Annotated in this window: 43 protein-coding genes, 2 tRNA genes and 12 pseudogenes (2 of these 57 cut by a window edge); 25 read left to right on the top strand and 32 right to left on the bottom strand. The window is 47.9% G+C overall.

The window, feature by feature from the left end:
* A pseudogene (locus tag CS022_RS07535) lies at nt 1–314 on the top strand (ribonuclease H1 domain-containing protein) (it extends 447 nt beyond the left edge of the window).
* Nucleotides 315–351: 37 nt separating this feature from the next.
* Here the strand turns inward: CS022_RS07535 and CS022_RS07530 are convergent.
* From CS022_RS07530 to CS022_RS07520, 3 genes are read right to left on the bottom strand one after another with little or no spacing between them, the layout of a single operon-like run.
* Nucleotides 352–966 (bottom strand): class GN sortase, encoded by a 615-nt coding sequence (locus CS022_RS07530; RefSeq protein WP_129121770.1) that lies wholly within the window; start codon nt 964–966, stop codon nt 352–354.
* Entirely contained in the window at nt 963–1613 is a 651-nt protein-coding gene (locus CS022_RS07525) for a hypothetical protein (protein ID WP_129121769.1), read from the bottom strand. The genes CS022_RS07530 and CS022_RS07525 overlap by 4 nt, the downstream gene beginning before the upstream one ends.
* Entirely contained in the window at nt 1559–3280 is a 1722-nt protein-coding gene (locus CS022_RS07520) for a VIT domain-containing protein (RefSeq protein WP_201746236.1), read from the bottom strand. Before CS022_RS07520 ends, CS022_RS07525 begins: the two co-directional genes overlap by 55 nt.
* Before the next feature lie 336 nt (nt 3281–3616).
* On the opposite strand from CS022_RS07520, the gene CS022_RS27645 reads away from it, so the two are divergent.
* The 3 genes and pseudogenes from CS022_RS27645 (at nt 3617) to yjjX (ending at nt 5020) form a co-directional block, all read left to right on the top strand.
* A complete protein-coding gene (locus CS022_RS27645) occupies nt 3617–3847 on the top strand; it encodes a hypothetical protein (protein WP_328590329.1) in 231 nt (76 codons plus the stop codon).
* A complete protein-coding gene (locus tag CS022_RS07515; RefSeq protein WP_328590328.1) occupies nt 3847–4509 on the top strand; it encodes a sterol desaturase family protein in 663 nt (220 codons plus the stop codon). Before CS022_RS27645 ends, CS022_RS07515 begins: the two co-directional genes overlap by 1 nt.
* A pseudogene (gene yjjX, locus CS022_RS07510) lies at nt 4506–5020 on the top strand (inosine/xanthosine triphosphatase). The gene CS022_RS07515 and the pseudogene yjjX overlap by 4 nt, the downstream one beginning before the upstream one ends.
* A 67-nt stretch (nt 5021–5087) precedes the next feature.
* Here the strand turns inward: yjjX and trpR are convergent.
* The 3 genes and pseudogenes from trpR to CS022_RS26090 all read right to left on the bottom strand — a co-directional run.
* Nucleotides 5088–5372 (bottom strand): annotated as a pseudogene (trpR, locus tag CS022_RS07505) (trp operon repressor); the annotation flags it as partial.
* 62 nt (nt 5373–5434) lie between these two features.
* A pseudogene (locus CS022_RS26095) lies at nt 5435–6099 on the bottom strand (transglycosylase SLT domain-containing protein).
* 107 nt (nt 6100–6206) lie between these two features.
* Complete coding sequence (locus CS022_RS26090; RefSeq protein ID WP_235869317.1) at nt 6207–7451, bottom strand: hypothetical protein; 1245 nt, start codon at nt 7449–7451, stop codon at nt 6207–6209.
* Nucleotides 7452–7527: 76 nt separating this feature from the next.
* Between CS022_RS26090 and ettA the strand changes: the two genes are divergently transcribed.
* The 3 genes from ettA to CS022_RS07485 all read left to right on the top strand — a co-directional run bounded on the left by ettA (nt 7528) and on the right by CS022_RS07485 (nt 10973).
* Entirely contained in the window at nt 7528–9195 is a 1668-nt protein-coding gene (ettA, locus tag CS022_RS07495; RefSeq protein WP_129121766.1) for an energy-dependent translational throttle protein EttA, read from the top strand.
* A gap of 199 nt (nt 9196–9394) precedes the next feature.
* Nucleotides 9395–9766 carry a PilZ domain-containing protein gene (locus CS022_RS07490; protein ID WP_129121765.1) on the top strand — a complete coding sequence of 124 codons (372 nt, stop codon included), beginning with the start codon at nt 9395–9397 and terminating at the stop codon, nt 9764–9766.
* A gap of 235 nt (nt 9767–10001) precedes the next feature.
* The gene (locus CS022_RS07485) at nt 10002–10973 is read left to right on the top strand and encodes a peptidoglycan DD-metalloendopeptidase family protein (RefSeq protein WP_408057224.1); all 972 of its coding nucleotides are present in this window, start codon (nt 10002–10004) and stop codon (nt 10971–10973) included.
* 82 nt (nt 10974–11055) lie between these two features.
* On the opposite strand, the gene radA is transcribed toward CS022_RS07485, so the two are convergent.
* Nucleotides 11056–12438, bottom strand: coding sequence for a DNA repair protein RadA (gene radA, locus CS022_RS07480; RefSeq protein WP_129121764.1), 1383 nt, complete (start codon nt 12436–12438; stop codon nt 11056–11058).
* A gap of 115 nt (nt 12439–12553) precedes the next feature.
* Here radA and CS022_RS07475 point away from each other — a divergent pair, with 115 nt between their 5' ends.
* From CS022_RS07475 to CS022_RS07465, 3 genes are all read left to right on the top strand, one after another.
* Complete coding sequence (locus tag CS022_RS07475) at nt 12554–13987, top strand: PilZ domain-containing protein (protein WP_129121763.1); 1434 nt, start codon at nt 12554–12556, stop codon at nt 13985–13987.
* Between the two features lie 131 nt (nt 13988–14118).
* Nucleotides 14119–14517 carry a hypothetical protein gene (locus tag CS022_RS07470; RefSeq protein WP_129121762.1) on the top strand — a complete coding sequence of 133 codons (399 nt, stop codon included), beginning with the start codon at nt 14119–14121 and terminating at the stop codon, nt 14515–14517.
* Between the two features lie 440 nt (nt 14518–14957).
* Nucleotides 14958–16928, top strand: coding sequence for a PilZ domain-containing protein (locus tag CS022_RS07465; RefSeq protein WP_129121761.1), 1971 nt, complete (start codon nt 14958–14960; stop codon nt 16926–16928).
* On the opposite strand, the pseudogene serB reads toward CS022_RS07465, so the two are convergent.
* Nucleotides 16907–17880 (bottom strand): annotated as a pseudogene (gene serB, locus CS022_RS07460) (phosphoserine phosphatase). The gene CS022_RS07465 and the pseudogene serB sit on opposite strands and share 22 nt — an antisense overlap.
* Nucleotides 17881–18104: 224 nt before the next feature.
* Here serB and CS022_RS27225 point away from each other — a divergent pair.
* A complete protein-coding gene (locus CS022_RS27225; RefSeq protein ID WP_268967877.1) occupies nt 18105–18449 on the top strand; it encodes an AhpA/YtjB family protein in 345 nt (114 codons plus the stop codon).
* A gap of 41 nt (nt 18450–18490) precedes the next feature.
* On the top strand, nt 18491–18718 hold the full coding sequence (locus CS022_RS27220; RefSeq protein WP_268967879.1) for a hypothetical protein: 228 nt from the start codon (nt 18491–18493) through the stop codon (nt 18716–18718).
* Nucleotides 18719–18802: 84 nt separating this feature from the next.
* On the opposite strand, the pseudogene CS022_RS07450 reads toward CS022_RS27220, so the two are convergent.
* The 5 genes and pseudogenes from CS022_RS07450 to prfC form a co-directional block, all read right to left on the bottom strand.
* Nucleotides 18803–20022, bottom strand: a pseudogene (locus CS022_RS07450) (phosphopentomutase).
* Nucleotides 20023–20246: 224 nt separating this feature from the next.
* A complete protein-coding gene (gene deoC, locus CS022_RS07445; RefSeq protein ID WP_129121760.1) occupies nt 20247–21032 on the bottom strand; it encodes a deoxyribose-phosphate aldolase in 786 nt (261 codons plus the stop codon).
* 368 nt (nt 21033–21400) lie between these two features.
* A complete protein-coding gene (locus tag CS022_RS07440; protein WP_129121759.1) occupies nt 21401–22669 on the bottom strand; it encodes a NupC/NupG family nucleoside CNT transporter in 1269 nt (422 codons plus the stop codon).
* Nucleotides 22670–22866: 197 nt separating this feature from the next.
* The gene (locus CS022_RS07435) at nt 22867–23541 is read right to left on the bottom strand and encodes a TatD family hydrolase (protein ID WP_235869315.1); all 675 of its coding nucleotides are present in this window, start codon (nt 23539–23541) and stop codon (nt 22867–22869) included.
* Between the two features lie 235 nt (nt 23542–23776).
* Nucleotides 23777–25364, bottom strand: a pseudogene (gene prfC / locus CS022_RS07430) (peptide chain release factor 3).
* A 453-nt stretch (nt 25365–25817) separates the two neighbouring features.
* Between prfC and CS022_RS07425 the strand changes: the two are divergent.
* The 9 genes and pseudogenes from CS022_RS07425 to CS022_RS07385 all read left to right on the top strand — a co-directional run bounded on the left by CS022_RS07425 (nt 25818) and on the right by CS022_RS07385 (nt 36826).
* On the top strand, nt 25818–26981 hold the full coding sequence (locus CS022_RS07425; RefSeq protein WP_129121758.1) for a retention module-containing protein: 1164 nt from the start codon (nt 25818–25820) through the stop codon (nt 26979–26981).
* On the top strand, nt 26978–27301 hold the full coding sequence (locus CS022_RS07420; protein WP_328590330.1) for an immunoglobulin-like domain-containing protein: 324 nt from the start codon (nt 26978–26980) through the stop codon (nt 27299–27301). Before CS022_RS07425 ends, CS022_RS07420 begins: the two co-directional genes overlap by 4 nt.
* Nucleotides 27302–27375: 74 nt before the next feature.
* Nucleotides 27376–28662, top strand: a complete 1287-nt coding sequence (locus CS022_RS07415; protein WP_129121756.1) for a calcium-binding protein — start codon at nt 27376–27378, stop codon at nt 28660–28662.
* A 66-nt stretch (nt 28663–28728) separates the two neighbouring features.
* A pseudogene (locus CS022_RS07410) lies at nt 28729–30906 on the top strand (type I secretion system permease/ATPase).
* Entirely contained in the window at nt 30903–32291 is a 1389-nt protein-coding gene (locus CS022_RS07405) for an HlyD family type I secretion periplasmic adaptor subunit (RefSeq protein WP_129121755.1), read from the top strand. The pseudogene CS022_RS07410 and the gene CS022_RS07405 overlap by 4 nt, the downstream one beginning before the upstream one ends.
* A gap of 23 nt (nt 32292–32314) precedes the next feature.
* The gene (locus tag CS022_RS07400; protein WP_129121754.1) at nt 32315–33709 is read left to right on the top strand and encodes a TolC family outer membrane protein; all 1395 of its coding nucleotides are present in this window, start codon (nt 32315–32317) and stop codon (nt 33707–33709) included.
* Nucleotides 33710–33711: 2 nt separating this feature from the next.
* Nucleotides 33712–34329, top strand: coding sequence for an OmpA family protein (locus CS022_RS07395; RefSeq protein ID WP_235869314.1), 618 nt, complete (start codon nt 33712–33714; stop codon nt 34327–34329).
* A 491-nt stretch (nt 34330–34820) separates the two neighbouring features.
* Complete coding sequence (locus tag CS022_RS07390; RefSeq protein ID WP_129121753.1) at nt 34821–36200, top strand: TolC family outer membrane protein; 1380 nt, start codon at nt 34821–34823, stop codon at nt 36198–36200.
* A complete protein-coding gene (locus tag CS022_RS07385) occupies nt 36197–36826 on the top strand; it encodes an OmpA family protein (RefSeq protein ID WP_129121752.1) in 630 nt (209 codons plus the stop codon). Before CS022_RS07390 ends, CS022_RS07385 begins: the two co-directional genes overlap by 4 nt.
* A gap of 86 nt (nt 36827–36912) precedes the next feature.
* Here CS022_RS07385 and rimI read toward each other — a convergent pair whose 3' ends face one another.
* The gene (rimI, locus tag CS022_RS07380) at nt 36913–37359 is read right to left on the bottom strand and encodes a ribosomal protein S18-alanine N-acetyltransferase (RefSeq protein WP_129121751.1); all 447 of its coding nucleotides are present in this window, start codon (nt 37357–37359) and stop codon (nt 36913–36915) included.
* On the bottom strand, nt 37349–37681 hold the full coding sequence (locus tag CS022_RS07375; protein WP_235869313.1) for a DNA polymerase III subunit psi: 333 nt from the start codon (nt 37679–37681) through the stop codon (nt 37349–37351). Before CS022_RS07375 ends, rimI begins: the two co-directional genes overlap by 11 nt.
* 209 nt (nt 37682–37890) lie before the next feature.
* Here CS022_RS07375 and CS022_RS07370 point away from each other — a divergent pair, with 209 nt between their 5' ends.
* The 3 genes from CS022_RS07370 (at nt 37891) to CS022_RS07360 (ending at nt 40236) form a co-directional block, all read left to right on the top strand.
* Complete coding sequence (locus CS022_RS07370) at nt 37891–38373, top strand: hypothetical protein (protein WP_129121750.1); 483 nt, start codon at nt 37891–37893, stop codon at nt 38371–38373.
* Nucleotides 38374–38434: 61 nt separating this feature from the next.
* On the top strand, nt 38435–38704 hold the full coding sequence (locus CS022_RS07365; protein ID WP_129121749.1) for a response regulator transcription factor: 270 nt from the start codon (nt 38435–38437) through the stop codon (nt 38702–38704).
* Nucleotides 38705–38811: 107 nt separating this feature from the next.
* Entirely contained in the window at nt 38812–40236 is a 1425-nt protein-coding gene (locus tag CS022_RS07360; RefSeq protein ID WP_129121748.1) for an NAD(P)/FAD-dependent oxidoreductase, read from the top strand.
* Between the two features lie 69 nt (nt 40237–40305).
* On the opposite strand, the gene CS022_RS07355 is transcribed toward CS022_RS07360, so the two are convergent.
* Entirely contained in the window at nt 40306–40809 is a 504-nt protein-coding gene (locus CS022_RS07355) for a GNAT family N-acetyltransferase (RefSeq protein WP_129121747.1), read from the bottom strand.
* 129 nt (nt 40810–40938) lie between these two features.
* Nucleotides 40939–41298, bottom strand: coding sequence for a hypothetical protein (locus tag CS022_RS07350; RefSeq protein WP_129121746.1), 360 nt, complete (start codon nt 41296–41298; stop codon nt 40939–40941).
* A gap of 205 nt (nt 41299–41503) precedes the next feature.
* On the opposite strand from CS022_RS07350, the pseudogene CS022_RS07345 reads away from it, so the two are divergent.
* A pseudogene (locus tag CS022_RS07345) lies at nt 41504–43578 on the top strand (sensor domain-containing protein).
* Nucleotides 43579–43939: 361 nt separating this feature from the next.
* On the opposite strand, the gene nlpI reads toward CS022_RS07345, so the two are convergent.
* The 15 genes and pseudogenes from nlpI to ftsH all read right to left on the bottom strand — a co-directional run.
* Complete coding sequence (gene nlpI, locus CS022_RS07340; RefSeq protein ID WP_408057223.1) at nt 43940–44845, bottom strand: lipoprotein NlpI; 906 nt, start codon at nt 44843–44845, stop codon at nt 43940–43942.
* A 71-nt stretch (nt 44846–44916) separates the two neighbouring features.
* A pseudogene (pnp, locus tag CS022_RS07335) lies at nt 44917–47045 on the bottom strand (polyribonucleotide nucleotidyltransferase).
* A gap of 421 nt (nt 47046–47466) precedes the next feature.
* Nucleotides 47467–47736 (bottom strand): 30S ribosomal protein S15, encoded by a 270-nt coding sequence (gene rpsO / locus CS022_RS07330; protein ID WP_129121744.1) that lies wholly within the window; start codon nt 47734–47736, stop codon nt 47467–47469.
* A 125-nt stretch (nt 47737–47861) separates the two neighbouring features.
* Complete coding sequence (truB, locus tag CS022_RS07325; protein ID WP_129121743.1) at nt 47862–48812, bottom strand: tRNA pseudouridine(55) synthase TruB; 951 nt, start codon at nt 48810–48812, stop codon at nt 47862–47864.
* The gene (rbfA, locus tag CS022_RS07320) at nt 48812–49198 is read right to left on the bottom strand and encodes a 30S ribosome-binding factor RbfA (protein ID WP_129121742.1); all 387 of its coding nucleotides are present in this window, start codon (nt 49196–49198) and stop codon (nt 48812–48814) included. The genes truB and rbfA overlap by 1 nt, the downstream gene beginning before the upstream one ends.
* Nucleotides 49199–49283: 85 nt before the next feature.
* A pseudogene (gene infB, locus CS022_RS07315) lies at nt 49284–51967 on the bottom strand (translation initiation factor IF-2).
* A gap of 20 nt (nt 51968–51987) precedes the next feature.
* Entirely contained in the window at nt 51988–53475 is a 1488-nt protein-coding gene (gene nusA, locus CS022_RS07310) for a transcription termination factor NusA (RefSeq protein WP_129121741.1), read from the bottom strand.
* Nucleotides 53476–53496: 21 nt separating this feature from the next.
* The gene (rimP, locus tag CS022_RS07305) at nt 53497–53952 is read right to left on the bottom strand and encodes a ribosome maturation factor RimP (protein WP_129121740.1); all 456 of its coding nucleotides are present in this window, start codon (nt 53950–53952) and stop codon (nt 53497–53499) included.
* A gap of 173 nt (nt 53953–54125) precedes the next feature.
* Nucleotides 54126–54202 (bottom strand) — tRNA-Met (locus tag CS022_RS07300).
* Nucleotides 54203–54277: 75 nt separating this feature from the next.
* Nucleotides 54278–54364: transfer RNA gene (locus CS022_RS07295), tRNA-Leu, on the bottom strand.
* 7 nt (nt 54365–54371) lie between these two features.
* Nucleotides 54372–54713: a preprotein translocase subunit SecG gene (secG, locus tag CS022_RS07290; protein WP_129121739.1), complete on the bottom strand. Its 342-nt coding sequence runs from the start codon at nt 54711–54713 to the stop codon at nt 54372–54374.
* Between the two features lie 202 nt (nt 54714–54915).
* Nucleotides 54916–55581 carry a phosphohexomutase domain-containing protein gene (locus tag CS022_RS26085; RefSeq protein ID WP_235869312.1) on the bottom strand — a complete coding sequence of 222 codons (666 nt, stop codon included), beginning with the start codon at nt 55579–55581 and terminating at the stop codon, nt 54916–54918.
* Between the two features lie 32 nt (nt 55582–55613).
* Nucleotides 55614–56251 (bottom strand): annotated as a pseudogene (locus CS022_RS26080) (hypothetical protein).
* Between the two features lie 13 nt (nt 56252–56264).
* Nucleotides 56265–57098, bottom strand: coding sequence for a dihydropteroate synthase (gene folP / locus CS022_RS07280; protein ID WP_129121738.1), 834 nt, complete (start codon nt 57096–57098; stop codon nt 56265–56267).
* A 74-nt stretch (nt 57099–57172) separates the two neighbouring features.
* Nucleotides 57173–57671, bottom strand: the final stretch of a protein-coding gene (gene ftsH / locus CS022_RS07275) for an ATP-dependent zinc metalloprotease FtsH (RefSeq protein WP_129121791.1). 1463 nt of this gene lie beyond the right edge of the window; 499 of the gene's 1962 nt are visible here — the last part of the coding sequence; its start codon lies off the right edge, out of view; it ends in the stop codon at nt 57173–57175.

Genomic DNA, 57671 nt, shown 5'->3' with positions numbered 1-57671 from the left:
AGCGTGGCGATTTTCTGTGACTCGGTCTATTCGATTAACTGTGTTTCTCAGTGGGCGGCAGGCTGGGAGCGCAAAGGGTGGAAGAAATCTGGCGGAGAAATCAAAAACCTCGCCTGATCCAAGAGATGTACGCGCTGTATTTGACGCTGAAAACAGATATCGAGCTGCTGCATGTCAACGGGCATGTGGGTATCGAAGGCAATGAGCTGGCTGACCGCATGTCAATCCTTGCTGTTGATCAGGCAGAAAGCGCGTTTGTTGAATATCAGGGCGACAAAGATATCACTGAAATTCTGGCGATGCGGGCAGGATAACTGCCCGACCGCTCTCCGCATACTAACCGCTCTCTGGCTACACCCGGTCTGCCACCACCACGTATCTCTCTGGTCCGTTAAAGGTGGCACTGCTGAATGGGTAACAGGTGACCAGAGTGAGTACGTCGTCGCTGTTTTCCGTTACCCATTCGGTGTCATGCTCACTGATAACCTCGGACAGGGATACGCGATAAAACACGGTCTCACCGCTGGCATTTTCCAGCCGGATTATCTGCCCGGGCTTGAGCTTTTCCAGCGATGCAAAGTGGGTATCATTATGGCCATACACCACGATATTGCCGTGCTCACCCGGCTGTGCGGTAAACAGTTGCAGTGTCGGCCCAAACGCCAAGTTACGACCACTGACACCCGCGAGAACATAAAGCGGATTCTGCCCCGGCAGTAATAGACGTGCCGCGGGATAGGTATCGGCCCACGGCCAAGGTGCCACTCTCTCTCCGGTATGCTGTTGAGTAATCCACACATCTTCTATCAGGTACTGGGCAAACCAAGCCTTACCTTTTATCCATGCGGCCTGCGTACTGAAAATGACGGCCGCCAGCAGTAAGCCTGCACTGAGGCTACTGAGGGTGCAGTTCCACCATGCTTTATCGTCATATTGGTTCAGGTAGCAAAATAGATTACGTGTCATACTTCTCTCCTCGCTCTCAGGGCAATGATTGTCATCTCACACTCACCAAACAGTTTTAAGCGCAGCCGCATCAGGCCTAACCCGGCCACCAGCATCAGACAGGCAAGGATGGTCAGCAGATCACTGCCAAGGCCTGCCTGCGCCAACCGTGGAGAACTGTTCGAGGTCGGTAACGACACTGCCATGCCGGATGGGCGGTTCAGTGCAATGCTTTTATCGCTGGCAACTAGGTGCAACGGGCGAACGGGCGTTTTATCGACCGCTATCAGGCTGGTATGCGCTGTCACGATATGATGTGACAAACCAAGCTGAGTGATCTTTTCCCGCTTCTCGTCCGCAGAGAGGTCAGGGTTCAAGCCGATACTCTTGATTTGGTTGCGCGCCCAGAGTACATCGATACCCGATGCCTTCTCCGCAGAGGCTTCAAGGTTGGTCAGTGAGACCTTGTGCTGCCAGCGGCGTTGGTTCAGCTCCCCCGTGACCATCAGATCGGTTGCTCCTTTCGGTATTTCGAACGCCACCATCAGCGGCTCTTGCAGGTAAAGATCTGGTAAAGGTTTTGGCCAGTAGTCGAGCGAACCTGTTTCTGAAGTCAGCACAATATCGCGCATCGCAGGCGCAGAAAGGCGGTCAAACAGTTTGCGCATCTGGCTGTCGACACTGTCATTGTTGCCGATATAGGTGTAAGTGCCTTTACCCGCGACGGCTGCACGCTCCATAAAATAGCGATTAGGCGCAGAACCAATGCCGACAGTGAATAATCGCCAGCTACCCAGTGAAGACTGAATTTGTTTGAACAACGGACTTTCATTACCGACACTGCGTCAGTGATAAACACTACCTGCCCCAAGCGATGCTCACTCGGCTGCCTGCGCATTGCTCTGTCGAGCGCCGATGACATTTCAGTGCCACCATCAGCATTCAAGCCTCGGATCATCCTCTCAACGTCTCTGAGGTTTTGCTCTGTGGCGGGTAAAGGTGCTTCTGAATATGACCAGCTGTTATTGTTAAACAGCACAAGGTTGAAGGTATCGTGGACAGACAGTTTTCTCAGGCCATATAGCAATGCTCGTTTGGCCTGAATGATCGGTTCTCCGTGCATAGAGCCAGACACATCAAGCACAAACGTGACCTCTTTTGCCATTGGCGTTTGCAGTGGCTTTTGAAGTGACGTTTGTTTCGCAGCTTGTGAATGACGACTGACAGCCTGCGGCGGTAAGGCCATCAATAAACCGTATTGTTTGCCGTTATCAGAAGCAGGCTGATAGAAAAATGCCGCTTGCGGTTGTGAGGCAGGCATAGGTCGCCAGTTGAGGATAAAGTCCCTGTCCGCGATATCTGGGTTTGCCAAGGTGATGTTGTAATGGCCTGAAGAGATTTCTTTACTGACAATGTTGAAAGACGGGCTTTTCAGCCACGCCAACGGCAGGCCAGCATCAAGGTCAATATCGATAGAAAACGGTAACGCAGCGCCGCCGGGAAGATGCGCCAAAGCTGGGTCTCGGTAGTAAGGTGTAATGTTATTGGCATCAGGCACCTGATCGGTATTTTGCCCCCATCCTTTTGAAAGTGAAGGCATGGTAGTGACAATACTTTGCGAGTTTCCTGTCTTCTCGACATTTTCCAGAATCGTATTATCAGACGAACTGTTGTCTGCGTCATGCGCAGTACTTTCGCCCTGACCGAAAGCGTTATCTGAGCTGAGCTGGTCATCTAAGCCAACAATCGGCACCCCGGGGATATAACGCGGAGTCACCACGGTCGGGAATACTAATGAAAATTCGCCGTCTCGATAGGTCAGTGTTTGCTGGTATTCGATTTCAACTTTTACCGTCTCACCGGGCGCCACATTGGCGACCTCGGTAGAGAAGATATTGGGACGGTGCTGCTCGACGAGGCTCGCTTTTTTTCCCTCGGTTTTTGCCTGCTGGTATTGCTTGCGGGCAACCGCTTTCGGTTTGATGTCCCCTTCAATAAATCGGTCTCCGATATAAAGGCGTAATCTGTCTACTGCGGCGTTTTGTGGCAGAGGAAAAACATAGCGGCCGTGAATCCAGTCATGAGAAGGGTTGGTGAAAGTTTGTTGTACCGTAACGCGATTAATCAACCCAGCGACTGACATCGAAACCTGCGTTGATACCAAGGGGGCTGAGACTGTCTTGCCATTTTGTTGATACTGCAGACCGAAATCTTCTGACGGCATAAGACGATTATCTGGCACAGCAGAAGACGAAGCGGGGGACGAAGAATGAGAAGTTGTGGCAGCAAACGCAGAGGCCGCCAGCAAAAGGCTGAAAAGAAATAAAAAACTCATCTTCCAGCTACCATTGAACGTAGTCAAGAGAAGGCGACGCCCTTTGAAACTGGGTCGAAATAAGGCATACATTGCAGTTGCTCCGAGAAAAAATGGATAGATGTATTACATCAGCCGATACGGGCAACCACGGGCAGGTATTATGATCAATAGGGGTGAAAAGTGGCGAAATAATGGCATCCTTGTTCTATCGGCTTTTTTCGTCAATACGCCGCGATACTGTCAGGTCATTGATACGACACCAGCCGTCGGCTGGTAGATAAAAAGAAGAAAATGCTACTCTGTCGGTCTGTATGAGGAAATACAGAGAAATGCCTCAACCAAAGGAGAATAAAGATGCTTGAGTCGAACGAAGTGGCGTTTCGTCTGGGTGCCTTTATTGGTATTTTTATTATTATGGCGGTGGCAGAAAAACTCGCGCCAAAGCGGGCGCTGCGCCATTCGAAAGTCAAACGGTGGCTGAATAACATTGGTTTGATGGTCGTCAATACGCTGGTCGTACGGTTGGTGTTTCCCGTCGCGGCGGCAGCTTCGCCGTCTATTGTGAAAAGGTTGGATGGGGCCTGATGCATATCTTTGACGTCCCCTACCCGATTGCCGTTATCGCCAGTGTGATCATTCTCGACTTCCTGATTTGGGGCCAGCATTTGCTGTTCCACAATGTGCCAGTGCTATGGCGTCTTCATGCCGTGCACCATGCTGATAGAGATCTTGATGTGTCATCAGGCGGTCGCTTTCATCCAGTCGAAATTCTGCTGTCGATGCTGATAAAGTTCATGGCCATCGCTTGTATTGGTGCCCCCGCTGTTGCGGTGATCTTGTTTGAAATTATTCTCAACGCTACAGCAATGTTTAACCACAGCAATGTCGCATTACCTGGCTGGCTGGATAAAATCGTGCGACGTGTGATTGTGACCCCCGACATGCACAGAATTCATCACTCTGTACACCCAGATGAGACCAACAGCAATTACGGATTTAACTTGTCTATTTGGGATAAGCTGTTCGGCACATATACACAAGACCCAAGAGACGGACAAGAAAACATGGAAATTGGCCTGTCGCAATTCCAGGCTGAGCATCAAACCATCTGGCTACCTGGCATGCTGTCACTGCCTTTCAATTTTACGCCGTCAGCTTCTGACAGCTCGGAATCTGACGTACCTGGAGTCGAACGCAGCTCTCAAGACAACGCTAACATCGAAAACAATAAGCAGGATAAAGAATGACAACACGAGTGATCGTCGCTTCCCTCAACCCGGCAAAAATCTCAGCGGTTGAAACGGCATTCAATGACGTTTTCCCTAACACAGAAATGGTGTTTGAGGGTATCTCGGTACCCAGCGAAGTGGCCGACCAGCCAATGACCAATGAGGAAACCAAACTCGGCGCAGAAAATAGAGTCAAAAATGCACGCGAAGCCTGTGAAGGTGATTATTTTGTCGGCCTTGAAGCGGGTATCGACGGTGCATTTACCTTCGCGTGGATGGTAATTGAGTCAGGTGATCAGCGCGGCGAAGCCGCTCTGCCAGTTTACCGCTTCCACCAAAAGCGTTAGAGGGAATCAGTGAGGGCAAAGAGCTTGGTGACGTGATGGACGAAATGTTCAACGAGACCAATGTGAAACAAAAAGGCGGCGCGATTGCGATGCTCACAGAAGGGAAACTGACCCGAAGTTCAGTTTACCATCAGGCGCTGATACTGGCCCTGATCCCTTTTATCAATCCAAGCCTGTTTTAACAAACCACACCAGACCACAAAACAAAAAAGGGCCGCATGGCCCTTTTTTTATGTCAACGCGGTAAGGTTACTTTTCCAGCATCCCTAACAACCACGTTTTGGTGTCTTTATCGACACGTTTCAGCTCATTGGAGCCTCGTGTGATGGTTGCGATACCGACACCCAGCATCTGACTCAGCTGGCGTTGGCTCATATCCCCTCTCAACAATTCGTAGACAATATTCACTCTGGCGGTGAGCGTGTCTCTCTCGTCCTGAGTCAGCAGCATGTTCAACAATTCGGATTCTTTGTCATCTTTCGCTGCACGCTGGATCAGCTCTACCACTTCCTGCCAGTTTTCATATTTGGGGCTATCAGCATGGCAACCTCATGCTCATCTCTTCCAAGTGTTGCCAGTATATCAAAGGCTAAGGCTCAGTAGCGCATCTTGCTCTCGTGTGGTTGAAGAAAATGTTGCGGTTTGCCCAAAAGCTCACGGTAATACATTTCAAAGACCAATACGTTTTGCACATAACCGCGAGTCTCGCGAAAAGGTATTGCTTCAATAAAGGCGATTGCATCCAAGTTGCCATTGGTCTCGTTAAGCCAACGTTTTACTCTCGACGGCCCTGCATTGTAAGCTGCGAGCGCGAGTACCCGGTTGTCGTCGTATTTATCTAACAGTTCACGCAGTAGCCGCTACCAAGACGAATATTGGTCACAGGATCGGTCAGGCTATGCTTGCCGCGATAGTGAATACCTAGCTTTTTCGAGGTAGCACGGGCAGTCGCTGGCATCAACTGCATCAAACCACGCGCGCCAACTGGCGACACGGCTTGAGTGTGAAAAGCGCTTTCCTGTCGGCTCAGTGCAAGCAGTGTTGGCAAAGGCAATTGGCGCTTTTTGCTGAACATATCAAACCAGCCAAGGTGCGCGATCGGGAAGCGGTACGGAATATGATCCCATAGCTTCCCGCGAATGGTTGCCTGCACAGCGAGATGGTGCCATTTCTTCTCTGAGGCATAAGCAGCAAGTTTTTCTATTTGTTCGACGCTAACTCGTCGCAGCAAAAAGTCCCACTCACGTTTTGCTGCGGTCATTTTGTTCAGCGCGAGTAACTCACGCACTCTCGCCAAAGGCTGTTGTAAATCAAAAAGAGAGTTGGCATCAAAGTCCGGATCTGTATAGGGGATCAGTGGAGGTTTACCTAGGTGGATGGATGCGGCGATGCTGTAAAAATTTCGCTGTCCGGAAATATCTTCAAAATGTTGATTGGCCGCGAAATGGTGGCCACGCTCTTTGGCGATACGGCTTTCCAATAACGCCATTTTAAGTTGTCGACTTCAGCGTCAGGAAGCTGATCAATCCAACGTTCGGCAGATTCAAAACGTCCCTGTGCAATTGCCAGCCTGAAACGTCGCTCCAGCAATTTCACGTCAGACGATTTATTCAACACATTATCCCGCCAGACTCTCAACGAAGTATCGTCAGTCGACATTAACCGACCAGCGATGTAATCGCCGACTTCCTGTCGCAGGCTTTCAGGCACCTTCTGACCTTTCATGGTGTTAGCAAACTGCCGAACTGCCTCATCGGGGTTTTTTCTTGCCAGTTTGATCAATGCAAGGCTGACAAGATCCTGATGGAAGACAGTGATCTTGCTGATCTGGGCAAAGTGCTCGACGCGGGTGGGCGCTTTATATAAGCGAAGCGCTGATTGCACCATGGCTTGGTTTTCACCGCTTACCTGACGAGACAAATAGTTAATCAACCCGGGGTTGCGGCTTTCAAAGGCCAATAAGGCACGTTTCAGCACCAGTTCATCAGTCAACTCGCCGGATTTACGCAGGTAAGAAAATAGGCTGTCGCAGGCGCGATTGACAGATTTACCGGTGAGATACATTTCTTTCGCGCCCTTGAGCGCTTCAACGCGGTAACCTCGCTGTGCTTTTGCGTGAAAATAGTAACAGCGGAGTGTCTCGTCGCGGGGTGGCTCTTTTTGGTAAGCAAGAAACGCTCGCCAGTCACGCCTTTTTCCTAGCAGAGTCAAATAGCGGGCGCGCAACGTGCGAGTAAAAGGCATGTCTTGATAACGTTCTTCAAAACGCTTTACCCGCGACAGCGATGCTGCCGATAAGTCCCGAACAAACTCGCGATAATCAAGATAAGGATAAAGCGGATAATCTTTCAGGTCAGCTTTCAGGCGTTTAAATTCTACGTAGCGTTTTTTATCATCAGCCTTAATCGCTGCTCGGTATTCAGTACGCTGTTCAGAGAGTGATTTTGCCTCGGCGATGGATGCGGTCGACAGAGGAAGAAACATAGCGATGGCGGGATAAAATAACAGTTTTAATAATGCAGTTTTCTTTAATGAAATCGTTATCTTATTAGTTATTTTCTCTGTCACTTTTTGTCCCCCCGCAAAACCAACACTTATTAGCTTAATCACCATCTGAGAGATTTGCTGTTAAATTTATTTTTTTAATAGGTAGAATAATCACTTTGTCTTACATGAGAACGAAGCAGTTATGGCTGAGTACGTCTATACCATGTCGCGCGTTGGCAAAGTTGTGCCACCTAAGCGACAAATCCTAAAAGATATCTCACTGAGTTTTTTCCCTGGCGCCAAAATCGGTGTTCTGGGTCTCAACGGTGCAGGTAAATCAACACTTTTGCGCATTATGGCCGGTATCGATACCGACATCGAAGGTGAAGCTCGTCCGCAACCCGGTTTGAATGTTGGTTACCTGCCTCAGGAGCCAAAACTGGATGAAGAAAAAACCGTACGTGAAACTGTTGAAGAAGCAGTATCCGATGTAAAAGGTGCACTGACCCGTCTTGACGCAGTGTATGCCGCCTACGCCGAACCCGATGCAGATTTCGATGCACTGGCGAAAGAGCAAGGTGAACTTGAAGCGCTGATTCAGGCGAAAGACGGCCATAACCTCGAGAACTCCCTTGAGCGTGCAGCCGATGCATTGCGTCTGCCAGAATGGGATGCACAAATCAAACACCTCTCAGGTGGTGAGCGTCGCCGTGTTGCAATTTGTCGTCTGCTGCTGGAAAAACCAGACATGCTGCTGCTTGACGAACCAACGAACCACTTGGATGCCGAATCTGTTGGCTGGCTTGAACGCTTCTTGGTCGATTACACAGGCACCGTGGTAGCCATTACGCACGACCGTTATTTCCTTGATAACGCAGCAGGCTGGATCCTTGAACTTGACCGTGGTGAAGGTATTCCGTGGGAAGGTAACTACACCTCATGGCTTGAACAGAAAGATGCACGTCTGAAGCAAGAAGCCGCTGGCGAAAAAGCACGCCAGAAGACCATCGAGAAAGAGCTTGAGTGGGTTCGCCAGAATCCAAAAGGCCGTCAGGCAAAATCTAAAGCCCGTATGGCGCGTTTTGAAGAGCTGAATACCTCTGATTACCAACGCCGTAACGAGACCAATGAGCTATTTATCCCGCCGGGTCAACGTTTGGGTGATAAGGTGCTTGAAGTTAACAACCTGACGAAATCTTTCGGCGACCGCGTTCTGATTGACGACCTGTCTTTCAGCGTGCCGAAAGGTGCGATTGTCGGTATCGTCGGTGCCAACGGTGCCGGTAAATCGACCCTGTTCAAGATGCTGAGCGGTGCAGAGCAGCCAGACTCTGGCACCATTGATTTGGGTGATACAGTGCAATTGGCGTCGGTTGAGCAGTTCCGTGACAGCATGGACGACAGCAAAACCGTTTATCAGGAAATCTCTGAAGATGCGGATATCATTCGTATCCACAACTTTGAAATTCCTGCACGTGCTTACTGCTCACGTTTCAACTTCAAAGGCAGCGATCAGCAAAAACGCATCGGCGAACTGTCAGGCGGTGAGCGTAACCGTGTTCACCTTGCGAAGCTTTTGAAAGCAGGCGGCAACATGCTGCTTCTCGATGAACCAACCAACGACCTGGACGTAGAAACCCTGCGTGCACTGGAAGAAGCACTGCTTGAGTTCCCTGGCTGTGCCATGGTTATTTCGCATGACCGTTGGTTCCTTGACCGTATCGCAACACACATCCTTGATTACCGTGATGAAGGTCAGGTTAACTTCTTCGAAGGTAACTACACCGAGTACAGCGAGTGGCTGAAAGACAAGTTGGGTGCTCAGGCTACTCAACCGCACCGCATCAAGTACAAGCGTGTGACCAAATAAGTTCTTTGTATCTTGCGTAAATGCATTTAATTACAAAGCACTATTTCCTCAGAAGGTGGCGTAGGCCGCCTTCTCGTTTATCAGACACTTTTTCTCTTTTTCTGCAAATCACCTTGCCGATTTAAGCACCTGCGCTTAATTTTTAGCTATCCAAATCGTTTTACCAACCGATGTTCATATAGATTTCAAGGATTGTCTCATGCGCGAACGCCGAAAATTCTCCAGAGTGGTTTATCATGTTGAGGCCAGCGTATGTCAGGACGAGAATACATGGATATCAAGTATTCTTGACTTGTCGCTAAAAGGTGCCCTGCTGAAAAAGCCTGAAAATTGGACTAAAACAGACAACACGGTTTTTGATATCAATTTTTGTCTGCACGATTCCGATATCGAGCTTTTCATGGAGGTCACGCTGGTCAACGACGATGATGACTACCTGAGGTTTCTAATCAACCACGTGGATATTGATAGTGTCAGTCATCTAAAACGCTTGATTGAGCTTAATGTCGGGGACCATCAACTTTTGAAGCGCGAACTTGCACAGTTGGCCGATTTGAAGGATCAGGTCTGATGAACAGCTAACTCTGTTGTTCTGTCAGGGATAGACAACCACAACCGAGCATTGACGACATGGCGGATAATATACGAATCACCGTCTCACACCCGTACGGTCGAAGTTTTTTGTTCTATCACCATCGAAAAGAAAAGTTATCGGATTTGCCGTTCTGTTTTCTTTTCTCTCTATTGCCCTTGGTATATCTGCCATTTATTACCTTACTCACCGCTCAAGCACCGCTGAGATGACGGTGAAAAGCCTTGCTGAGCAAAAAACCGAACTGACAAACCAACTCGAAGGTCTGGCGATGCAACGGCAATCGCTGATCGAACAACGGCAGCAACTCGAAGACCAAATCGACGACATTGAGCTCGACTATGCGGAAATCATTGCAGCAAAGCAGGATGAATACGAGCAAATTATCGAAGCCAAAGAAAGCGCCCACGCGCAGGTCATTGAGGAAAAAAATACTGAGCTGACCTATCTTTCTCAGCGCGTTTTAAGCGTGGAAGTTGTTTTGGGCCTAGATAAAGACATTGTCGACAGCGAGGCGCTTGGCGAACGTATCGAAGCCGCCGCCATGAACTCAGCAGTTCGCGCCACCATGCTCAAATTAGTCCCCAGCGGCGAACCCATCAAGAAGTACCGTCGTTCGTCCGGGTTCGGCGCCCGGAAGCACCCAGTCACCGGGAAAAATAAATTCCACCTCGGTCTCGACCTGACCGCCAATATCGGCACACCGATTTATGCACCTGCTGACGGCGTTGTTGAATACAAAAGAAATAATCGCAAAACGGGTTACGGCAATGTGCTGAAAATTGGCCACGCTTTCGGGTTTATGACGCTCTATGCACACCTCGAGAAATTTAACGTTAAACTGGGGCAGTTTGTCCGAAAGGGTGATTTGATTGCGTGGACAGGCAATACCGGGCTGTCTACCGGACCACACCTGCACTATGAGGTGCGGTTTGTCGGGCGCGCGTTAAACCCTGCGTACTTTATGTCATGGACACCCGACAGCTTTGAGTCGCTGCTTAAAAAGGAAAAGAAAGTCGACTGGGCAAACCTAATCAACATCATTGAAGGCATGGTGGCAACCAACATACAAGTTGCTGCGGCAACGCCCGCAGCTCCGCCTGCGATATATGCCAAGAACAATACCGAGGCCAAGGAGTCAGATATTCAAGGGCAGTATGTGAACGATGACGTCACGATGAAGTAAATTGACTTTCGAATTCTCCATTAAAAAAGCGCCAATTGGCGCTTTTTTATTTCCTATCAAGGCATTAAGGATTAAAGCAGGATCAGTCAAACTCATCCAATGTTTGCAGTGCTTCTGACAGCTTACTGACACCGTAAACCTTCATGCCTGCTATCTTATCTGCTTTGGGCACATTGGCAGCAGGGACAACAGCGCGGGTAAAACCGTGCTTTGAAGCCTCCATCAATCGCTCCTGACCACTCGGCACAGGACGAATTTCACCCGCTAGCCCCACTTCGCCGAACACCACAAGGTCGCGAGGTAGCGGCCTGTCACGGAAACTTGAAATAAGTGCCAGCAGCAGCGCGAGATCGGCACTGGTTTCGCCGACTTTTACCCCACCAACCACGTTGACGAACACATCCTGATCCGCCATCTGCATACCGCCATGTTTATGAAGTACCGCGAGCAGCATTGCCAGCCTGTTATGATCCAAACCGACGGTGACACGACGCGGATTAGCAAGTTGTGAGTAATCGACCAACGCCTGCAACTCCACCAATAGCGGGCGTGTGCCCTCCCAAATCACCATCACCGAACTGCCCGAGGTGACCTCTTCACCACGACTCAGGAAAATCGCCGATGGGTTATTTACTTCACGCAACCCCTGCCCTGTCATGGCAAATACGCCCAGCTCGTTCACCGCACCAAAACGGTTTTTGTGGCTTCTGAGGGTGCGAAAACGGCTGTCACTGGAACCATCGAGAAGCACCGAACAGTCGATACAGTGTTCCAACACTTTCGGACCAGCAAGGCTGCCGTCTTTGGTCACATGGCCGACCATAAAGATCGCCACATTGTGCTGCTTGGCATAGCGGGTAAGCGCAGCCGCAGACTCACGCACCTGTGCAACGCTACCGGGTGCAGACTGAACATCTGACACATGCATCACCTGAATCGAGTCGATGACCATGATTTTCGGGTTTTCCTGCTGGGCAACCTGACAGATAGTCTCGACATTGGTTTCAGACAGCATTTTCAGCTGATCTTTGGGCAATCCCAGTCGGTCGGCACGCATCGCGACCTGCTGAAGAGATTCCTCACCCGTGACATAAAGCGTCGGCATCTGGCTGGCAAGCCAGCACATTGTCTGTAACAAAAGGGTACTCTTACCCGCCCCCGGGTTACCACCAATTAGAATCGCTGCGCCAGGCACAATACCACCGCCCAACACCCGATCCAGCTCTTTGAAGCCACTGGTAAAACGGGGAACTTCCTGTAAGTCGATGCTTTCCAGCGTCTGTACCTTGGCTTCTGTCGCACCCGCATATCCCGCGTATTTTTCGTTGCGGGCGACCTGAGGTGATGCGGCAAGCCGCACTTCTGTAATCGTATTCCAAGCGCCACATGCGGAGCATTGGCCCTGCCAGCGGGGATAATCTGCGCCGCAGTCATTACAAACGTAGGCGCGCTTTGCTTTAGCCATTAAATCTCCGAAATAAGCTGTCGAAAAAAAAGCCTAATACCCTGTTATCTATGAAGAACAAACTACACTAAAAAATAAACCCAGATTCATAGAAAGGCATATCAGTTTATCAAACATGACCAGTAACGCGCATAAATACGAGCATGTTGTGGTGACGATGCTCCCTCACTTTCTCAAACCTGACTTCGAAAGCAAACTGGATGCGTTATCCAGCAAGTATTCGACGACAGAAGTTTTCATGATCAAGATGGAAATCAATCGCCGGATGAGTCCATGCACCAAGCGACTTGATCTTCGTGGCCGTGTACCCGGTGAAGTGAGAGAATACGAGATAGATGACAACCAATGCTGGCTCGATGATCTGGCCTTCAATCATTACAGAAAACGCGTTGAATTCTACGGTGGTATGCTGACAAATGGTCTTTGGGAAGAGTTGCAACCCAAACAAACGACCAGAAGCGTTCTCCTAAAACCCAACAAGCAGAAAATCGAACCTGAAGCCAAACTGTCGGCAGAATATTTCAAATCAGGCTTCGGTATTCTAAGAAAAGAAAGCCGCTATAAATTTTTTGCCACCGTAGATATTATTTTGTCTGATGGCTCCATCGTGCATGGAAACACCCTCGATATTTCTCAATCTGGCTTAAAAGTCAAAGCAACAGCAGCATTTGATTATCGTGTCGGCGATATCGTCAGCGTGTGTTTCCCTGAATTGGCAAAAGACCATGAGTTGCCGGAACTTAAGGCAGGGATTGATTATCAAGTCACTCAGATACGGGATTACAGCTACAGCTCTCATTTCATAACACTTGGACTGAAAATTAGCGAAATCAACGACAGTATCAATGAAATTATTGACATAAGACATCGCTCAAAAACCCAAAAACCGTCAGAAGAAAGTAACGACAAAATCGATAATATTCGGCATCGCGCACTCGAAAAAACTGTAATTAATCACACCACAACTCTTCCTTTGTTTTTAGACTTTGGCGTAATTCGGTTCGCGCTGCTGACCCTGATGAATACAGGAATATGGAACTACTGGCACAATGACAAAGGCGAGCAATTTTTTTCCCAACTCCTTAGCGAAGATCGACTTAAACTGCTTAAGGAAAACCGAGAACTGATCTTTTACAGCTTCTGTCATTATGAAAACGATCAAAAATATTACGTTTGCGCGGCATCGGTTGAACTGACAGAAGAGCAGAAGAAGCTTTTTTGGCAAATGGGAGCGAACGAAATATCATGGCGGGTGTTCCGATTGCGGCTCAGTACCATTGAGCAAGACGAACTTAAAGATTCCCCCACCGATATGGCCGCACTCAGTCATGTCGTACTGATTCAAGAGCTTACCGATACAGAGCAAACTGGAGAATACCTTAATCATCCAGCAAGCTCAGAAACTGAAGCTTCAATACTTAATGGTTACAGCAGAAGTTTTTACAACAGCTCACGAATCAGTGCCATCTACCCAGATATTAATTCAGGTTTCGCTGATTTATTGAGAAAAATTGCCATCGATCATTTTGATACCACCAGTTCTTTATAGGAAAGAAAGATCAACTTTATATGGCGCATGCCTTTGTCATTAACTGCCACAATAGTTTTCTCAACCAACTACTAAAAGAAAAAAAGAAAAGTAGCAGTATGTCCTTGCAGCCGTTATACCGCGAAGAGTTTATGAGAATCATTAAAAAAGCGGCCAAGAAAAACTCACCTCCTCCACTCAGTGATATTGATTTCTACATCGCGATTATTCAATCAGGAAAACAATCGTTCAGAACAGCAGTGCGTTTGAATGATGAATTTCCCTCAGACGAGGAAAAGAAAAATTTCATTATCAATGCCAGAAAAATGGGACAATTTATTGCGGTCAGGTGCAGTATTCAGCCAGTTCGACGGGTTTACGATTATGCGAATAATCGCGAATTGAGCCCATTGCTGACCAAATCCAGGAATCAAATCACCCTGCTTCAGGGAGAGCTTAATTCTATTTGTATTTATGGTGAGCTGGCCAATATCACTCAGGAAATTCTCGATAGACTACTGATACCCTGCAAACCAGGCTACTCTGACTGAGGAACAGCAATCATTTTACGCGTGATGCCAATATTTGATTGGAATGAAGTGGATAAATAAGCAGAATATTAAAGATAAATTAATCAGTTACATCAGATGACTTGAACTTTTTCTAAATGTTCACATTCTTTTAAATTTCTCCACACCATTATCTTGTTACTGGACTTACCACTTGACGTTACAGCCTTCAAAACGCTTAATGACCGACAACACTCCCATAAAAATCATGATTGACGCTTCCCTCACTGTAAGCGACAGCATGAAGTCACTCTAAAGAAGAGTAATTGCTCGACAACTGATAATAAAAAAAAAGGGTTCTCTGTCTACAGTCTAACGTTATTGACTCACTACATAGTCATGAGTAGCTGTACACAGTGTTAGATTAATCACTGTTCGCCAGAATCAGCGACTTAGCCAGCTAACGTCCTACAGAAAATAAAATGAATATCAGACAGCATGAATACCACAAAGAGGTTCAGGCACTTATTCCTTTCTATCATTCACATGATTTCGATGTGAAGCTTCATGACGCCACCCGAAAGTTGCCCAGCTCTGCAAAGCTCATCATAAAAATAGAACTCAAACGCTTGATGAAACCTTGCAATAAACAGTTGGACCTAAGAGGAAAAGTTCAGGGGGATTGTCGCCTTTACCGCCTACATGACACCCAAAACTGGATTGATGATATTGCCTTGAATCACTACCTCAGACGCATTGCTGATTATGGTGGTCACTTCACCCAAGGGCTTCATGAAGAGCTGTATGCACTCCCTAACAATAATCGAAACATTCGAGATTCCGCAGCAGACATAGCAAGTAGCCCGAATACTCCATGGCTACGCGCGCAATTTATTGAATTCGGTAAAAACATTCTTCGTAAAGAAAGTCGGTTCACCCTAAAAATTCCGGTAAGAATGGTGCTTAGTGATGGGGCGATTGTTCACGGTACGACGCACAACGTCTCGCGTTCAGGCCTGAAACTGAAAATGACATCCGCATTCGGTTTTTCGGTGGGTGACATTGTTCAGGTTGAACTTGAATCAAAAATCAATGAGGCAAGCTCACCCACTCAGGTATCGGGCTTTAAATATCGCATTACCCGGCTGAAAGAAGATACTCACAGCTCGCATTGGGTATCAATTGGACTGGCACTCGTGTCACCGTATGACACCGAGTCGGTGACACGACTGATTCAGAATAAACTGGATAAAAAAGAGCCGAAACGACGTTTTGAGAATGACGACAAAATAGAGAATCTGAGAAACCGTGCTCTGGAGAATCTGGTGGTGCGGCATACTTCAACACTCCCCGTTTATTTTGCCGGGAATACACCAAAGGCAGTTTTCTTAAATAAAGCCAATCGCACAACTTGGGAGTATTGGCACGACGATACTGGCAGTCAGTTTCTCGACCAACTTTTTCTGCCGCAACGCTTAGAAGAACTGAAACGTCAACAGGAGCTATTGTTTTATTGCTTCACCCAACATCAGAAAGACAAAAAGTATTACCTCTGTGCAGGCTCACATGAGCTCACAGCTGCTGATAGAAAAATGCTGTGTAAGATTGGCGCAGAAAAAGCTTCTTTTCGGGTATTTAAAGTTGCATTTAACGACGTCAACGGCAACGAGAAAAAGGCGCTGCCTCAACACTATCAATCAATATCACACATCGCATTAGTGCAGGATGTTACGCACCAATTCAGCAAAGATTATCTTCCATCTGATCTGGATGTCAGAAACATCAAGAATCTAACGCCTTTTACCCGCCATTCAACAGAACGCTCTACCATCACGCAGGTTTTCGATGGTCAAGATTTATCGATAAATGAGCCTCTCAAGCGTATTTTAATTGGGCACCTTTTCGTCACTCGCTACTTTATCGCCAGAGAAGGTGACGCACTGTCATTTAGGGCGTTTGGCATCAACTCATTAGACAGTTTTCTCAATCAACTGCTGCTGTGTCCGCAAGACAACATGAAAATGACAGCGCAGCCTGTTTTCCATAATGAGTTTTATGATGTCCTAAAGCATCGGACAAAACGTTGGGGGCAAAAAGAGACGGTTCACCAAGAATTTTATATTGCGAAATATAACTTTGGTGGGGAGAGTAAGATTATGGTGAAGAGCCCAGCAGACTTTCTTTCGGTAGAACAACGTATTGGTTTTATCGCTGATGCGCGTCGCAACGGACAGTTTGTTGCGGTAAGAAACACCATCACACCGATTAATGGCATGTTGGATTGCACCGACCGAGAAGAACTTGAAGCTCTCTATCCGATAAGCAACAGTAAGGTGAGGCAACTCGAGCGTGAAATGGATCAGATGTGTATTTATGGGGAGCTCACAGACATTACCGATGAGGTACTGCTTCGAGCTACCCTGAAGATCCGTCAGCCTCTAAAAGACAGCTGACCCGCCTTCATCAGAGACGCGGACAGTATGCACATGACGCCAGTCAAATCACTGAAACTCACGGCAACCTGCGCCTGCTCAACGACTTTGGGTTTGGCGTGATAAGCGACACCCAAACCGGCCGCTGACATCATGACTAAATCATTGGCACCGTCTCCAACCGCAATGGTATTTGCTAAAGAAATGTCATGATCGACGGCCAGTTCTCGCAACACCTCGCTTTTCTTGCTGCATCAACAATGTTGCCCGTAAGCTCGCCGGTCAGCGTATTACCATCGATAACAAGCTGGTTGGACTCTGCATAATCCAGTGAAAGATCATGCTTTAACTTATCCGAAAACCACGTAAAACCACCAGAAGCAATGGCAACCTTCCAACCACATTGTTTGAGGCTGGTAACCAATTGCGCCATTCCCGGCATCAGTGGCAAACTCTCACGAACTTGCTCAAGAATGGCTGTATCCGCCCCTTTTAATGCTCTTACCCGCTCACGAAGACTCTGTTCAAAATCCAGCTCGCCCTGCATTGCGCGTTCAGTGATGTCAGAAACCTTCTCACCCACTCCAGCCAATGTCGCAATCTCATCAATGCATTCGATTTGTATCGCGGTGGAGTCCATATCAAACAGGGCAATACCTGGCTGTGTAAGGTCTGGCAAAAACTCAACAGATGCGCAATCCAGCCGCAAGCTCTGGCATATTTCCTTCAATTCGTCTGTCAGTGTGCTCGGCATCAAAAGTACCGTCTGCTCGCCCACTGTCCAACCAGCAACTGGCTGATAATTCTCGCCTGCAAGATAGGAAAGATCTTGAATGTCGGCTTGAGTGATTGTGGAAGAGAAGATTATCCAGCCAGCATGTTTAACTGCAAATGGATTGAAGCGTCGTAATGAAGGGAAACGTTTGTAAAGCCGGGCCTGCTTTTGAAGTTGAAAAGGTTTTAGCGCATCCATGAAATTTTTCCTTGTTTAATCAGCCACTACTATATACCCAAGCTCCATCAAGATGCTAGGTTCATCACAAACTAACCACAAATCCATCAATTGCGTTGTGTGAATGACACATTGGCACCGCTTGCCGATATCGGTAAGTTGAAATTTGGCAAGGTTATCCGCACACTTGTGTATTGAATTGAAAAAACTACCAGACCTTGAAGTTGTCTGGCCGGAAGAGGTTTATGCTGCAAATAAACAAAACACGCTTAAGAAGGCTATGGCAGGCATTGGTTATCGTTATTTGCGTGACCACTGTGATGGTACTTTTTGTGTACAGCAACGACCTCAACAACCGAAACTACAAAATGCTTCACGACCAGACCGAGGACATAGCGAGGCTTTTCCTCCGGCAAATGGCAGTCAGTGCTGTCTCGGCGATGGCAGACGAGGATACAGACACACTCGATCTTCTGGTCAACAATCTTCAGGAAGAACCCCTAATTCTCGATGCCACCGTATATAACGCAGAAGGTCTGATGGTCGCTAACTCCAGCCTTGCGATGCCGCTTGATCAACTGACTGGCTGAACACGCCACTTTCTATTACCAGTATTGGTAGACAACAATTGGTGGAGCCCATTATCAACGCCGATCGTGTTGTCGGTTTTCTTCGAATTACACTGGAGCACGGCAGTGTGATTAAACAAGCCGCAAACCGCCTGGATAAAAGCATCAACCTTGTTCGCGCCATGATACTGCTCTCAGTTGCAACGGGCGCATGGCTGTCTTTCACGCTCTTTTATCGGCGTGTCAGTCGCGCTCCCCGGCCCGTGATTACCATTCAGTCAGAACAATAGCTCTTGTGATTGTTGAAAGCTCAGTGCTCAAAAAAGGACAGCTTCGGCTGTCCTTTTTCATTGCGTCTTTTGGAAAGATGGCAGTTACAGGAACGATTTCCCATACTCCATGTCTGACGTACCAAAGTACTCCGCCAGAGATTGACCGATATCAGCAAAAGACTCACGACGACCCAGTGAACCTGCACCGATTTTTTTACCATACACTAATACAGGAATATGCTCGCGAGTGTGGTCAGTACCCGGCCAAGTCGGGTCACAGCCATGGTCAGCAGTCAGGATCAGCACATCCTCCTCTTCGAGCATTTCCATGATTTCAGGCAAACGACCATCAAAGTATTCAAGCGCCGCCGCATAGCCAGGCACATTTCGACGGTGCCCGTATGCCGAATCAAAGTCCACGAAGTTGGTGAACACAATGCTGTTGTCACCAGCGGTTTTCATGGCATCCTTTGTTGCTTCAACCAGAGGGCCAAGGCCTGTCGCTTTGACTTTTTGGGTAATACCGCAATGCGCATATATATCGGCAATCTTACCGATAGAAATCACCTCTCCACCTTTTTCATCCACCAATTTTTGCAACACAGTGGCAGAAGGTGGCTCAACAGATAAATCTCGGCGGTTACCTGTTCGCTCAAATTGACCTTTACACGGCCCTACGAACGGACGGGCGATAACACGGCCGATGTTATAGTCTTCAAGCTCTTTGCGCACAATTTGGCAAAGTTCAAGGAGGTTGTCTAATCCATAGGTTTCTTCATGGCAGGCAATCTGGAAAACAGAATCGGCGGAGGTATAGAAAATCGGCTTTCCGGTTTTCATGTGCTCTTCACCCAAGTCATCGAGCACCTGTGTGCCTGAAGCATGGCAATTACCCAAATAGCCACTGATACCTGAACGCTCAACGATACGATCAAGCAGCTCTTGTGGGAAGCTGTTGGTTTTGTCGGTGAAATAGCCCCAATCAAAAAGGACGGGTACCCCAGCAATTTCCCAGTGACCTGACGGGGTATCTTTGCCTGATGACAGTTCTTTCGCATGACCAAACGCACCAATAATGTCCGCAGATGCATCAAGCCCGCAGGGAAATACCCAGAAGACTCTTCACATGCTTTGCCCAAGCCAAGGCGGTTGAGATTTGGAAGACGAAGCAGACCAGAACGATCCTCATTGTCAGCGTCACCGCTTTCACACGCTTTAGCAATATGGCCCAACGTATTGGCACCCACATCACCGAATTTTTCAGCGTCTTCCGTTGCCCCGATACCAAAAGAATCAAGGACAAGAATAATTGCACGTTTCATGATCGCCTCCATCAGACGTCTTCTTGGCCGAAACAACAGCAAAATACCAACATTGCGTTTCCTGCAGCGTGGTTTATTGCACTGCGGCCGAAATAGCATTCGCCGACGAAACCTTAACATTTCATCCTGAGTATAAGGTGCCGTCAGTGTCGTCGTACTGTTGGCTGAGTAGCTTGATGACTGCCTACCAACATTAACGGGAATAAGTAGTTTGTTATCTGGGCTCAGTAGTGACTTTCGTTAGCGCTGTGAGGTGTTACCAAATCATGGTCCAGCACAGCCAAAAGGTCATTCAAAAGACCTGAAGCACCAAATCGAAAGTGCGCTTTGTCAGCCCATTCAGGCCCTATAATTTTCGTCGCAAGTTCAAGGTAGATATTTGCGTCAGAGAGACTCCGCACACCACCTGCAGCCTTGAAGCCTACTCGCTTTTCCACGCCCAACTCTTTAATGACACCCAGCATGATTTCAGCCGCTTGAGGCGTTGCATTTATGGCCACTTTGCCTGTCGATGTCTTGATAAAATCAGCGCCAGCGTTAATCGCTATTTTTGACGCTTTCGCTATCAGTTTAGGCGTTTTCAGCTCTCCACTTTCAATAATGACCTTGAGAACCTTATCGCCACATACTGCTTTGCATTTACGGATGAGCTCAAAGCCAATACGTTCATCACCGGCCATCAGCGCACGATAAGGGAAAACCACATCGACTTCATCAGCCCCTGCAAGAATCGCACTCTGGGTTTCAGCAACCACCCTGTCGATGTCTTCCCCGCCTTGAGGAAAGTTAACGACCGTCGCCACCATCACATCCGGTGTGCCTTGAGCGCGGAGCTGCGCTTTGGCTAATGGAATAAACATGGGGTAAATACACACTGCAGCAGTGTTGCCCAAGACTGACTTAGCCGATTCGCAAAGTGCAGTTACCTTTTCAGGAGTGTCATCATCATTTAGCGTGGTCAAATCCATCAGCATCAATGCTTTCGATGCCACATCTTTTCTATCGCTCATCATTGCTCCAACAGGGTTGATTTGTGCATTTGGCTGAGTATTACATCCTGTAAATACTTAACCTGATGAGCGGACTTGGTTCCGTGAAGTCTGAAAGGGTTCTTTCAGTCAACGTCCATGTTGCCGCATGCCAAAGAGCCTCAGACTCTATGCTGGCATCCACCCAGCGCGTAACTGGACGGAAACAAAATTATAAAGAATCCAGTGTAAATTAAATTACGTTTGATCACACTAAATATGGAACTTCATGTATGGAGATAACAATCAATGAGATCAAAGATAATTTAGTGTTTTGATGAAGATAAAGTGCAACCTTAAAAAACGAAAATGGCGCTGCCCAACGACAGCGCCATTTCATCAGAGGCTAATTACAGAGCACTTAAGCTCAGGAAGAAGCCTGCAATTGTTGCACTCATCAGGTTAGATAGCGTGCCCGCACACACAGCCTTGACACCAAAACGTGCAATGTCATGACGGCGTGAAGGCGCAATGCTACCCAATCCACCCAGTAAGATGGCGATTGATGACAGGTTAGCAAAACCACACAGTGCAAACGATATGATTGCCTGAGTTTTCTCGGTCATAATTTGACCCGTTTCAGCAACGAGTTTTGCCGAATCTCCGACGTATGGAACAAAATCTGTGTAAGCCATAAATTCATTAACGATCAGCTTTTGGCCAATAAAGGAACCAGCGATATCAGCTTCAGCCCACGGGACACCAATCAAAAATGCTAATGGTGAGAAAACTTTTCCAAGCAGCCACTGCAAAGTAAGGTTTTCGAGATCAAACCAACCGCCAACACTCGACAACATACCGTTAATTAATGCAATCAAACCAATAAAGGCGAGGAGCATTGCACCAATGTTTAGTGCCAGTTGCATACCCGAAGATGCGCCACTTGCCGCAGCATCAATAACGTTTGCTGGCTTGTCTTCATCTTCATCGTCACCTTTAAGCTGCTCAACAGGCTCTTGCGTCTCAGGTTTGATGATTTTCGCGAACAGCAGACCACCTGGTGCCGCCATGAAAGATGCTGCGATTAAGTATTCCAGAGGAACACCCATTGCTGCGTAGCCTGCCATAACACCACCGGCGACAGAAGCCAAACCACCACACATTACAGCAAATAATTCAGACTGGGTCATTTTGGATACGTATGGGCGAACAACCAGAGGCGCTTCCGTCTGACCAACAAAAATGTTTGCAGTTGCAGACATTGATTCCGCATGAGAAGTGCCGAGAACCTTGCGAAGGGCACCACCTAAAATACGGATAACAAACTGCATAATGCCAAGGTAATACAGCACGCTGATCAACGCAGAGAAGAAGACAACGGTAGGCAAAACCTTAAACGCGAAGATAAATCCAATACCTTGTACTGAGTCATCGACCAAGCTACCAAACAAGAAGCGGATACCATCGTTACCGTAGTCAATGACGCTTTGTATACCGATGGACATACCGTTCAGCACTGCCTGCCCGGCTGGAACAAACAGAATAAAACCACCCAGAATAAACTGAATAGCAAAAGCACCACCTACTGTGCGAATATTTATTGCTTTGCGGTTATCGGAAAGAAGTAGTGCCAGACCTAGCAGTACGACCATACCGATCACGCTCATAAACAGGCTCATGGTTTATGGCTTCCTTTTTAGTTCGAATTTCGATTAAGGGGAAAATTTCGGCGGCGATTATACGCACAGCACATGATATTGAGGAATACCAAGATCACTCTTTTGGTGAAAATTGACATGTAAAAAATATTAAATAGTGATTTAGATCCAGATAAATGGAATATTGAAGACGCAAACGTTTACGTATGCGACGAAGATTACGTGTTCAATTCAAATAAATTCTGGACATTAAGGAAAGTTTTGCAGGCAATTTCATCAGGTTCTACATGTTTTAATGACGACAACTCGCGGCAAATATCGACAATTTTATCGGGAGAATTGGCTTGTCCCTGGCAACCATTGACTGGCATATCTGGAGAATCTGTTTCTAACAATAAATGTTCAAGTGAGAACTTACTCACTGCATGACGGGTTTTATTCGCTCGCGGATAGGTAATGGTGCCACCAATTCCAAGGAAAAAGCCTCTTTTTATGTAATTCATACCCAGCTCATAGCTGCCGCTAAAAGCGTGAAGGACACCTCGACTCTCGGGAAACTTATTTAAAATCTGCAGCAATTCATTGTGTGCCTTACGACAATGTAAAATAACAGGCAAGTCGTATTTGATGGATAAAGCGAGCTGCTTTTCCAACAAATCAACCTGCTTATCTCTATCAGCGCCTTCCATTGCAAAATCCAGCCCACACTCACCCACAGCAACACATTGACTGTGTTTTTCTGATAATGCATCGTCCAGCATGGCAATAACGTCATCCTGATGCTCGTCCTGCCAAACGGGGTGAAGGCCAAGTGCAAAGAAGACAGTTGAAGATAACTCGGCCAACGCTTCGATTTGCTTCCAGTTACTCACAGCCACTGAGGGAATAATCATCCTTTAACGCCCGCATCACAAACACGTTCAAGCCATGCTTCGGGGTCTTCTGAGAAGGGCGAAAAATCAAAATGGCAATGGCTATCAAAATACATAGAAACGTTCCATCAAAGAAAGCCCCAAACAATCAACACCTTCATTAGATGTCCCAGATCTTAACTTAGTAACTATATTAAAGACAAAAAAGCCGTCGAAATCGACGGCTTACTTTATCATGATTGTTTATCGACGAATCTTAGTGTTCGCGGGTCGCTCTAAAGCGCACATCAGGGAAACGCTCTTCAGTCAGACGCAAATTCACCATGGTTGATGCAATGTAAGTCAGGTTGTCACCACCATCTAATGCCAGGCTTGACTGACTCTTACGTTGAAACTCATCCAGCTTCTTCGCGTCATCACATTCAACCAACGGGCCGTGGCAACATTAATCGGCTCATAAATGGCTTCCACGTTGTATTCCGCTTTAAGACGCGCAACAACCACATCGAACTGCAGCACACCGACCGCACCAACAATCAAATCATTGGTTTGTAACGGACGGAACACCTGCACAGCACCTTCTTCAGATAACTGGACCAAACCTTTCAGAAGTTGCTTTTGCTTTAGCGGATCTTTTAGACGAATACGACGGAATAATTCAGGTGCAAAGTTAGGAATACCAGAGAACTTCAGTTCCTCGCCCTGCGTAAAGGTATCACCAATTTGAATCGTACCATGTTATGAAGACCGATGATGTCACCTGCAAATGCCTCAGCAGCCCGCGTGCGATCACCCGCCATAAAGGTTACCGCATCAGAAATAGACACAGTTTTACCAAGACGGACATGCTTCATCTTCATGCCCTGATCATACTTACCTGAGACCACACGCATGAAAGCAATGCGGTCACGGTGCTTCGGATCCATGTTGGCCTGAATCTTAAAGACGAAGCCTGAGAACTTCTCTTCTTCAGAGGTCACTTCACGCTCATTAGTCTGACGAGGCAGAGGTTTTGGTGCCCAAGCAGTCAGACCATCAAGCATATGGTCAACACCAAAGTTACCCAATGCCGTACCAAAGAACACAGGCGTCAGTTCACCGCTAAGGAAAAGCTCACGATCAAATTCATGTGATGCACCCATTACCAGTTCCAGCTCTTCACGCAGTTGCTCCGCAAGGCTTTCACCAACCGCTTCATCGAGTTCAGCGTTATCTAAACCTTTAATGGTACGAATGTCCTGAATAGTGTGTCCCTGACCCGTTGAATACAAAATCGTTTCGTCACGGTGGATGTGGTAAACACCTTTGAACTCTTTACCACAGCCAATCGGCCATGATACTGGCGCACAAGCAATATTCAGCTCACTCTCAACTTCATCAAGCAGCTCCATAGGGTCGCGGATATCGCGGTCCAGCTTATTCATGAAAGTCACAATCGGCGTATCGCGCAGACGCGTGACTTCCATAAGCTTACGGGTACGATCCTCGACACCTTTTGCAGCATCAATCACCATCAGACATGAGTCAACGGCAGTCAGGGTGCGGTAAGTATCCTCAGAGAAATCTTCGTGTCCCGGCGTATCAAGCAGGTTTACAAGACAATCGTTATAAGGAAACTGCATCACTGACGTAGTCACCGAGATACCCCTTTCCTTCTCCATCTCCATCCAGTCAGACTTCGCATGTTGATTTGAGCCACGACCTTTTACCGTACCCGCAGTCTGAATCGCCTGTCCGAACAACAGTACCTTTTCAGTGATTGTGGTCTTACCTGCATCAGGGTGAGAAATAATAGCAAACGTGCGTCGCTTATCGACTTGTTGCTGTAGAGGAGAGTTCGACATTCTTGGGTTCTTCTAGTTGGTGTAAAAACTGCAAGGGATTCTACTTTAAATGACAAAAAATCGTAACTGGACATTATCGTCCAATCCTTACCTCAACAGAGTAATATTCTGGACAAAACACTCCACGCTGTGATCTTGTTACTTATCTCTTAAATAATCAGGATATGAAACCAACACAAACTGCAATTGAACGTTTCAATTATTTCATACAAATGCTGGATCTATGTCCTAACAGTCAAAATAAAGGCGTTAATGATTACATTTTAGTGACAAAAGGTAGCTCAATCAGGAGATCTAAGTCGACTAAAAAAAGAAAAACATCGCAATCAAGTATTATTAAAGAGATTTATGTCTCATAAATAAACATAAAGTCAAATCTTCTGAATACCCCTCTATAGACTCCAAAGTTATCAATAAGACATCGCTCACCCACTGACCAAAAGATTTATAACGATGAAAAAAGTAACTCTGACGCAACAAGCCAACGTGATCTCTTCCGGCGAGCAAGCATTTGTCATCGTCGACGGTAAAAAACTACCTCTCGAAGAAGCCGTAACACTCCCGGCTGGCGCAGAGTTACAGGTTGAGGGGGATGCAAATCCAAACCTTATATATGAAGACGGCTCATCCGTTGAAATAGAAGAGACGCCAGTATCGCTCGACGAAGAACTCGCCAGCGAAATCGATGCCATTCAAGCATTGATTGCTTCCGGAGAGGATCCAACTCAAGTCCTCGAAGCAACAGCAGCAGGTAACAGCCAAGGGACAGGCTCATGGGGCGCAACCTCAATCGAGAGAAATTCCAGCGAAACAAGTGTTGAAACAGGCTTCGATTCAGTGGCAGATCTGTCTAATGAAAAGACGTTAGGAAAAGATGCACTTGAATATGTGCCGCAGAATATTGCAGAAGAAACGAGCGAGACTGCCACGTTCATACTCAGCTCAGCAACTAACGGTAACGATATCACCGAAGGCGGACAGATCACCTACACCGTGACCCTCAGCGCTGCGGCCAATGAAGACATCACGATTACCCTTAGCAATAACGAAACCGTCACCATTAAAGCTGGCGACCTCACTGGCTCTGTCGACGTCAATGTACGGGCCGATGACCTGTATACCCAGAGCGATGATAACCTCTCGGTCAGCATCAACAACGTGTCGGCCAACAGTTTCGAGGCAGTAACGTTCGAAGGCACCGTCAACAATACCGTCACGGATGACAGCGATGCCAGCACCCTGACCCTGGGCCTCAGCGCCAACACCGTCACTGAAGGCGGCACCCTGCAGCTGACCGTCGCCGTGACCAATCCACCACAAGGCTCGGATCTGGAGGTCACCCTCAGTAACGGTCAGGTGGTCACCATCCCGCAAGGCCAGAGCGCGGTCACCTTGAACTACACCCCGGCACGCCCGGACGACGCTTACACGCAGGGCACCACCACCGAGTCGCTGTCTGTCACGGGCACCACCGGCGGTAACTATGAAACCCTGAACACCGCGGCCACTGCCAATGTCACCGTCACGGATGACAGCGATGCTCCTATCCTGACCCTCACCGGTGACACCACGGTCACCGAAGGCGAGCAGGCCAGCNNNCAGAGGGCCCGACCCTGACCCTCACCGGTGACACCACGGTCACCGAAGGCGAGCAGGCCAGCTACACCCTGACCCTGTCGGAAAATGCCCACACCGACATGACCATTGAGGTCATTGTTGGCCACAAGACCACCGAGAGCGGCGATCTGGTCCCGGTCACCCAAACGGTCACTATCCTGGCCGGCTCCAACACGGTCTCCTTCCCGGTCAGCACCCTGGATGACAGCCTCGACGAGTCGGCGGACAATGATGTGTTCACCGTCTCTGTCGGCACCATCGCGGGCGGCGGCTTTGAAACACTCCCGACGGCCCCGGCCTGGCTATTGAGACTGAGATAGTTGACGATAACGACCGTCCGACCCTTAATGTCTCAGACGCTGGCCAGATAAACGAAGGCAGCAATGCGACCTTTGTGGTCGAGCTCGGGAACGCAGTCAAAGGCAACGTTGAGTATACCTTCGGCCTGTCGGGGAACGGCTCCAACCCTGCCGACCTGAGTGATATCGAGAGCGTCACCCTGACCAATGAAAACGGTGCTGCACTCACTGGTGTGAACCTAACCGACAATGGTGACGGCACTTACACTGTGACCTTGAATGGTTCAGTCACTAACTTCAACGTAGTGGTTCAAACTATGCAAGACAGCGTATTCGAGGGTGATGAAGGCTTTAAACTTGACGTCAGTACAGATATTACTCTGGCAACAACTGGGAATGACACTACGGGCATTGCTACCATTTCGGATGGCGACTTTGACAATGTCATCATCGAAGGCGTTGGTGGGATCAATAGTGTTTATATGTCCAACGGCTATGTTACATCTTCACATGGACATACCACACCAAATGGCGCAACACCAAGTGTAACAATTAACGGTGAATTAAAGCCTGGAGCAAACAATCCTGTAATTGATGGTAACGACTATATCAGTACGGGAGGAGACAACGATCACGTTGAAGGAGGTCTCGGCAATGACACCATTTACTTGGGAAGCGGAAGTTCATGGCAACAACAGAACATTCCACCGCAAGGCGTCGATGCAAGCCTTTTTGTGACTTATGAAGATAGCCAGCTATTTCAGGGCGGTAATGAAGACAATACTTTACAACATTTCACATCACCTTCGTGGGCTGATGCCGCGCATGGCGGTCAGGGAAATGATTCGATTTTTGGTGAGGCGGATGTCGACCTAATCTCTGGCGGTAGTGGTAATGACTACCTTGACGGTGGTGAAGATGATGACTTCCTCCGAGGTGGCAGCGGTGACGATACCATCATCGGCGGTTCAGGCGATGACATAATGCGCGGTGATGCGGGTAACGATACCTTCGTGTTCTCAATGGACGATGTTATCGCAAGCCTTCTTTCCACTGACATCATCGTCAAGTTTGACAATGACAACAGCGACAATGAAGTCGACACCCTCGACTTGGGCAATTTGGTTAATTACACCGCAGATGAAGAGTCACCAAGTGATATCTCTGCCGAATTTGCGGGAGACACCTTGACGCTGAATTTCGATACCGACAATGATGGCGATATCGATCAGTCGATTGTGCTGGAAGGCGTAAATGGCGATATCTCGCAAGGCATCGTGATTAACACATTGATCAATGGTAAAGAAGCGACGCTGACTGTCACTGACAGCGATACCACTGCTCAGACCGCGCCTGAAATTAAGCTGGACTTCATCGACTAGCATCTTAACCCCTAAGGGCGAGGCCTTCCGGTCGTCGCCCTTTCTTTTTATTCAGGAGATACACCCGTGACGGATGCAGTTGTTACCGAACAAAAGCCAAGACAATGGCGTATTTCTGCAGCCACCAAGGCAGTGGAAGACCCTTTGCTTGACTGTTTGGTATTGTTAACCGAGCACTATGGCTCTCCCTGTTCAGGTGATGCTCTCACTGTTGGCCTGCCCATGCAGGATGCGGTGCTGACACCTGATTTATTCCCGCAGGCCGCCAGTCGTGCAGGCCTTGCCGCGAAGCTCTCACTGCGTGATCTTTCGTCCTTGCCGGACATTTTATTGCCCTGCGTGCTGTTGCTAAAAGACCATAAAGCATGTCTGCTGCGTAAGCTTGATTTCGATAACGAAGAAGCCACCGTTCAGTTGCCTGAAAATGGCGGTGAATTGACGATGTCGATTGATACACTGGAGTCGTTATATTCGGGCTACACCTTCTTAGTGAAGGAGCAGTTTCGAAAAGACAGTGGTATAGAGCTCCACCACCACAGTAGCGAACGCCACTGGTTCTGGCAGTCAGTGCGCGATGCGGCCCCCTTTTACAAAGACGCCATGATTGCCTCGGTGTTGGTTAACCTGTTCGCGCTGGTATCCCCACTTTTTGTCATGAATGTCTACGACAAAATTGTGCCCAACTTGGCTTTTGATTCTTTGTGGGTGTTGGCGTTCGGGGCTTTCTTTGTCTTTTGCTTCGACTTTTTGATGAAGAAGATGCGCTCTCATTTGATTGATGCTGCGGGTAAGAAAATCGATATCGTGGTGTCTTCAAAGCTCTTCGCGCAGGCCGTCGGTATTCCGCTTGAAAAGCGGGCGGGCAGCGTTGGCGTAATGGCAAAACAACTTGGCGACTTCGAGGGATTCGAGAAATGCTGACCTCGGCCACCGTTACCGCCTTTGTAGACTTGCCGTTTGCGCTGTTTTTCATCTCGGTGATCTTTGTTGTCGCTGGTGATTTAGCCATGATACCGCTCGCCGCTGCGATAGTTATTCTGGCTTACACCTTTGCTGTTCAACGCAAACTTCGTAACGCCATTGAAGAGAGCAACAAATACGCCAGTCAGCGCCATGGCCACTTGATTGAAACCCTAAGCTCGCTGGAAGGCATAAAATCGAACATCGCTGAAGGGATCGTGCAAAAGACCTGGCAGCAAATGACCGCACATACAGCGAAGTGGAACCTTAAAGTGCGCGAGCTGACCAATGGCGTTTCTTACACAGCTTCCTACATTGTTCAAGTTGCTTCAGTCGCAGTCGTAGTTCTGGGCGTTTACCGTGTCGCTGACAATGCCATTTCAATGGGTGGGATCATCGCAGCGGTGATGCTTTCGAGCAGGGCAATTCAGCCTGTGGCGCAACTGGCGGGCCTGTTGACCCGCTGGAACCAAACGGCATCCGGCATGCGCCAGCTCAATACATTGATGGAGCAGGAAAACGAATACAGCGATAAAGGACAACTGATAAGCCGCTCGCGCCTTAATGGTGATATTCAACTTCATAACCTGTCATTTTGTTATCCGCCGAGCGAGAAGCCTACACTCTACCATGTAGCTTGTCGATAAAGTCAGGCGAAAAGGTAGCCATCATTGGTAAAAATGGTTCCGGGAAAACGACCTTGATCCGCCTCCTAGCCGGCCTCTACCAACCCTCACAGGGCAACCTGAGCTTCGATGGCATCGACAGTAAACAAATACACCCTGCCGATCTTCGTCGTAATGTTGGCTATCTCGCACAAGACATCACGCTCTTTAACGGCACCATCCGAGAAAATATTATGTTCGGTACCCGTCAGGTGACCGAGCATCAGTTGATTCGCGCTATTCAGCTCTCAGGTATCGAGGCATTTACAGCCGACGATAACGAAGGGCTCGACAAACAAGTGGGAGAGCGTGGTGAGGCATTGTCTCGCGGCCAACGTCAATCTATCGCACTTGCCCGCGCACTGCTTAACGATCCCCCTTGCTTATCATGGATGAGCCGACGTCTAACCTTGATGCCCCCGCAGAGCAGCGCTTTATCAAATCGATGCAATTTGCGTCAAAAGACAGAACGCTTGTGATGATCACCCATAAAAACAACCTGCTCGAGCTGGTTGACCGCATCATTGTGGTAGATAAGGGAAAAGTGGTCCTTGATGGTCCCAAAGAAAAAGTACTGGCTCAGTTACAAGGTAGGCAGCGTCAGGGAGAGCCAGCATGAAGCGTAAATATGCCAAAGATATTGAGATGGCAGACGACATTTATGGCGCCATTCTCAGCACATCCCCCGTTCAATATCGCATCGTCATCTGGGGCGTGTTCGCCTTTTTCGTGGTGATGTTGATTTGGGCGCATTTTGCGAGCCTTGACCAGGTAACCCGTGGCTCTGGCAAAGTTATCCCCTCTTCAAAGATTCAGACTATTCAAAGTCTCGATGGCGGCGTATTGGAAGAGATGTTGGTGCGTGAAGGCGACGCCGTCAAGAAAGGCCAGGTCGTTGCGGTTATCGATGATACCCGTGTGCAATCTGACTTGGCGCAGCAAGACGAAGAGAAAGACAGCCTTCAAGCCAATATCACCAGAATAAATTTTGAGCTCGATAGTATTGTTATCGCTGACAAAAAGGGCGGCGGACGGGATATTTCAATCTCAATTACTGAGGTGGTCTTCAATGAGGCGTTGGTAAAAGAGCAACCAAAACTGGTTGCCAGACAACAACAGGAATACGAAAGCCGTCTTAAACAACTCAAAACTAAGCTTGCGATCAGTGATAAGCAAATAAAGCAAAAACGTATTCAAATCAGAGAAGTCGATACCAAGCTGAAAACACTGACAAAAAGCCTCAAGAGCATAAGAGAAGAAATTGCGATCGCTGAACCCATGGTGAAAAGAGGCATAGAGCCTGAAATTAATCAGATTCAGCGTAAGCGTCAGGAAAGCGACATCTCAGGCGAAATACAGACGATGAAGCTGCAAAAGCCTCGCCTTATCGCCGCTATTGAAGAAGCTGAGATCACACGTATTGAGCACGCACAAACCTTTATCAGTGCAGCCCGTGCGGAGCTTGATGAGTCAGAGACGCGTCTGGCACGTATTGTCGAGGCCCGCGTCGGCACCTCAGACAAAGTGAACAGAGCGCTGGTACGCGCCCCGGTAACAGGCAAAGTGAAAACGATTTATTTCAACACCGAAGGCGGCGTGGTCAGGCCCGGTGAAGATGTAATGGAAATCGTCCCGTCGGAAGACAAGTTGCTGGTTGAAGCCAAAATCAACCCTAAAGACATCGCGTTTCTTCGCCCCGGCCTTGAAGCTGTGGTGAAGGTGACCGCTTACGATTTTACCCGCTATGGCGGTCTGACAGGCACGCTTGACCACATCAGCGCAGATACCACAACCGATGAAGAGGGAAACAGCTTCTACATCGTGCGGATCAGCACGGATGCGTCAGCTTTCAAGCGTAAAACATCTGAATCCTCAAACAACAACATGCAAATTATTCCCGGAATGACCACCAGCGTTGACATCATTACCGGTAAACGCACTGTCCTTGAATATCTGTTAAACCCGATCCTACGAGCGAAGGAATCCGCCCTAAGGGAACGTTGATGCTACACCACCAGGAGATAATAATGAAAATCCACGGAAGACAAAAAGCGCAGGTCAAAGCCCTGTTTGTCGCCGCGTCTACATTGCTTGCAACCTCGTCAGTTTCGGCCCAAAGCCTCGAGCAGGCTGTTGCCACCGCACTCGATAAAAGCCCTGAAATCAGACAAACATTCAATCAGCTTAAATCTTGGGATGAGCGCGTAAATCAAGCATCTGCCAGTTATTACCCGACGATTAGCGCAACCGCGAGCGTCGGTCAAGAATGGACCAACTCACCAAGCACGCGCCGTGATGCGGAAACCTATGGCAGAGACGAAAACCGTGATTTGACCCGTTCGGATATCGGCCTGACATTGAACCAACTCCTGTTTGATGGTTTTGCCACCCCGAACAATGTCGACAGAAATAAGCATGAAGCAGAAGCGGAAAAGTGGAAACTCTATAGCCTTGCCGAGGACAAAGCGCTGGAAGTGTCGCGCGTGTACCTTGATTACCTGAAGGCAAAACAAGTGGTTGAGCTTGCTCAGCTGAATACGAAAAACCACAAGCAGATATACCGTTCTGTAAAAGAGAAAGCGAGATCTGGATTTAGCTCTTCTGTCGACCTCTCTCAGGTCTCAGGACGCATGGCCAAAGCCAACGCAAACCTGCTCGTAGCAGAAAATAACTATGCCGATGCGCTTGCCACTTACCAAAAGCTGACCGGTAAAGAGCCAATGAACACACGCCGCCCAGTGCCTGATGCCGTGATGATCCCGGATAGCCTACAAAAGGTCATTGAGCTGGTAAGAACTAAGCACCCACTGCTCATCTCAGCCAACAGCGATATCAAAGCAGCAACAGAAGCCCGCGATATTGCCAGAAGCCACTATTTTCCACGTGTAGAGCTTGAAGTTTCAGCCAACTGGAATGATAACGTCAGTGGTGTTGATGGCCTGAAACCGACCGATGTCGGGGGTGAAAACGAAAACGTTCAGGCCCTGGTACGCTTTAAGTATGATCTGTTCTCTGGTGGCGCGAACACCTCCAAAGAACGTGAAGCAGCTTATGACATGAATATTGCTAAACAGACGCGACACAAAGCCGTAGAAGATGCTGTTGAAAACGCCACCTTTGCATGGAATTCGCGCAGTTTTCTCAATCAACAATTACCGCTTTTAAGAGAGCATGTTGGCTATGCGACTGAAGCACGCGACGCATACCGTGAACAATTCAAGCTTGGTCAAAAATCACTATTAGACATTCTTGATTCTGAAAATGAACTGTTTGAGGCCCGAAAAGCCTATGTGTCTGCTGATTACGAAGAACTGGCGCAGCAATATCGTCTATTCAGCGTAACGGGCCAACTGCTCGCCGCACTGAGAATCACCACACCGACACTTTGGCAAAACGAAGCACGACTGGCAGGGGTAAACTAACTATGAACGTAAAAATGAAAATCGCTCTACTCGTCTTTCCCATTCTGGCGGGATGTTCAAGTACACAGTTTGTCTCTACCGATATCGTTACAATGGCGGATCAAGTTCAACAGGTAAAAGACCTACGCGATCGTGACGATGATGGCGTGATTGAGGCAAGAGAACGCTGCGACCGAACCTTAGTTGGCGCTATTGTTGATAACGATGGATGCCCGAGTTCAGAATCGAGCAAGATGACACAGCGTCTCGACGTCAAGTTTGCCAACAATTCTGACATTCTCCTTCCCGGCAGCACCGTAAGCATTAAGAAACTGGCTGACTTTCTCAAAGCGTATCCAAAAGCAGAAATCATTGTCGAAGGGCATGCCAGCAAAGTTGGCGACCCGGCGAAAAACCTTATTTTGTCTGAAAACAGGGCGAAAAGAGTCGCCAACACACTCACTCAAGTCTTCGGTATCGATGCAGACAGAGTGGGAGCTGTCGGTTTTGGTGATACTCAGCCACTTGTCTCCGGCGATTCGGAGTCTGCTCACAGTAAAAACCGCAGAGTCATGGCAGCGGTATCGGGTGAGAGTATTAACGTAGTGATGCGCTGGACAATATTCACTGATGAGCAATAAACACAATAATTAAACCAAAGACCCCGAGGTGTATATTGATGCTTTTCGGGGTCTTATTTTTTGTTTCTACGGTCACCTTTCATTTCACTATTTTCTGCCTCTGAGCCAGCACCATTTTTTACTGCATTCACATAAAGTCAGGTTTTCCAAACAGTTAAATCTTCGAAAAAGAGAATCGGCGTTCCCAATGTTAAACGGGATAAGACTGTTGATTCTATGCTAACGCTTGTAAAAAAAAACCATAACTATCAATAGTATTTATCACCTTCCATGAAATGACACAAATATAGAACAGTGATTCATTTTTAAGACTTTAAGTGCGAAAGAGACCCAAGGTAGGTCAATTAATATTATCATCAAAGAAGTTAGTTGTAGTGGCGACACACATTAAATAAAAACCGCCACCTTTTACTATTTATTTTTTGGGAAACCAAGCAAAGCTGGAAAACCGACTCACAGCAAGCTTAATTACCAACATTGAGGGGAATACCATGATATATGGTGTTGGCCGCAAGCTAAAGAGAGGTATTTTTTCTTTGGCTATGGCGGCTGCGTTTGCTCCTGCTTTAGCGTCGGCGCAAACTGTGGAACAAGCCGTTGCGCTTGCGATAGATAATAGCCCGGAGCTGAGGCAAGCATTTCATCGCTATAAAGTCAGGCAAGAAGATGTCAAACAAGCAGAATCAGGGTATTACCCTGATGTGAACGTCAATGCAGGTATTGGCCGAGAATGGACGGATAGTCCATCGACTCGCAACAGTACTCAATCAGACGAGTATGTGGGACTCACGCGAAGAGAAGTAGGTGTCACGCTAAAGCAGATGCTGTTCGATGGCTTTTTTACCTCTAGCGAAGTCAGCCGTACTCGTAACGAAGCGAATGCTGACCAATGGGCGTTGTTTTCAGCCTCAGAAGAACTGGGACTGGAAGTTGCCCGCGCTTATCTTAATTACATTCGAGCCCTCAAAGTCGTCGCGTTAACCGAAGAAAATCTTGCTGCTCATCAGGCCACTCTGAGAGCCGTAAAATCGAAACGGGCTTCTGGCTTGGCATCAGTCTCTGATTTATCTCAGATAACAGGTCGCGTTGCGCTGGCGAAAGTTGAATTGTCTGGCAGCATCAATCAGCTCGAAGACGCGACTGCGGTATATCGCCGCTTGGTCGGTGTAAAACCTTCAGAAACGCGTACGCCAGTGCCTGATGCAGATTTGATTCCGCGCTCGTTGTCTGAGGCAATACGTATCGCGTCTCAAAACCATCCCACCCTGTTCTCTGCGGGCAGTGATATTCAGGCTGCGCTTGCTCAACAAGAATCTGCCGGAGCGCGTTTTTATCCTCAGGTCAACGTTGATTTATCCGCTAACTTCAACGATAACCTTGATGGTGTTGAAGGCGAAAACAACGATATACAAGCGATGCTGCGCGCTAACTACAACGTTTTCAGAGGCGGCCGCGATACGTCTTACCTTCGTTCAACCGGACACGGTGTGAATGAAGCACGTGAGATCCGCAGACAGACCTACATGGATGTCGCTGAGGGCACAGCATTGGCATGGAACGCACTGACCAACCTTCGCGACCAGCTAACTTATATGCAAGAGCACGTCAGAGCGGCCACGCAGACGCGCGATAGCTATCAATCACAGTTTAGGATTGGGCAACGCACCTTGATCGACCTATTAGACGCTGAAAGCGAATTGTTTTCCTCGCGCAGAGACTACTTGCACACAGAGCATGATGAACTGCTGGCTCAATATCGAGTGCTGAATGCAACTGGTCGCCTGCTTGACTCCTTCAGGATCACACGCCCCATACAATGGCAAAGTGATGGTGGCCTCAACGAGCTCGTTGAAGAGGAGAATGCACAATGAAAACCTCTTATTTGATTATTGCGTCCCTACTCACCACTGGCTGCGTCAGCAAACCTCTGGAAGATTTCTACTCGACAGAGATCCCTGTGATGCCTGACAGTACACCGCAGATAAAAGACCTGCGCGATTTCGACAATGATGGTGTCATTGAGTCGCGTGAAGACTGCGAAGAAACAATACGCGGTGCGATTGTCACGAACAGCGGTTGTCCTGATGAGGAAATCGGAGAGCGTTCAATTCGGCTTGATGTGAAGTTTGCTAATAACTCGACGAAGTTGACACCGGAATACACCAGAAACCTCGAAGAGTTAGCCAATTTCATGGCTCGCTACCCTAAAGTGGTCGTTGAAATAGAGGGGCATGCCAGTACCGTAGGAAATGCTGGTTACAACCAAAGGCTGTCGCAACGAAGAGCCACGGCTGTTGCTGAGTCATTAGTGAATGATTTCGGCATTTCTGCGTCGAGAGTAAGGGCGGTTGGCTATGGTGAATCAAGACCCTTGATTAAGGGCAATACTGATATTGCTCATCAGCAAAACCGACGCGTCATGGCAAAACTCAATACCCGGTTTGAGAAAACAGCCATGAAGTGGACCATCTACACCGACGACAAAAAGAAGAACTAGCAAAATTAAAAGTAAAAAACGGAGCGATAAGCTCCGTTTTTCTTATGGTTAACTTGAACCACTAAGCCTTTGAGCTAAGTTCGACGTCAGCCAAACCAATAGCACATGACCAACGCATCTTCTTTACCTTTATCTTTTGGGTAATAGCCAACACGCCTGTCTATCTCATTGAAGCCCGACGATTCATAAAGGGCAATCGCAGCCGTATTACTCTCCCGAACTTCGAGCCATGCCTCTTCTGCCTTCATTGCGGTCATTTGATGGATAAAGTGACTGAGTAATTGCTTACCCAAGCCCTGCCCCTGAAAGTTAGGATCAACGACGATATTAAGTAGCGTCGCCTCCCCGGATACACACTGAGCATAGAAATACCCTGTCAGCTTGCCATCGACGAAAATGCCAACATTACAGGCAAACTTTCCATCTAATTTCGCTAACAAGCTCTCCGACCATGGGTGAGAGTGAGCTCGCTGCTCAATAGAGACAAGCTGCCGATGCATTGCTGGCGCAAGAGGAAGAAACTCAGTTTTCATATTCACAGATTCGTAGCCAAAGTGCTTTTTTTGCCGCCGGGTTTTCGTGCATTTCAGATAAAGGAATGGACACTAATGACTTGGGGCCAGATAACCCACTGACTGGCTCATTGATGTACCACACCCAGTCAAGGTGATGAGAGTCAATCTGTGTCAGGGCAGTATGTGGCAGGGTTAACGCTTGCTCTGGAGATAACTTCATACTGGCAAGAATTTTACTGAACAGCCATGCGTCGTGTTCATCCAACGGCTTGTCACAAACGAGGAGTAATTTGCACGTTGTAGGCAGGCTGATCGTGTTGGCGGTGTGCGAGGGAAACAACTCAGGCGACGAAGTTGCCAGCTGGTAATGCCCATTTCACTCAAACGCTGAATGTCATCAATTGCCATAGTGACCCCAACAATAATTTTATGTAGCCAGCATCCTACCAGATTCCTGTAAAACTAAAAATCCGTCCTCTGCGCAATACAATCCATTATCCACCAGCGACTGTGACTATACTGAGTCAAAATGTCGGGGGAGATATAAGGTTGACTGAGAAAGCGGTGGAAGAAGGATTTGATCATGACAAGTGGCAGAGACAAATAGCCGAGCTCATCGATAACTCGCCCTTCAGACATTTTCCAGCGACCCTTTTTTCGATTCTCTCGGAGTGCGTCACCCTTGATGCGGGTATGCTGGTTGATGAGCGCTTGGGCTCTCGACCAGAGCTGATCGCCGATTCCGCAATATCGCCCTCACTTCGACCCCATATTATCGATAACTATTTCTCCGGCGCTATTTACTCGACCCTTTCAGCCTCTCATCGTCATCAGGGCTTGAAGAGGGGTTTTATTCTCTCGACAGCGTTGCACCCGATGACTTTCGTCAAAGTGAGTATTATCTTACCTACTACGCAACGGCTAAACTCCACGATGACTGTTTCTTCATCGCCACACCAAACGCACATACCCGATTGTCTCTGGCAGTTGGTCGCCATGAGAGCAACCCCAGATTTTCAACTGATGAGGTAGCTGTGCTGTCATTTCTCTCACCTGTAATTATCAGCACCCTGAAAGCGTTTTGGCGACTCAATTGTATGACCAATCAGAGCTACAAATGCATGTCGATACCTCAATCAACCAGGCGTTCAAGCAGTTTGGCCAGAGCGTGATAACCGACAGGGAGCGGCAAGTCGTGCACTTCATATTGCGAGGCCATTCTGCAAAGTCTATCGCCAGAGAGCTGGGGATATCACCTAGCACGGTACAAATGCACAGAAAAAACCTCTACAGCAAACTCAACATCTCCTCGCAGTCAGAACTGTTTAACCTGTTTATCGAGTTTTTGCGTTCACACACTTAACCTTACCCGTCGTCAGTGATTCATCAAGCCTACCCTTTTCAGGGTATAGAAAAGTCCTCAGTCAATATCTACAGTCAATAGAAGCCTGAGTAATGTCGGAGAGGAATATGATCGTGCAGAACGGACCAGACCAAGCTAAAGAAGCATTAAAACATGCTCGCTTTTTTCCATTCTGGCTCGACAGCACAGATTCACCACCTTCGACTCCTTCTTTGGACACAGAGATTCAGTGCGAACTACTGATCGTCGGTGCTGGCTTCACCGGCCTTTGGGCGGCTATTCATGCCAAAGAAGAAAACCCGGAACGGGATGTGGTGATTATTGAAGCAAAAACTGCAGCAGTCGGTGCTTCAGGGCGGCCTGCAGCTATCCTCTCTACATCTGTGATGCATGGGCTCAGTAATGCAAAACGCCTGTATCCGGAAGATATTGACAGACTGGAATTGCTCGGCAAAGAGAACATCGATGGTTTCAAGCGGGCTATCGAGCAATATCGTATCGATTGCGATCTGGAATGGACAGGTGAACTCACGGTAGCCGTTGGTGAGCAGGGTTTACCTGATATTTTGCGAGAGCATCAGCTCTATGAGCGGTATGGACATCAAGCTGAGCTTCTCAGCAGCGAAGAGCTCGAAAAGGAAATACGCTCACCACTTTTCAGCGGTGGTCTGTGGTCCAAAAAGCGAAGCGGGATCGTCAACCCGGCAAAACTGGCCTGGGGACTCAGGCGCGTCGCGCTTTCTCTTGGCGTCAGATTATATGAGAATACGCCTTTGATAGCATCAAAACGTCTCGCAAAATGTTTACAGGTCACAACACCAACGGGAAAAGTAACGGCAACAAAAGTGCTGCTCGCAACCAACGCCTTCGCGGCAGGTCACTCGCGCATACGACGCCGCGTTGCTGCAATCAGAGACCGTATTGTTGTTACCGAGCCGCTTAATGAAACGCAAATGGAAAGTATTGGCTGGAAGCATCGCCAGGGGATCTATGACACCCGTACACAGCTCAACTACATGCGGCTGACAAGCGACAACAGAATACTCTTTGGTGGCCGACTCGGGTACTTTTTTAATAACAACACCGATCCTGACCAAGATAAACACGCAGACGCTTACCTTCCCTTAGTCGAAAATTTCTATCGAACCTTCCCTACCCTTTCCGGTATTAAATTCAGCCATGCATGGAGCGGTCCGATAGGGCTGACAACCAGAATGGCGGTTCATTTTCAACGTTACCACTTTGGCAACACGATATATGCAGGCGGTTATTCTGGTTTTGGTGTGACAGCAAGTCGCTTTGGCGCAAAAGTCGGTCTAGCAATCTTGGATGGGAAGGACACAGAAGAAGCAAAGATGCACTTCTCAAACTCGTTACCGGGCTATATCCCCCCCGAACCTTTCCGGTGGATAGGGGCAAAAATCACCATGTATGCATTAGACACAGCAGATGAGAAAGGCGGTTGGCGGCACTGGTGGATAAAAATGGTAGAGAAAATGGGGTTTCCGGTTACGCAAAACGAGTTAGGGTGATGTACGTTCAATCGGGCTGATTTATCGTCAGCCTGCGATAAATAAACAGGCCGACAAAGACATGAGAAACTAAAACTGAGCAAACTCAGGACAATAGCTTATCTGACCAAATTTTCCGGAAAATGATCCCGGCTCAAGTTCTACCGCCATAAATGCGGTATCTGGCACTGGCCACTGACAGCTCAAGCCTACTTTTGCCGCTGTCGCAAAGCCGAAGCGACCATAAAACTCAGGGCTGCCAAGCACAAAACAAGCAGGATAGCCCAGCTCGAAAAGCATTTCGAAGCCTTCATTTATCAGCTTTGTCGCAATGCCTTTCTTCTGGTGGCCGGGCAGCACTGAAACAGGAGACAATGCCTGCCAACCCAAGTCCTCGCCTTCCAGCATTACAGGGCTGAACATGATGTGACCTACAATCTCACCGTTATCAGTACAAGCGACTAACGACAGTGTATTGTTTCCGTTCTCCCTGAGGGCCATCACCAGCTTAGCTTCTGCATCAGTATCAAAAACCTGTCGTAGCATCCGATCAATCTGAAGAATGTCTGCAGGTACTTCCGTTCTGATGAGCATCGTGTAATTACTTCCCTTTTGCTGTCGCGTTTTGTCCATAGTAGATGAAATCTGCCAATGCCACTAATCCTTGTAGAAGTGTCGATGGCAGTGCATCTGTCTTTATACTGTCTATCGTGTTCTTTAGTTCTAGCCGACGCTCTGTGTCACCTTTAATTTACAAACGTCGATGAAAGAACAGTGCTTTGACCTTCTTTTCCCTAAGCCAATACCACTCAGTACCATTTTGGCGCTGATATCAGGAGAGGGGTTGTCGGAAGGCGGTACAAACCGTCTTTCTTTGTAACCAATTACGCTTCGGGTATCAATATCAGTGATATGAATTTCTAACCAACGCCCTTCGATAAAGCTAAAATCGCCATCTTCAAGCGCTTCACGGAATATATGTTGCAAAAATTGCAAAGAAACTTTCGTTTGCAATTCCTTTGGAACAAGTTTAACAGAAGTGTTCCCAGCACTTGGAGCGCGCTGCACAACCTGCGGCTTCATAAGTGAGAACCACATATCCTGTGGTGTAAGTGCATGGAAAGTCACATTCTGTGACAACGTTTTGTTTGTTTTTTATGTCTTGAGTCAAAAAAATGGCTCAGAATACGCGAAAGATTTTAGCTATGACGGTGACACGTATATAGTGTCGAATATATGAATAGCTTGTATCAAATTATAAATTATTACTAGAGGTTTCATTGTTATCATGCCATTGGAGCAGTTAAAGCATTGGTTTGCCCACCTGACCGATAACAGTCCATTCCTCTTCGCCGTGCTTGATACCAATCATTATTATCATTGGGTCAGCCAGCGTTACTCTGAATTGAGTGGGTTGAGGCTGGATGAACTTCCGGGAAAAAATGACCGACAGGTTCTAGGGAATACGTTTTATCAGACGTTGAAGCCTTACTATCAACAGGCTTTAAATGGTCAAAGCGGTGAGGGTGAAGTGCTGCTTAATGACGGCACACAGGCGACCAGTCTCCACTTTTGTGTTGCACCTTTGATCGACCCCGATAGCAATGGCGAGATAAGCGGGATTATTCTCCATGCCTCAGATACCTCTGAACGGCAAATACTCAGCAGTGCACTGGAAGCGTCTGAAAGTAAATTTGCTACCTTATGCAAAATGATGACAGATGGCTGCCTGATCATTCGTGATGGCTTCGTCGTCAGCAGCAACGAAAGTGCCGCCAAGCTTCTTGGTTTCAATAACCCTCATAGTCTTCTTGGACAATCTATCGATGAGCTTTTTGTTGCCCGTGAAGGGAGCATTAGCCTCGTTGAGCTGCTTGAGTCTAATGCTCCCGAGCAACAAATCTTTGCCGAACCTAAGCACTCGAGCAAACACGCTATCTACCCGCTTTGCTACCTTCAACTCGATAAATCTTTGACCCACGAAGGGATGCTTTTGATTCAGCAACAAGGCGGTAGCGAAGAATCAGCGGAAAACACAGCGAAACTCATCAACAGCAACCCGCTGACAGGTTTATATAACCGTCAGGGTTTTTCTCGTTGTCTTGAGCAATTCATCGCCAATAACGCAAAGATGGTTATGCTGTATCTGGACATTGATAACTTTAAAAATATCAATGATTCCCTTGGCCACCATATTGGAGATAAAGTTCTTCAGGATATCGCGCAGCGTCTCGGCAAAGTCCTCCCCGAGAGTGCTATTGTTGGCCACCTCAGCGGTGATGAATTCGCCATCATTTTACCTGACCTAAGCTCAGAAGAGGCTACCGCGGAACTCACAGAGCGTATTACTTCAGTGATACGCCAACCGTTTGAGCTTCATCATTTCAGTAAGTTCCTGACCTGCTCAATAGGCAGCGTCGCTTTCCCTCAAGATGGAAAAGACGTAAAAAGCTTACTGCAAAATGCTGATACCGCCATGTATGAAGCCAAAGAGCGCGGCCGAAACCAACTTGTTGCTTACCACCAGAATATGAACAAAGAGGCGCGGATGCGCCTGTGGCTGGAAATAGAGCTTCAGAAAGTTCTTCAGAACAAAGGGCTGGAAGTCTGGTTCCAGCCAAAAGTCAGCACGCGGGACTATAGCATCAATGGTGCAGAAGCACTGGTCAGATGGAAGCACCCTGTTGAAGGGTATATCAGCCCGGGTCGCTTCATTCCTGTCGCCGAACGTTCAGGAATGATTGAACAGCTTGGCATCAATGTAATGCGTGAAGTATTCCAAGCTGTACATAGATGGAAGCAACTTAACATTTTGCCAGGCCCAATTGCGATTAACCTGTCCCCGCAGCAGTTCAGAAACCCTAACCTGCTCAAGCACATGAAGAAGATCCTGGAAGCCAGTCAGATAGACTCCAGAATGATCACCTTTGAATTGACAGAAAGTGCCGTCATGAATGACAGTGACCACACCATTCAAATGCTTGATGCGATCAAAAAATTGGGTTTCACCCTGTCGATTGATGACTTTGGTACCGGATATTCGTCCCTGTCATACCTTGCCAGATTCCCGCTTGATGAAATCAAAATTGACCGAACTTTCATCATGGAAATGGAGACTCTCGAGAGGCAGAAGACGCTGATCAAAGGGATCATCAACCTTGGCCGTTCTCTCAACATGTCAGTGGTCGCAGAAGGTGTTGAAACCAGCGATCAGGCAAGAGAACTGACCTCCCTGAACTGTGACAGTATTCAGGCTTCCATTTTTATCGCCCTATGCCGCAGGATGAATTTGAAGAAATTTTGCAAAAGACACAAAATAATCAGGTTGCTGCTCTGCCAAGCCCAGACAAACGACCTGCGTAAAACCTGCGGAAAATCAAATACCCGAGACTCTTAGGGTATCAAAAAATTGTACTTCTTATTTTAACCCGCTTGCTCACGCAGGCGGGTTATGGCGTTTTGTATAGCCTTACTCTGCACATCGAAAATAAGCCCTAAGAATCCATGTGGCTCTGATTACCCTTACACACCCAGACAGTTTCTCTGGGTAGGCAGATACTAAAGAGGCAGATCTGAGCGTTTAAAGCGAAAAAGGTATACGAATAATCAGGACAGGAAATTTAACGGCTACTGGCATAACACCGCTGGTAAGATCGAACAATATTAAGGAAGAAAGGGAGCAGGCTTTGCACAATCAAGCCCCGTCTTCGGGGCTTTCATTGAACTAACGGTACTCTACTGGCTGATACTGCTGAGCCAGTAAGCTCAGTTCCAGCAACGCATACCTATGCTCGACGAACTGAAAAACATTGCCAGACATCGCAAGTTTATAAAGTGCCGCAGCGTTTTCATCATCGCCTGAGAACTGATAGTGCTTGGCAAGATAGAAATAGGCCTCGCACAAGCGCTCGGCGAGTTGGATATTGTCTTTGCTGGTCGCAGTTATGTTATCGAGAAATGCTGTTTCCGTCGTTTCTCCTAAATAGAAACGAACAATTTGCCAGCCCCAATCTTCTGTGTTTGCGGCTTCATAACGATGACGCAGTGAAGCCGTCGCATCGCTCTCGCCATACAGCTTTCTTTCCGATAAATAGAGCCAGAGGGCCCGATAAGCATCGTCTGTATTACGTTGAAAATGTCGGCTCAACTTCTCACGCGCCAATTCCTGCCTACCACCGTAATAGAGCGCGATACCGAGGTTTTGGGCGGCATAGTCAAACTCGCCGTCGAGTTCAAGACTCGACTCAAACGCATCATAGGCAGAATCAAACATGCTGCTTTGCGTAAAATATACACCAAGCATATTAAATACATCAGACTGAGAGGGATTAAGTGCCAGAGAGCGGTTGAACTCGAGTTTAGCAAGATCTCTAAGCCCGATGGAGTCATAAAGAAGACCTCGCTGATAATGTAGCCTCGCAAGCTCGCCTTCCTCAATATTCGGCTGTTGCATAATCTGATCGATGTGAACCAACTGAAGCTCTTGCTGATAAGTTGGCTGCAACGGCATAGCAACCGGTAATGTCGACCAAGAGTACGATGATTTGTCGTCTAAACCTGTTGATGCACAACCGGCCAGCATCATCAGACTGGTCGCCGCCACTACCCTTCCCCATTTCAACATGTTCAAACTCCTGCGCACAAAAAAGGGAGCAGACGCTCCCTTTGTATCGTTTTATACGTCGTTATTAGACCTAACGATTAAGCATCAGCGTCTTGCTGGCCAGCATTTTCAGAAGAAGCTGCAGCATCGGCAGCAGCCTCTTTCATGCTAAGACGGATACGACCCTGACGGTCAATTTCCAATACCTTAACTTTAACTTCCTGACCTACTTCAACATAGTCAGCCACTTTGTCAATGCGCTTGTCAGCAACCTGAGAAATGTGTACCAGGCCTTCTTTCGTACCGATCACAGAAACAAAGCAACCGAAGTCTACGATGCGGGTTACTTTACCCGTATAGATGCGTCCAACTTCAACTTCAGCAGTCAGCGCTTCGATACGTTCAATCGCAGCTTTCGCTTTATCGCCATCAGTTGCTGCAATTTTCACTGTACCATCATCTTCGATTTCGATAGTCGTTTCAGTTTCTTCCGTCAGCGCACGAATAACCGCACCGCCCTTACCGATCACATCTTTGATCTTCTCAGGGTTGATCTTGATGGTGTGAATACGTGGAGCAAACTCAGAGATGTCGTCACGCGCTGCACCAATTGCCTGATCCATCACGCTAAGGATATGCAGACGCGCACCTTTTGCCTGATTCAGAGCAATTTGCATGATCTCACTGGTGATACCTTCGATTTTGATGTCCATCTGCAGTGCAGTCACACCATCATCAGTACCCGCTACTTTAAAGTCCATGTCGCCAAGGTGATCTTCGTCACCCAGGATGTCAGACAGAACCACAAAGTCTTCGCCTTCTTTCACAAGGCCCATTGCGATGCCCGCAACAGATTTCTTGATTGGCACACCCGCATCCATCAGCGCAAGTGATGAACCACATACAGACGCCATTGAAGACGAACCGTTAGATTCAGTGATTTCTGAAACAACACGCACTGTGTATGGGAACTCATCTTGTGAAGGCATAACTGCTTTCATACCACGTTTCGCCAGTTTACCGTGGCCGATTTCACGACGCTTCGGTGAACCAACAAAGCCTGTCTCACCCACACAATATGGGGGGAAGTTGTAGTGCAGCAGGAAGTTATCAGTGCGCTCGCCAGTGATCTCATCAATGATTTGTGCATCACGCTGAGTACCCAGCGTTGCTGTTACCAGCGCCTGTGTTTCACCACGCGTGAACAGAGAAGAACCGTGAGTACGTGGTAATACGCCAGTGCGAACGTCCAGTGCGCGAACCATGTCTTTCTCACGACCATCGATACGCGGCGCGCCAGAGATGATTCGACCACGAACAACTGCTTTTCAAGGCTGCCCAGCATGCCTTGTAGCTCACGCTGATCAAGTTCTTCGTCTTGCTCAACCAGTTGTTCGATAACACTCTGCTTGATTTGACCAACTTGCTCGTAGCGCGCCATTTTTTCAGTGATTTGGTACGCTTCAACAAGACGCGCTTCAGCCAATTCAGCCACTCGCGCTTTCAGGTCAGCATTAACATCGGGTGCAGACCATTCCCATGCAGGTGTTGCCGCTTCTGCTGCAAACTCTTTGATGGCATTGATCACGGTTTGTTGTTGCTCGTGACCGAATACAACGGCTTGCAGCATTTGCTCTTCACTCAGGCGGTCAGCTTGAGACTCAACCATAAGTACTGCATTGTCAGTACCTGCAACAACCAGATCAAGGCTGCTGTTTTCAAGCTCAGTGTTACTTGGGTTCAGCACCAGCTCATCGTTGATGTAGCCCACGCGCGCAGAACCAATTGGGCCCGCAAATGGAATACCAGAAATCGCCAGTGCGGCTGAAGTACCAATCATGGCAACGATGTCAGGGCTAACGTCTGGGTTAACAGAAACAACGGTCGCAATAACCTGTACTTCGTTTTTGAACGCATCTGGGAACAGAGGACGAATTGGGCGGTCAATCAGGCGCGCGGTCAGCGTTTCGCCTTCAGATGGGCGGCCTTCACGCTTGAAGAAACCACCTGGAATCTTACCTGCAGCATACGTACGCTCTTGGTAGTTTACTGTCAGCGGGAAGAAATCCTGACCTTCAACGGCTTCTTTTTTACCCACAACACTCACGAACACAGACGTGTCGTCCATGCTCACCATCACTGCTGCGGTCGCCTGACGGGCCATCACACCAGTCTCAAGGGTGACTGTGTGATTACCGTATTGGAAAGTTTTTACGATTGGATTCACGTGATTATCCTTGTTTGGTTGGCATCTTTCATTCTGATACCAGATTAATCATTTTTTTCAGCACAAACACCAATCGCGACTAATGCTAAGACTCTGTGTAAATACAAAGTGTTAGCAATAGTCGCGACCTGATGGTCGACTTCGTTGACTGCGTTTACTGCTGAATCGCCACATATTATACACAGGTTACAGGGAAGTGATATGCGGAAGAACAAAATCATAAAGTTGCGCATAAATCAAACAACAGTCTTTGTATTCATGCGGGATTTTGTCAGATTTATCAGTCGGATTTCGTATAGAAAGAGAGACACAATAGTAGTCGAATGAAAGATGTAGCGACGGTCGAATTCATGATGAAAAAGACCGGCCTATAAACGAAGAAAGGAGCCATAAAGGCTCCTTTCTGGAATGCGGCGACAGATTAGCGACGCAGCTCCAGGCGCTTAAGCAGATCCAGGTAGCTATCAGCGTTTTTACGCTTCAAGTAGTCCAGAAGCTTACGACGACGCCAAACCATACGCATCAGACCGCGACGGCTGTGGTGATCACCTTTGTGCTCGGCGAAGTGGCCTTGCAGGTGGTTGATAGAAGCGGTCAGCAGAGCGATTTGAACTTCTGGTGAACCGGTGTCGTTTTCGCCTTGCGCGTATTCAGCAACGATTGCTGCTTTAGTTTCTGCATTCAGAGACATTGTCTTTTCCTAAATGTAAAAGGTTTATATTTGTGCCAGCCAATCTCTGATTCAGCCAGCACCCGAGGCGACGAATTCTACAGGGATTAGTTAGTGATGACAACACCCATTTCGCCGCCTATCAATCAGCCGTTACGCTGACCAGACACCAGACGACGTGGAGCCACCATGCCGTCTGCATCAATTTCTGCTACACCAATAAACGTACGCTCGTCACCCACGGTCATCCGGACAAAACCTTCGTCTGGTACGTTCGGTGCTTGCACCGCCTGACCATGCATGACGTAGTTGGAGACGACTGGCAACAGATTGACCTCGTTAAGGTCCTGAACAGCTGTATCAAGCGGCAGTAGCAGAGGGTCAAGCAGTTCGCGAGGTTGAATATCCTGCTCACGTGCTTGCTCTAGCAAAGTTTCCAGTTGCTCCAATGTCACCATCTTCTCGATAGGATAACCGGATACTCCAATGCGACGAAGTGCTGTCACATGCGCACCGCAGCCTAACATTTCACCGAGATCATCGACGATAGTGCGAATGTAAGTGCCTTTTGAGCAATGTACTTCCATTTCAATTTCATCGCCGCTGAAACCTAACAGTTCGATTTCATAGACGGTGATCTTTCGTGCTTCACGCGGTACTTCAATACCTTCGCGGGCATATTCATACAACGGACGTCCCTGATATTTCAACGCAGAGAACATAGAAGGAACTTGCATGGTATCGCCACGGAATTTCGCGATACAACGTTCGAGCTGACCGCGGTCAACTGCAACTGGGCGAGTTTCGACGACTTCACCGTCTGAATCAGACGTATTGGTGCGTTCGCCGAGCTTCGCTACCACACGATAACGCTTGTCTGAATCCAGCAAGAACTGCGAAAACTTGGTCGCTTCACCGAAACAGATAGGTAACATGCCTGTCGCTAACGGGTCCAACGCACCCGTATGGCCTGCTTTTTCAGCAAAATAGATACGCTTCACTTTCTGCAAGGCGTCATTGGAAGTAATACCAGTCGGTTTGTCGAGCAGGATGACGCCATCGACCGGACGTCCTCTGCGGCGTGGTCGGCGGCCCATCAGTCCTCGTCTCCATCAACACGACGATCTTCATCTGATTTCACAGCTTGTGATACCAGGTTTGAAATACGCATACCTTCGGTCAGCGACTGGTCAAAAAAGAAGTTAATCTCTGGGGTAACACGCAGACGAATCGCTTTGCCCAGTAAGCTACGCACATAGCCTGCAACTTCTCTTAATGCTTCGAGACCACCTTCAGGTGTCTGCTCACCAGTGGTCAGAAAGGTCACGAATACTTTGGCATAAGCCAGATCGCGAGAGACTTCAACGCCTGATACCGTCACCATACCAATGCGTGGGTCTTTGATTTCACGTTGCAGGATTAACGCAACTTCTTTTTGTATCTGCTGGGAGACACGTTGAGTACGGCTGAATTCTTTTGCCATAACCTTCTCTCTTCAATAAAGAATGAGGGAAAGCGCCTGGCACTTCCCCTCATGGTGTTTATAAACAACCTGTTACAGTCAGGTATTAATCGATAGTACGCTTGATTTCAACAGTCTCGTAAACTTCGATCTGGTCACCAACGCGGACGTCGTTATAGTTCTTAACGCCGATACCACACTCATAACCTTTCGTCACTTCTTGTACGTCGTCTTTAAAGCGACGCAGTGACTCAAGCTCACCTTCGTAGATAACAACGTTATCACGCAGAACGCGGATAGGGTTGTTACGCTTGATGCTGCCTTCCGTCACCATACAACCAGCGATTGAGCCAATCTTCGGAGACTTAAACACTTCACGTACTTCTGCCAGACCCATGATCTCTTGTTTGAACTCAGGCGCAAGCATACCGCTCATCGCTTGTTTCACTTCATCAATCAGGGCATAGATAACAGAGTAGTAACGCAGGTCGAGGCTTTCAGTTTCGATAGTCTTACGCGCTGCTGCGTCTGCACGGACGTTAAAGCCGCACAGGATTGCATTCGATGCTGCAGCCAGTACTGCATCAGTTTCAGTGATACCACCGACACCTGAACCGACAATCTTAACCTTAACTTCGTCAGTAGACAGTTTAACCAGCGAGTCTGCGATTGCTTCCACAGAGCCCTGTACGTCAGCTTTAAGTACGATGTTAAGCTCAGAGACTTCACCTTCTTCCATGTTAGAGAACATGTTTTCCAGTTTCGCTTTCTGCTGGCGTGCTAGTTTAACGTCACGGAATTTACCCTGACGATACAGAGCAACTTCACGCGCTTTACGCTCGTCACGAACAACTGTCGCTTCGTCACCTGCAGAAGGAACACCAGATAGACCCAGAATCTCAACAGGAATCGAAGGTCCGGCAGAATCGACCTCTTTACCGTTCTCATCGCGCATTGCACGAACACGGCCATACTCAAGACCACAAAGGACGATGTCGCCTTTTCTCAGCGTACCTTCCTGAACCAGTACCGTTGCAACTGGACCACGACCTTTATCAAGGCGAGATTCAACAACAACACCGTGACCCATTGCATCACGGACCGCTTCCAGTTCCAGAACTTCTGACTGAAGAAGATAGCTTCAAGCAGGCCGTCAATGTTGATACCTTGCTTCGCTGAAACGTGAACAAACATGTTCTCGCCGCCCCAGTCTTCAGGAATAACATTGTGTTGAGCCAGCTCGTTCTTCACTTGATCTGGGTTGGCTGCTTCTTTATCAATCTTGTTTACTGCAACAATCAAAGGTACGTCAGCTGCTTTCGCGTGCTGAATCGCTTCGATAGTCTGTGGCATAACGCCATCGTCCGCAGCAACAACCAGAATAACGATATCGGTCGCTTTCGCACCACGTGCACGCATTGAGGTAAATGCGGCGTGTCCAGGAGTATCGAGGAAGGTGATCATACCGTTGTCAGTTTCTACGTGGTATGCACCGATGTGCTGGGTAATACCGCCAGCCTCGCCAGACGCAACGTGTGCTTTACGGATATAGTCAAGCAGAGACGTTTTACCATGGTCAACGTGACCCATGATAGTAACAACAGGTGCACGAGGTTCTTTCGATGCGCTGTCATCACGATCTGACAGTACTGCCTCTTCCAGTTCATTCTCTTTACGGAGAACAACTTTATGGCCCATTTCTTCCGCAACCAGTTGAGCAGTTTCCTGATCAATCACTTGGTTAATGGTCGCCATTGCACCCATCTTCATCATTGCTTTGATGACTTCAGTGGCTTTCACGGCCATTTTGTTAGCCAGCTCAGCAACAGTGACGGTTTCGCCAATTTCTACATCACGATTCACTTTCTGTGCAGGCTTCTGGAAACCATGCTGCATAGACGTAGGCTTAGCCATACGGCCTTTTTTGCCGCGACGATTACGGTTGTTACCGTTATCTGAATCTTGTCCTGCCGCTTTTTTCTTTTTACGACGACGAGGCGCTGCTTCTTGGCTGCGATCGGCTTCATCTTCCGCTTCGCGTGCATACTGTGACGTCACAGTATGGTGATCCGCAGATTCCATTGTTTTCAGTTTGGAGTCTTGCTCACTCCAGCGTTCTTGGTTCAATTCTGCCATTTTGCGTGCCTCTTCTAGCTGGCGCTGACTTTCTTCTTCAGCTTTACGCTTGGCTTCCTCTTCCTGGCGACGCTTGAGTTCATCAGCTTCTTTCTTCGCTTGAGCTTGAGTAGCCTCACGCTCGGCTTTTTCCTCATCGGATTCATCAGCCTGATGCGCTTTCTCTGCTTCAATACGAGCTTTTTCTTCTGCTTCACGTTTCGCTTTCTCTTCGGCGTCACGTTTGGCTTTCTCTTCTGCTTCGCGCTTCGCTTTTTCTTCCGCTTCACGCTTTGCGATTTCTTCTGCTTCACGCTGAGCAGCTTCTTCTGCCTCACGCTGGGCAGTTTCTTCTGCTACTTTTTGTTCTTCCAGGTCACTACGTTTTACATAGGTGCGTTTTTTACGCACTTCTACCTGAACATCTTTACTCTTACCCCCAGCGCCTGACACGCTGAGAGTACTGCGCTTCTTGCGTTGTAACGTCAGACGAGTTGGAGCGCTGCCATCGTCACCGTGCTCTCGCTTGAGGTGAGACAGCAAGGTTTGTTTCTCATCCTGGCTTACGTTGTCATCTGCGGCTTTTGTGATACCGGCATCTTCGAACTGTTTCAGCAAGCGGTCAACTGACGTATCAATCTCACTCGCCAGTGCTTTAACTGTAACCTCTGACATTATGCTCCTCCTTTGCTGCGTTACGCTTCGTCGCTGAACCAGCAAATATTGCGCGCGGCCATGATAAGCTCACCCGCTTTAACTTCATTTAATCCCTCAATGTCCAGAAGATCGTCTGTGCCTTGGTCGGCCAGATCTTCCAGTGTGCTGATGCCTTTCGCTGCAAGACGGAACGCCATTTCGCGCTCCAGTCCTTCCAGACCCAATAGGTCTTCAGCAGGCTCTGCACCATCAAGAATCTCTTCTTTCGCCAGCGCGATTGTGGTCAGAGCTTCTTTGGCACGGTTACGCAGTTCTTCAACTGTGTCTTCATCAAGGCCATCGATTTCGAGCAGCTCGTTTGTCGGTACATACGCAACTTCTTCCAAAGCGGCGAAACCTTCTTTAACCAGCAGTTCTGCAAAATCTTCTTCGATATCCAGATGCTTAACGAACAAATCAATTGATTGATTTGCCTCTGCTTCGTGCTTCTTCTGGAGATCTTCTACTGTCATCACATTCAGTTCCCAACCCGTTAGTTGAGAAGCCAAACGGACGTTTTGACCGCTTCGACCGATTGCCTGCGCCAGGTTATCAGCTTCAACAGCGATATCCATGGTGTGGCTGTCTTCATCAACGATGATAGACGCAACATCTGCAGGTGCCATGGCATTGATTACGAATTGAGCAGGATTGTCATCCCACAACACGATATCAATACGCTCGCCACCAAGCTCGCCTGAAACAGCCTGAACACGGGCACCACGCATACCTACACATGCACCAACAGGGTCGATACGTTTGTCATTGGTTTTCACTGCAATTTTTGCGCGAGAACCGGGGTCACGGGCAGCACCCATGATCTCAATCATTTCTTCGCCAATCTCTGGCACTTCAATGCGGAATAATTCAATCAACATTTCAGGCTTCGAGCGGGTCATGAACAACTGGAACCCACGCGCTTCAGGGCGAACAGCATATAGCAAACCACGCACTCGGTCACCCGGGCGGAAGTTTTCGCGAGGAAGCTGATCGTCACGCTGAATTGCCGCTTCAGCATTATTACCCAGATCAATAATAACGACATCGCGGTTAACTTTTTTAACCACACCAGTGATTAACTCACCTTCGTTATCCATGAACTGCTCAACGACCTGGGCACGCTCCGCTTCTCGTACTTTCTGTACAATGACTTGCTTGGCTGTCTGGGTCGTAATACGGTCAAAAGTTACCGACTCAATATCGTCTTCTACATGCTGACCCAGTTCTAAGGTTTCATCTTCAAACTGCGCCGCTTCGAGCGTAATTTCTCGGGTCGGTAAGGCTACTTCTTCTACGATTTCCCAGCGACGGAAAGTATCAAACTCACCGGTTTTGCGATCGATAGCAACACGTACGTCGATGTCTGCCTCGTACTTTTTCTTTGTTGCTGTCGCAAGCGCCGTTTCGAGCGCTTCAAAAATGCGCTCACGGGGAACAGCTTTTTCATTGGATACCGCTTCTACGACAGCCAAGATTTCTTTGTTCATGAACTAATGCCTCATTTAGCCTTAAAATGAAGGAACCAAGTTGGCCTTGGCGATATTGCTAAGGACGAACGTCTCTTCGTTGCCATCAACATTGACACTGACGGTTTCACCATCAACAGAAAGAATCTCACCTTTCCATTTACGGCGATTCTGCATTGCCATTTTTAGTACAATGTTGACTTCTTGGCCAATAAATTGCTGATAATGTTCAGCTTTGAAGAGTGGCCGTTCCAAGCCTGGCGAAGAAACTTCAAGATTGTATGCTACTGTGACCGGATCTTCTACATCCATCACTGCACTCACTTGACGACTTACTTCGGCACAGTCTTCAACCGTTATACCGTTTGGGTGATCAATAAAGATCCTAAGGGTTGAGTGCTGTCCTGCACGGACAAACTCAAGCCCAACAAGTTCATAGTCCAACGCACTTACCGGCGCTTCAAGCAACTCGGTCAGCTGTTTTTCTAGTCCTGTCATTACAAACCCCAGAAATAAAAAAAGGGCCTAAAAGCCCAGTTATCCATCCGAATGGTCAGCTTCAGATAACAAAAAACCCCGAAATTCGGGGTTTAATGTAACTGGACCCTGATGCCACACTTGCTTGTGTGACCCGTAAATGTCATCGGTCTCAATTAACATTTACAGAAAAGTGGTTGCGGGGGCCGGATTTGAACCAACGACCTTCGGGTTATGAGCCCGACGAGCTACCAGACTGCTCCACCCCGCGTCCGAGCGGCGAGTATTATATCGCCAGCGTGCTTGCATTTGCAAGAAAAGGTGTTGCCAATTTAAGGCAAAATTTTGGTGCCGAGAGCGGGACTTGAACCCGCACGCCTAGATAGGCACTACCCCCTCAAGATAGCGTGTCTACCAATTCCACCACCTCGGCAAATACTTTAGTTTGTCGGGATGTCGCTATTGTTAGTAGCAGGAACATCCGTAGCAGTATCCACTTTCTCAACCGAAGCAGGCTGACTTAGGTCTTCCCACTCGCTCCCAGCTTTTGTGTTATGGGTTGAAAGGTTACCCAAGACCAAACTAAGAATGAAAAATATTGTTGCAAAAACTGCTGTCATTCGGGTCAAAAAGTTTCCAGAGCCGCCAGAGCCAAACACTGTGTTTGATGCCCCAGCCCCAAATGAGGCTCCCATATCTGCGCCTTTACCTTGTTGAACCAGAACTAGGCCAATAACGCCAATTGCGGCCAACAGATAAATCACAAGTAGAATTTCGTACATGTTTCCACCTATGTTCCAAATTGTTGAGCCAGCTAAGCTCTAAGTCCTCACCAGCGCATCCCCCAATCGTTGGGAGCGGGAGGAATACTAGCGAAAGGAGGCAGGGTAGACAAGAGAAAAATACAAAAAAACATGCCTTTTCCGTTCGTTTGCACATCTTGTAATCAAAATGCACACTTGCTCTGCCTTTTTTCGCCCTGTATCAGCAGCTGACTTTTACTGCATCTGCAATTTCTAGCGCAAATGCCTGTACTTTTTTTGCATCTTCGCCTTCTACCATAACCCGAATTAGAGGCTCAGTACCTGACTTGCGTAATAACACGCGACCGTTATCACCGAGTTGCTCTTCTACCCTAGTTTTGGCAGCTAATACAGAGGGGTGCTGTAGCGGGTCGGATTCACCAGAAAAACGCACGTTTTCTAATACTTGAGGGAACATGCTCATGCCTTCCCATAGCGCCTCTAGGCTCATCCCCGTTCCGACAACGCTCGATAGCACCTGAAGTGCAGCGACAATCGCATCTCCTGTAGTGACTTTGTCCAACAGGATCACGTGTCCTGAGTTCTCCGCACCAATGGACCAACCTTTTTCTGTCAATTGCTCCATAACATAGCGATCGCCTACTTTCGCACGCGAAAATGGAATACCCAGATTTTTGAGTGCAACTTCCATCCCCATGTTTGTCATCAGCGTGCCAACAACACCGCCTTTCAACTCACCTCGACGCAGGGCTTCACGCGCGATGATATAAGCAATCTGGTCACCGTCAACTTTGTTACCCTCACCGTCAACCATGATCACCCGATCGCCATCTCCATCAAAGGCGATACCTAAGTCAGCTTTCTCCTCTACTACGCGAGACTGCAATGCCCTTACGTCGGTTGCACCGACTTCAGCATTTATATTTGTTCCATTTGGCTCACGGCCATAGCAACAACATCAGCACCAAGCTCAGAAAATACCGATGGTGCTATGTGATACGTCGCACCATGAGCGCAGTCTATGACAATCTTTAAACCAGATAGGCTCATCTCTGAGGGGAACGTACTTTTACAAAATTCGATATAACGGCCAGCCGCATCATCAATGCGTGTTGCTTTACCCAATTGCGCTGACTCGACGCATGTCAGCGGTTTCTCCAGCTCTGCTTCAATTGCCAACTCGAGGTCATCCGGTAATTTTGTACCTTCGCATGAGAAGAACTTGATACCATTGTCATAGTAAGGATTGTGAGATGCCGAAATAACAATGCCGGCTTCTGCACGAAAAGTTTGTGTCAAGTAAGCCACGGCGGGCGTCGGCATTGGGCCGGTAAAAGCAGCTGCAGTCCCGCAGCTGATAATCCGGCTTCGAGCGCAGATTCGAGCATGTAGCCAGAGATGCGAGTGTCTTTTCCGATCAGGACCTTCTTCGTGCCCTGCTTACTCAGTACACGGCCAGCGGCCCAGCCAAGCTTCATGATAAAGTCAGGTGTGATTGGGAATTGGCCTACTTTACCTCGGACACCGTCGGTACCGAAGTATTTGCGTTCTGTCATTGTATTCTCCAACTTACTGCGTTGTGTTTTTTATCTGTTGTACAACATGAATCACATCCCAGGTTTCTTCCACATCATGTACCCGAATAATTTGCGCCCCCTTGAGGGCTGCTATCGTTGCACAGGCTAAGCTTCCTGCCAGCACTTCCTGTGGTGTTTTTGCAAGCAATTTATAAATCATCGATTTACGGCTCATCCCCGCAAGCACAGGTAGACCTAATCGATGGAATACTTCCAGCTTATCAAGTAGCTGATAATTGTGTGTCAATGTTTTGCCAAATCCAAATCCAGGATCGAGAATAATGTTTTTTCGGCAAATGCCTACCTCTTCACACGCGGCAATACGCTCTTCAAAGAAGGTGACAATATCTCCAGTCAAATCAGAGTAAGTAGGATTAGTTTGCATCGTTCTTGGTTGCCCTTGCATGTGCATCAGACACACTGGCACGTCTGCCTCAGCCGCAGTACCCAAAGCCCCGGGCTCTCGCAACGCCCTAACATCATTTATCAAATCGCCACCAGCTTGAATAGCCTCTCGCATGACAACTGCTTTACTGGTGTCAATAGAAATCCAGCAATCGAAGCGGGATCGGATGGCTTCCACAACCGGGACAACACGCTCTAACTCTTCATTAAGCGCGACATCAGGTGCGCCTGGTCGGGTCGACTCCCCGCCAACATCCAAAATGGAGGCACCAGAAGATAGCATTCTTTCCGCATGAAACAGTGCGTGATCTAACGTGTTGTGTAGCCCACCATCGGAAAAAGAATCTGGGGTGACATTTAAAATCCCCATGATTTGAGGTGTGCTTAGGTCCAGCGATTTATTTTTACTTTTCAGCAGCATTGTCTTTATGCAATCCCTCATTAGAAATAAAAAACCCCGAGGAAATCCCCGGGGTTTTGTAAACTATTGTTCTTTTAAGCTTCAGATTTATTTTCCGGGTCAATGGGTTTGTTGTTCCCATTTTCCGTACCGCTTTCGTCTGAGGCTTTGGCATCCGAATCAGACGTGGACTTCGCTTCAGGTGACTTTGGAGCGTCATCAGAACTGTCTGAATCATTCTCCCAACCTGCTGGCTCACGAACGTCACGGCGTGCCATTAAGTCGTCGATTTGCTTAGCGTCGATGGTCTCGTACTTCATTAGTGCGTCTTTCATCGTATGCATAATATCCTTGTTATCTTCAAGGATCTGTTTCGCACGCAAATAGTTACGGTCAATGATTTCACGAATTTCAGTATCGATCAGCTTCGCTGTATCGTCAGACACATGTTTCGTCTGAGTTACTGAACGGCCAAGGAACACCTCACCTTCATCTTCTGCGTAAAGCAGAGGACCGAGTTTTTGAGAGAAGCCCCATTGAGTCACCATTTTACGGGCAATATCTGTCGCTCTCTCGATGTCGTTAGACGCACCT

The organism is Veronia nyctiphanis, from assembly GCF_004116385.1.
Classification (GTDB): domain Bacteria; phylum Pseudomonadota; class Gammaproteobacteria; order Enterobacterales; family Vibrionaceae; genus Veronia; species Veronia nyctiphanis.
The sequence above is the reverse complement of the archived record's forward strand: the minus strand, read 5'-3'. Positions and strand labels throughout refer to the sequence as shown.

What these genes read in the sequence shown, in the direction of transcription:
- CS022_RS07435 (WP_235869315.1), bottom strand. Translation starts at nt 23,541, where the DNA reads ATGATTATTCCCTCAGTGGCTGTGAGTAACTGGAAGCAAATCGAAGCG.
- CS022_RS07360 (WP_129121748.1), top strand. Translation starts at nt 38,812, where the DNA reads ATGATCGTGCAGAACGGACCAGACCAAGCTAAAGAAGCATTAAAACAT.
- CS022_RS07355 (WP_129121747.1), bottom strand. Translation starts at nt 40,809, where the DNA reads ATGCTCATCAGAACGGAAGTACCTGCAGACATTCTTCAGATTGATCGG.
- ettA (WP_129121766.1), top strand. Translation starts at nt 7,528, where the DNA reads ATGGCTGAGTACGTCTATACCATGTCGCGCGTTGGCAAAGTTGTGCCA.
- CS022_RS07390 (WP_129121753.1), top strand. Translation starts at nt 34,821, where the DNA reads ATGATATATGGTGTTGGCCGCAAGCTAAAGAGAGGTATTTTTTCTTTG.
- rimP (WP_129121740.1), bottom strand. Translation starts at nt 53,952, where the DNA reads ATGACAGGACTAGAAAAACAGCTGACCGAGTTGCTTGAAGCGCCGGTA.
- CS022_RS07475 (WP_129121763.1), top strand. Translation starts at nt 12,554, where the DNA reads ATGACCAGTAACGCGCATAAATACGAGCATGTTGTGGTGACGATGCTC.
- CS022_RS26090 (WP_235869317.1), bottom strand. Translation starts at nt 7,451, where the DNA reads ATGGTGATTAAGCTAATAAGTGTTGGTTTTGCGGGGGGACAAAAAGTG.
- rpsO (WP_129121744.1), bottom strand. Translation starts at nt 47,736, where the DNA reads ATGTCTCTGAATGCAGAAACTAAAGCAGCAATCGTTGCTGAATACGCG.
- CS022_RS07520 (WP_201746236.1), bottom strand. Translation starts at nt 3,280, where the DNA reads ATGAGTTTTTTATTTCTTTTCAGCCTTTTGCTGGCGGCCTCTGCGTTT.
- nusA (WP_129121741.1), bottom strand. Translation starts at nt 53,475, where the DNA reads ATGAACAAAGAAATCTTGGCTGTCGTAGAAGCGGTATCCAATGAAAAA.
- CS022_RS07395 (WP_235869314.1), top strand. Translation starts at nt 33,712, where the DNA reads ATGAACGTAAAAATGAAAATCGCTCTACTCGTCTTTCCCATTCTGGCG.
- CS022_RS27225 (WP_268967877.1), top strand. Translation starts at nt 18,105, where the DNA reads ATGCTGCAAATAAACAAAACACGCTTAAGAAGGCTATGGCAGGCATTG.
- CS022_RS07465 (WP_129121761.1), top strand. Translation starts at nt 14,958, where the DNA reads ATGAATATCAGACAGCATGAATACCACAAAGAGGTTCAGGCACTTATT.
- CS022_RS07350 (WP_129121746.1), bottom strand. Translation starts at nt 41,298, where the DNA reads ATGAAGCCGCAGGTTGTGCAGCGCGCTCCAAGTGCTGGGAACACTTCT.
- folP (WP_129121738.1), bottom strand. Translation starts at nt 57,098, where the DNA reads ATGCTGCTGAAAAGTAAAAATAAATCGCTGGACCTAAGCACACCTCAA.
- CS022_RS07400 (WP_129121754.1), top strand. Translation starts at nt 32,315, where the DNA reads ATGAAAATCCACGGAAGACAAAAAGCGCAGGTCAAAGCCCTGTTTGTC.
- CS022_RS07470 (WP_129121762.1), top strand. Translation starts at nt 14,119, where the DNA reads ATGAGAATCATTAAAAAAGCGGCCAAGAAAAACTCACCTCCTCCACTC.
- radA (WP_129121764.1), bottom strand. Translation starts at nt 12,438, where the DNA reads ATGGCTAAAGCAAAGCGCGCCTACGTTTGTAATGACTGCGGCGCAGAT.
- deoC (WP_129121760.1), bottom strand. Translation starts at nt 21,032, where the DNA reads ATGAGCGATAGAAAAGATGTGGCATCGAAAGCATTGATGCTGATGGAT.
- CS022_RS07385 (WP_129121752.1), top strand. Translation starts at nt 36,197, where the DNA reads ATGAAAACCTCTTATTTGATTATTGCGTCCCTACTCACCACTGGCTGC.
- CS022_RS07525 (WP_129121769.1), bottom strand. Translation starts at nt 1,613, where the DNA reads ATGCGCAAACTGTTTGACCGCCTTTCTGCGCCTGCGATGCGCGATATT.
- rimI (WP_129121751.1), bottom strand. Translation starts at nt 37,359, where the DNA reads ATGAAAACTGAGTTTCTTCCTCTTGCGCCAGCAATGCATCGGCAGCTT.
- CS022_RS07530 (WP_129121770.1), bottom strand. Translation starts at nt 966, where the DNA reads ATGACACGTAATCTATTTTGCTACCTGAACCAATATGACGATAAAGCA.
- CS022_RS07490 (WP_129121765.1), top strand. Translation starts at nt 9,395, where the DNA reads ATGCGCGAACGCCGAAAATTCTCCAGAGTGGTTTATCATGTTGAGGCC.
- CS022_RS07515 (WP_328590328.1), top strand. Translation starts at nt 3,847, where the DNA reads ATGCATATCTTTGACGTCCCCTACCCGATTGCCGTTATCGCCAGTGTG.
- CS022_RS27645 (WP_328590329.1), top strand. Translation starts at nt 3,617, where the DNA reads ATGCTTGAGTCGAACGAAGTGGCGTTTCGTCTGGGTGCCTTTATTGGT.
- secG (WP_129121739.1), bottom strand. Translation starts at nt 54,713, where the DNA reads ATGTACGAAATTCTACTTGTGATTTATCTGTTGGCCGCAATTGGCGTT.
- CS022_RS07405 (WP_129121755.1), top strand. Translation starts at nt 30,903, where the DNA reads ATGAAGCGTAAATATGCCAAAGATATTGAGATGGCAGACGACATTTAT.
- CS022_RS07440 (WP_129121759.1), bottom strand. Translation starts at nt 22,669, where the DNA reads ATGAGCCTGTTTATGAGCGTGATCGGTATGGTCGTACTGCTAGGTCTG.
- truB (WP_129121743.1), bottom strand. Translation starts at nt 48,812, where the DNA reads ATGGGCCGCCGACCACGCCGCAGAGGACGTCCGGTCGATGGCGTCATC.
- rbfA (WP_129121742.1), bottom strand. Translation starts at nt 49,198, where the DNA reads ATGGCAAAAGAATTCAGCCGTACTCAACGTGTCTCCCAGCAGATACAA.